Consider the following 55,794-nt stretch of genomic DNA (forward strand, 5'->3'; position numbering starts at 1 on the left):
TTGGTGGCCAGGTTCATGACGATCTGGTGGACCTGGGTCGGGTCGGCCAGGCACAGGGGCAGGTCGTCCTCGACCCGGGAAAGCACGCTGATGTTGCGCGGCATGGACACGCGGATCAGGGCCACGGCTTCGCTGACCACCTCGCGCAGGTCCGTGGGCACGAAACCCTCCTGGGTCGGCCGGCTGAAAGTCAGGATCTGCTTGATGAGGCCGCTGCCCCGCACCGCCGCCTTGAGGCTGCGCTCCAGGTCCTTCCAGGCGATGCTGCCCTCGAGGATGTCCTCCATGGCCAGCTCGGTCGAGTTCATGATGGAGGTCAGGATGTTGTTGAAATCGTGGGCGATGCCTCCGGCCAGGGTGCCGATGGCCTCCATCTTCTGGGACTGCAGGAGCTGCTTTTCGAGGCTGATGGTCTGGGTGATGTCCTCGGCCGTGCTCAGGATGCCGACCACCTCGCCCCGCGGCCCGTGCAGCGGGACCTTGTTGACCAGCAGCCACATGGCCTCGCCGACGGCGTTGCGGGTCTCCATGCGCATGCGGAAATGCGGCTCGTCGGCCTCGATGACCTCCCGGTCGAGCTCCGCGATGCGCTGGATCTCGACGGCGTCGGTCAGGACCTCGCCGTAGGTCTTGCCGAGGATGGACGCCAGCTCCGCCTGGCCCACGTGAGCCAAAAAGTTGCGATTGGCACCGATGATGCGCAGCCGCTTGTCCTTCCAGTGCACAAGTTGGGGGATGGTATCGAGGACAAGCTGGAGCATGGCTTCGGACGCGGCCAGGGCCAGCTCCGCGGCCTTGCGGTCGGTGATGTCCTCAATGAAGCCTTCGAAATGGCAGAAGCCGTCGTCGCAGCCGCGCACGGCCCGGGCGTTGAGGTTGGCCGTGATGACGGCCCCGTCGCGCCGACGGAAGAGGATTTCGGCCTCGATGCCGCCGCGGTTCTGCTCGTAGAGGTCCACCACGCGCTCACGGTCGCTCTGCTGATAGTAGAGGGTCGCGATGTTGGGGTTCTCGGCCATGAGTTCCTCGGGGCCCGCATAGCCGAGCATCCGCGCCAGGGCCGGGTTGGCCACGATCCACGAGCCGTCGGGGGTGGTCTGAAAGATGCCCAGGGCCGAGTTCTCGAAGATGGTGCGGTACTTCTCCTCGGCCGCGCGCAGGTCGTCCTCGGCCTTCTTGCGGTCGGAGATGTCGTAGATCACGCCGACGACGCCCGCGTTGTCGCCCTGGGCGTCGGCGTAGACGGCCTTGTGCAACACGGCCGAACGCAAGGTCCCGTCGCCGTGCTGGATCTGGCCCTCGAAGGAATCCATGCGCGCGTCGAGCATGGGGGCGAAACGGGAATCGGGCAGGACCGGCCCATGCGAGGCGAAGGCGCGATCCTGCTGCCAGCCGACTCCGAACCAGTTCTCGAAGGCCCGGTTGACACCGGCGATGCTCCCGCTGCGGTCCGTGAACCATATGGGCACGGGCAGCGTGTCCATGAGGGTGCGCAGGAAGGACAGCTGGTTCTTGATGCGCACCTCGATCTGCTTGCGCTCGAGGATGTTGATGACCAGCAGCACCAGGACCATGGACAGGATGACGAGACTGACGATGATGGTCCAGAACTGGTGCCGGTTGATGGAATAGAACGGCGACGGCTCGTTGATCAGCACGCTGCCTTCGGGCAGGAGCTTCAGGTTGATCCCGAGGCGCATGAGCACCCGGTAGTCGAACTTCGGCGGCTCGTCGGGACTGACGGTGATGGGGATGCGGGCCGGCGACTCGCCGTCCAGGATGCGCAGGCCCATCTTGGCCGCGGCCTGGCCGTGGGCGTAGCCGCTGATGAGCTTGCCGCCCACCAGCCCGTGCCCGAGCAGGAACTCCCACGCCCCGTAGAGGGGCGCCCCGGTCTGTTCCCAGACGATCTCCAGGAGGTCTTGGGCCGAGTACACGGCCTCGCCCACGTCCTTGTAGAAGGGGATGAAGAAGAAGATGCTGTCCGCGGCCGCGAAGCGCACCTTGGACACCAGTTCCTCCAGGCTGAACTCGTCCAGAAACTCCACCTCGATCTCTGGCGGCAGCAGATGCAGCTGCGCCCGCACCTGGTTGGCGATGGCCACGCCCGTGAGGCTCTGGTCGCCGATGACCACCAGGCGCTTCTTGCCCGGATGGAACTTGAGCGCCGTGGCGATGTTGGACGGCACGTCGAACTCTTCCAGCACGCCGGTCATGCGGTCGCGCATGGGCACCGCGCCGGCCTCGACGTCGTTGATGCCGCAAAAGACGATAGGCACGCCGGGGAACAGCTCTTCACCGTGCCGGGACATGAATTCGTAGGCGTTGTTGTCGGAAGTGACGATGAGATCGAAATGCATCGTCCGAAACTTGAAGGTGTAGTAGTTGAGCAGGATCTCGTTGATCTTCTCCCCGGAGAACCGTTTGGAGTCCATGTACTCGATCTGGAGATAGATGTTCTTCCCGCTCTTGCGGAAGGTGTCGCGCACGCCCTCGAAGATGCTGTCCGACCACTCGTACCCGTTGTGGTAGGAGTTGAGGTAGAGGATGTTGATCTTCTGCTCCTCCTGCGCCGAGGCGTGGGGGATGAAGCAGAACAGACAAAGGGCGAAAAGGAGGATGCGCACGAATTCTCCGCGAAATGCCGTTTTCAGCCGCGGGGCGGGGCCCCGCGGCCCGCTGCCCTATTTGGCGGCGTTCATGTTCTTCAGAGCGATGTAGAGGGCCTGGGTGCCCATGTTCTCCAGACCCTGGGCCATGGCCGCCACGTAGAGCTGCTCCACCAACGCCAGGCCCGGCAGGCTGATGCGCATGCGCTTGGCCTCGGCCAAGGCGATGCCCATGTCCTTGACGAAATGCTTGACGTAGAAGCCCGGATCGAAATCATCCTTGGCGATGCGCCGGCCCAGGTTGTTGATGGACCAGGAACCGGCAGCCCCGCTGCCGATGACGTCAATGACCGCGTCCACGTCCAGGCCCGCGCGCACGGCGTAAAGGAGCGATTCGACCACGCCGATCATGGTGCCGGCGATGAGGATCTGGTTGCTCATCTTCGTATGCTGCCCCGCACCGGGCCCGCCCATGAGGCGGATGTTCTTCCCCATCTTCTCGAACAGAGGCACGGTCCTGTCGAAGGGCTCCTGACCGCCGCCGACCATGATGGCCAGGGCGGCGTTCCGGGCGCCGAGATCGCCGCCGGACACCGGCGCATCCAGGGCGTGCACACCGCGTGCCGCGGCGGCCCCGTGGATCTCCACGGCCAGGGCCGGTTCCGAGGTGGTCATGTCGACCAGCACGGAGCCGGGCGCGGCCCGGTCAACCAGTCCGCCCTCGGCCAGGTACACGGCGCGCACGTCGGACGGGTAGCCGACGATGGTGAACACGAAATCCGAACCCTCGGCCACGTCCCCAGGCCGGTCGCACCACACGGCCCCGGCTTCGAGGACGCCGGAGGCCGACGCCTTCGTGCGCGTGAAAACGCGGACCTCGTGGCCTGCGGCCAGCAGATGACCGCACATGGACCGCCCCATGACGCCTATCCCGACCCAACCGATTCTGCTCATAGTACCTCCAAAACATATACAAGATGAGTGCCAACCGGCACGAAACACCGACCGCAGGAAGCCACCTGACGCCTGCCGGACCGGTTTTCCCGTGAAACATAAAAAATCATGATTTCAGCCGCGTAGACAAGTGATTGCCAAACTTCGAAAACATGCTTATAAGGAACGATTGTCCCGGTTCATTACCAGACTACCAGTCCCAGACCAGACCACACGAGGTTGCCATGATCTGCCAAAAATGCGGATGCGACGCCGTCGCTGAAGAAAACATCTCCTATCAGATGGAGTGCCGTAATCATCTTTTCTGTTTCGAAGACGTCCCCGTGCCCAAGTGCTCCGAATGCGGGCACATCGTCATCACTCAGGAGGCCATGGGCGTCATGCTGGCCAAAATCGACCAGCTCTCCCAGAAGGCCACCATCTCCTACCACCGCTGCCGCTGGCCCAAGGCCCAGTCCCTCGACGAGCAGACCCAGCAGGGCGCATCGTCCCAGGCAGCCGCGGAACTCGTGGAGACCATCAACAAAAGCGCCCGCAAATAACCGCGTTTTCCGCGCCGATGAAAAAAGCCGCTTGCAAGAGCGGCTTTTTTATTGGCCCCGGGGGAAGGCAAAGTCAAACGGGGGGAGGAGGCTGTGATGGACGGTATGGACGATATGGACGATATGGACGGGGTTTCCCGAGAGCGCGTGGGCCTGAGTCCACTTCGTCCATCTCGTCCATGGCAGCCCCTTCCCCCCTACTCCTTCCTGTCCAGGTACAGGTTCCCCAGCGCCAGCAGCGAGGTCCCCACGATGAGCAGGAACGAGACGGAATTGATGACCGGCGTGGAGCCGTCGCGGACCTGCAGGTAGAGGTTGATGGGCAGGGTCGGCTGGGAGCCCACGAGGAAGAGCGTGGTGTTGAAGTTCTCGAAGCTCATCAGGAAGGCCACGGCCCCGGAGCCGATGATGGACGTGCGCAGGTAGCGCAGCGTGATGTGCCAGATGACCTGCAGGCGCGTGGCGCCGAGGTTCAGGGCAGCCTCTTCAAGGGAGCGGTCGAACTTGCGCAGCCGGGCCGACACGACCAGGGTCACGAAGGTGGTGATGAAGGAGAACTGCCCCACCACCACCAGCCAGAAGCTGGGCCGGAAGAGCTCGATGTCGAGGTTCCAGTGGTCCTCGAAATAGACGCCCGCCGTGGTCGCGCCCAGCAGGATGGAGATGCCCAGGATCACGCCGGGGATGACCAGGGGCGCGAGCATGAGGAAATAGAGGAAGTTCTTCCCGCGGAAGTTCTCCTGCTCGAACAGGAAGGCGGCGCACACCCCCACCACCACGCAGGACGCGGACACCCAAATCGCCGTCTGGAAACTGACCCAGATGGCGCGCAGGTTGTCCGGGTCCTCGAAGATGCCGACGCGCTTCGGCCCGGCCGAGGTGAACCAGTCCAAGGTAAGTCCCCGCCAGGGCAGGGACGGGAAGTCGGAGTCGTTGAAGGCCAGTACGCAGGTCACCAGCAGCGGCGCGAAGAGAAAGACGAAATACAGGACCACGAAGGCCACGAAGGACCGGTCGTAGGCGCGGGATCTGGGCAGGGAACGGATCATGACGCCACCTCGCCCAGGCGCTGGCCCGTGATCTTCAGTCCCAGCCAGATGATGAGGGAACTCAGCACCAGGAGCATGAAGCCGAAGGCCGCGCCCTGGTTCCAGTTGAAGCTGGCGATGAACTGGTTGTAGATCTGCTCCGTGAACCACAGGGAGTTCTTGCCGCCCATGAGGTTGGGTGTGAGGTAGTTGCCGAGCACGAGCATGAAGACCACGATGGAGCCCGAGGTGATGCCCGGCTTGCAGTGCGGGATGATGATCGTGCGCCAGATGCAGGTCTTGCTCGCGCCCAGGTCGTAGGCCGCCTCGACGAGGCTGTCGTCGAGGCCCTCCATGACCGAGACCAGGGGCACGACCATGAAGAGCATGGAGGTGTACACCAGGCCCATGATCATGGTCGCGTCGTTGTAGAGCATCTCCACGGGCTTCTCCAGAATCCCCAGCTGCAGCAGGAAGTAGTTCAGCACCCCGGACTCGCGCAGCAGGATCATCCAGCCGTAGACGCGCACCAGTTCGCTGACCCAGAACGGCAGGAGCAGCAGCACCATGAGGAAGCCGCGCACGCCGGGCCGCGAGAGCTTGGTGATGTAGAAGGCCACGGGCAAGGACACGACCAGGGTCAGGAAGGTGGTGATGACCGAGTAGGCCGCCGTGCGCACGAAGGTCAGCCAGTAGATGGGCTCGGAAAAGAAGGTGCCGTAGTTTTCGAGGCTCCAGGCCCCGTCGGCCCGGAAGCTCAGGATCAGCAGGTCCAGGTGCGGCAGGACGATGAGCAGGAAGAGCCAGACCAGGACCGGCGTGAGAAAGAGCCAGAACAGCCCGCCGCGCCTCATGGCCTGCCCTCCCCGCGTCCGAAGGCGATGCCTGACTGGGGGTGCCAGCCCAGGGTGATGTCCGCGCCGGGACGGATGTGGTCGAAGGCGCGGTTCTGGGGCAGGGCCACCAGCAGCTCGTGGCCCGACGGCGTGGCCGTCAGCAGCCGGCTGTTGGCGCCGTCGAAGAGGATGGCCTTGACCGTGACCGGGAAGGTGTTGAGACCCGCGGCGTCGGCGGGCTCGATGACCATGGCCTCGGGCCGCAGGAAGAGCGTGGCCGGGCCCTTGCCGGCGTCGGCCTTGCGCCGGGCCCGGAAGGCCAGGTCCTCGTCCGTGCGGACCAGGACCGTCTCCCCGTCCATCTCCACCACCTCGCCCTCCCAGCGGTTGCTGTCGCCGACGAACCCGGCCACGAAGGGGGTATGCGGGTCGCCGTAGAGTTCCTGCGGGGTGCCGACCTGCTCGAAGCGCCCCCGGTTCATGACCGCCACGGTGTCGGACATGACCAGGGCCTCGGACTGGTCGTGGGTGATGTAGATGAAGGTCGTGCCGATCTTGGCCTGCAGCTTCTTGAGCTCGACCTTCATCTGTTCGCGGAGCTTCAGGTCCAAAGCGCCCAGGGGCTCGTCCAGAAGCAGGAGACTCGGTTCGAGGACCAGGCAGCGGGCGATGGCCACGCGCTGCTTCTGGCCGCCGGAAAGCTGGTTGATACGCTTGGCGCCGTAACCGGGCAGGTCGACGCGTTCCAGGATCTCCTCCGTACGCCTGCGGATCTCGGCCGAGGACACCTTGCGACGCTTGAGGCCGAAGGCGATGTTCTCGGCCACGTCCATCATGGGAAAGAGCGCCAGATGCTGGAAAACCAGATTGACGGGCCGCTTGTCGGGCGTGACCCCGCGCATGTCCCGGCCGCTGATCTCGATGGTCCCGTCCGTCTGTTCCTCGAAACCCGCGATCATGCGCAGAAGCGTGGTCTTGCCGCAGCCCGAGGGGCCGAGGATGGAAAAGAAGGAACCCTTGGGCACCGGGAACGAGACGTCGTCCACGGCCCGAAACGTTCCGAAATCCTTGACCAGACGGGAAACGACCAGATCGGGTTGCATGCGCCTTCCTTGTGAGAAAATTGGGGAGGGGTCCGCAGCCGAGCGGCTGCGGACCCGCGGGACGTTAGTTGGCGGCCTTGACCTTGTCCAGCACCTTGCCTTCCATGGCTTCGAGCTTGGCGGGCACGGGCGGGTACCACTTGATGTTGTCGATGACCGCCTGCGGGAAGGAGCGGTCGAAGTTGGCCTGGAAGGCCTTGTCGACGAAGGGAGCGGCGTCCTTGGAGGCCGTGGGGGTCTTCTCGGCCGAGGTGAAGTAGCCGCTGTTCTCGGGCTTGAGCATGAAGTTGATCCAGGCGTAAGCGGCCTCGACGTTCTTGGCCTTGGCCGGGATGGTGAACGTGTCGATCCAGCCCAGGGCGCCCTCGACCGGGGCCACGAAGTCGAGGTCCTTGTTCTCGTCGTGCAGCTTCCAGCCGCCGTTGTCCCAGGCCTCGGCCACGGTCACTTCGCCCGAGCGCACGGATTCCAGCAACTGGTCGCCGTTGGCCCAGTAGTTCTTGACCAGGGGCTTGGCCTTGATCAGCTCGGCCTCGATCTTGGCGAGCATCTCGCCGTAGGCCTTCTCGTCGGCGTAGAGGGCAAAGGGGTCGTAACCCATGGCGAAACCGAGGCCGATCAGCACGGGCCTCTTCAGCCGGTAGCTGATGCGGCCCTTGTACTGCGGGTCGATGAGCGCCTTCCAGGACGTGGCGCCCTTGGCCTGGGCGGAGTTGACCACCAGGCCGGAGGTGCCCCAGCAGAAGGGCACGGCGTAGGACTTGCCGCCGACCAGGGTGTTCTTCTTCACGGCGTCGAGCATGGAGGGAATGAAAAGTTCGGCCTGGATCTTGGAGTAGTCGATGGGCTGGTAGATGCCGAACTCCTCCTGCACCGAGGAGATGCGGTCCTGGCTGGGCTGGGCCAGGTCGAAGCCCGCGCCGCGCGTGGCCCGCAGCTTGGCGATCATTTCCTCGTTGTTGGAGTACGTCACCTCGACCTTGATGCCGGTCTCGGCCTGGAACTTGTCGACAAGTTCCTTGGGCGCGTAGCCCTTCCAGGTCAGCAACTGCAGGGTGTCGGCCATGGCCACGGAAGAACCGGCGAGCATCAGTGCCATCAGCAGAACAAGACGTTTCATGCGAAATTCTCCTTGTGAAGGTGTGACGGGAAACCGAAACAAACCCTATCACTGGCAACCAAAACTGACAAGAACGTGGCGAATCAGCGGCAGGACGAGGACAGACCCTGCCGAGAGTTCACGCGGCCGGGCGCGCCGGTTCTTTTGAACCACGCGCCTGGATGACAGGGCGAAAGACGAAGCGCCTCCGTCGCATCCGACGGAGACGGCGTCACCAGCCGATGAGCATGCGGCTGCGGTCCGGAAAGGCCTTACGCACGCGCAAGGCCACGACATAAGACAGCCAGATGACGAGGGCGGAGAGGATCGGCAGAAGATGCAGGCCGAAAAAGGCATCATACCAGTCTCTGATTTCCCAGATCAGCCAGATGAACCACCCGTGCAGGAAATAGATGGAAAAACTGGAAGTGGCCAGTTGCTTCAAGAACCGGGAATCATACGCTTCAAACCTGTGCAGAAAGACCATGAAAAAAACGCACATGACCATTTTCTGAAGCAAAGATATGTCTATTCCATTGAACTCGAACGGATGATTCTGTAAATTGCCGCTTGTCGGCATGACAGCTGCCTGTAAAATTGCCAAAATCAGCACAACAAGAAAAAGCAAAAAATCTTTTTCATAAAGTTTTTTATAAATAAAATCTCTCTCCATCGAACACAGAATACCAAACATATAAACAGAAAAAAAATAAATAACAGACTGAGTTATTGATAAATTATTTACAGGCCTGTGCATAAAAAGTGAAATTATAGTCAACAATACTACTATATAAATTCTTTGCTTCTGATTCATCCGTATAAAATATACAAAAATCGGAGAAATAATATATACAGCCATTATAAATGGTATATACCAATATACAAGAACACCACCATGCCAATAATAAAGCAGGAAAGGCCGAATAATTTGGTCATAAAAAGTATCTGTTAATCCAAAATAATATTCTTTATATGGAATCCCAGTATATATTGCGACGCAAACAGGAATGACGGAAAGAATCAGATATGGCACGTATACGTTTTTTAATTTCTTCTTGATGAATGTTGGATAATGAAATTTCGGATAGAAAACGTGATGAAAAAGAAAGCCCGAGATAAACACAAACAGGGAAGTCCCCCCTGAAATGAGATTGGCCAGGGTGCGGTCCAGAAAACTCTCCAATTCCCATCCTGCAATGCCATAGCTGTGGCCCATGACGATGATCACGATGGTCACGGCACGAAAATACTCGAACGATCTGAGATACATGATTCCAATATTCCTTGTCGGGGGCTGCGAAATGCGGACAACTGGCGGGAACATCCTGCCGTCTTCCCGTCACACGAGTCGAACGCCTCCGATAGTCATAACCCCTTTCATACTCAAGATAATTTAATATCATGCCGTGACTGGAGCACGATGGCCCGAAACCTGCTTTGAAGGGGCAAAGCACCTTTTTGCCAGGTTTTTGACACGGAGATCACGCATGAGCCTTATCGATCCCATACAGCTGATGACCATGCTCGGCACGGCCCCCGAGCGCCAGAGCCGGCCCGCGGCCAGCGCGGACAGGTTCCAGTCCCACATGCGCCAAGCCATGGACGGTGGCGACACGCAGGCTCTCGGAACCCGGCTCGGCGGATCGGGCATGGACAACTCGCTGATGCAGAGCGCCCTGAACGGCCTGGCCTCACTCATGCGTCAGTCCCCCGCCACGGCCGGCGGCAAGGGCGCTGCCGACGCCCACGCCGGCATCGGCGAACTCTCGGCCGCCTTCGAGTCCGGGACGGAAGGGGTCAGCGCCATCGGCTACGACAAGAACGGCGGCACCTCCTACGGCACCTACCAGATCGCCTCCAAACCAGGCACCATGAAGGAGTTCATCGAATTTCTGAAGGACAAGGAGCCCGACTGGGCCGCCAAGCTCAAGGGCGCCGGGGCGGCCAACACGGGCTCGACCAAGGGCCGCATGCCCGACGCCTGGCGCAGCATCGCCGAACAGGACCCGGAAAAATTCGGCCGGCTGCAGCGGGAATTCATCGAATCCACCCACTACGAACCGGCCAAGGACAAAATCCTGTCACGCACCGGCATGAACGTGGACGAACTGCCCGCAGCGGCGCGCGAAGCCCTGTGGAGCACGGCCGTCCAGCACGGCCCGGCGGGCGCGGCCAGGATCTTCAGCCGCGCCATCAAGTCCATCGACAGCGAACTGCCCGAAAACAGGTTCGCCCAGAAGCTCATCGACAAGGTCTACGAGAACCGCAAATCCCAGTTCGGCTCCTCCACCGCCACCGTGCAGGCCAGCGTGCGCGGCCGCATGAACACGGAAAAGGAAATGGTCCTGGCCATGCTCCAGGGCGAGGACGCCAGGGCCTAGGCGCGGATTTAAGCAGTGATGGACGATATGGACTTCATGGACGGCATGGACTGGGCGGTGCCTGGTCCATAACGTCCATCTCGTCCATGAAGTCCAGATCGTCCATGCCTGCCCTCTTCCCCTCACCCTTCGCTCTTCCCCCTGATCATCCGCTTGTACGTCTCCAGAAGCTCCACGAAGGCGTCGTGATCCCCGCCCTTGTCCGGGTGCATGGACATGGCCTTCTTGCGGAAGACCCGCGCGAACTCCCGCCTGGACATCCTCCCGATCTCGGCCATGGTCAGGCCGAACAGCTCGCGCACCCGCTCGGGTTCCACGGGCCGGGCCGTTGGTTGCGGACGGCGGAAGTCGTTCATGAAGTTCTCGAAGATGCGCCTGAAGCCGTCGTCGGCCGGAAAGTCGCAGTCGAAGTGCATGAAGGCGTACCGACGCAGATAGTCGGCCGGGCCCGAGGGCAGACCGGACCCGAAGGACGGGTCTGCGTGGATGGCGCAGAACTCGCGCATGAAGGCTTCGTCGAGGCGGTCCGGGTCCAGGGCCTCGGGCATGGTCCGCGCCGTGAGATCCGCGAAATGCCGCTGCAGGTTCAGGATGGCGTGCACGTAGTTCCTCGCCTCCCGCCGGGGCAGCTCGCGCTCCATGCGCAGGAAGAGCTGCTCCACCTCGTCGCGGCCCTTGCCCACCAGCCCGCGGAACATCTTCGGGTTGACCTCGTCGATGCGGCTCAGGTTGACCTCTCCCGAGCGCAGGTAGGCCATGCGCCGGCGGTCGAAGGGGTGCAGGGCGCGGATCTCGTCCTCCTGAAGGCGGGTCAGTACCGTGCGCCTCCAGACCTTGCCCCGATCCGCGCGCGGGCTGTAGCCCTGGGGCGCGAAGGGGGCGAAGGCCTCGTCCAGGCTGTCCGGGTCCAGGTCCAGATGGGCCAGGGCCTCCAGCAGTTCCTCGGCGTAGGACATGCCGAAGGGCCCGAAACGGGCCACCCGCCCCGGATCGGCCCCCAGGTCCGCCAGGACCTCGAAGCCCAGGCCCTCCTCCCGGAGCACGGTCCGGCGCAGCTCGAAGCGCGGCCGGCCCCTCTCGCGCAGCATGGCGACGTACATGCTACGCCACCACCATCCAGTTCAAGGTCTGCCCGGCCATGTACGGAACGACCGGGCCGAAGCGCTCGGGCACGGTCCACGCCCGGCGCTCCAGCACGACCTCGCGCTCGGGCGGCGCAAACGCGTAGGCCGCGCGCGCCCTGTCCGAAACAAAGGCCTGCAGCCGGTCCAGGGCGCCCAGCTCCTCGAACAGCGCGGCCAGGGCCGGCAGGGCCACGGGCGCGGAGAAGATGCCGGCGGCGCAGCCCGGGGCCTCCTTGGCGCTGACGGGATGCGGCGCCGTGTCGCTGCCGAAGAAGGCCTTGGGGTGGTTAAGCGCCGCCCCGCGCAGGGCCGAACGGTCCTCGGGGCGCTTGGCCACGGGCTTGCAGAAGAGGTGCGGCCGCATGAGCCCGCCGATGACGTCGTCGAGGGTCATGAACAGGTGGTGCAGGGTCACGGTGGCGAAGACGTTGTCGCAGCGGTCCAGCAGCGCGACCCCGGCGGCCGTGGTCACGTGCTCCAACACGATGCGCAGCTTCGGGAAGACCCGCGCCCAGCGTTCAACCACGGGCAGGAACTCGGCCTCGCGGTCCATGACGAAGCCGCAGCCCTCGCCGTGAATCAGCAGCGGGAGCCCCAGGTCCTCCATGATCTCAAGGGTCGGCGCGGCGCGGTCCATGTCGGCCAGGCCGGCCTCGGAGTTGGTGGTCATGCCGGCCGGGTAGAGCTTGACGCCGATGACGTGCGGCCTGGCCTTCTCCAGCTCGGCGCGGGAGTATTCCCGGAAAAAGAGGGTCATGAGCGGCGTGAAGGGTCGCCCCGCCGCCTGAAGGATGGCCTGCCGGTACTCCCGCACCTGCGCCGTGGTCGTCACGGGCGGCGTCAGGTTGGGCATGACCACGGCGGCCGCGAAGGAGCGGGCCGTGTGCGGCGCGACGAGGGAGAGCATGTCGCCCTGGCGCAGATGGACGTGCATGTCGAGAGGGGAATGCAGAGTCAGCATGAAATCCTCCATGTTTCCTGCTATGTCAGGAAAGGAGATAGGCAAGGGCGGCGTAGCGGGCGAACTTGCCGATCAGCACGGGCGGGAAGAAGCGGATCATGGGCAGGCTGAAGAGGCCGGCCACGGCGCACAGCGGGTCGCCGATGACCGGGGCCCAGGCCAGCAGCAGGCTCCACGGCCCGAAGCGGGCGAAGATGCGCCGCGCGCGCTCGCGGTTGGCCTCGGACAGGCCCAGGAAGCGCCGCAGGAAGGCCTCGCTCCCCCATCGTCCCACGGCCCAGGTGGTGGCCGCGCCCAGGGTGTTGCCCAGGGTGGCGGCGACGACGCAGGCCACGGGGTCGGACCCGGCCAGGATCATGGCCGCGAACCCCGGCTCCGAGGGCACCGGAAAGACCGAGGCCGCCAGGAAGGCCAGGATGAAGAGCCCGTAGAGGCCGTAGTCGAGGAGCAGCTGTTCCATGTCAGGCCGTGAAGAGAAAGGCGTTGGGGGTTGAGGCCACCTGCGGCCGCGGCCCCAGCACGCGCACGGCGTTGTCCGCCATGTCCTCGCGGGTCTCGCCGCGCACCAGCGCGGGCCACAGGCTGTGGCCGAAGACGAAGTTGGCCGCCAGGTACGGGGCGTACTTTTTGTACATCTTGATGGCCCGCGTCGGCTCGTAGTGCCGCCAGATGGCCTCGATGACGGCCAGGGCCGTGCGCAGGTAGACGTCCTCGTCGGGCGTAAACGTACCCGCCAGCTCGGCGAAAATCCAGGGTCTGGCGATGGCCATGCGCCCGATGGACACCCCGGCGCAACCCGTATCATCCAGCATCCGCGCGCAGTCCGCGGCGCAGAAGACGTTGCCGTTGCCGAAGACCGGGATGGACACGGCCCGCGCCACGGCCATGATGTGCTCGGGGCGGGGCGGCCGTGAACGGCGGTCCGGGGCCACGCGCGGATGAAATGTCAGCAGGTCGGCGCCGGCGTCCTCGAAGCGCCGGGCCAGGTCCACGGCCAGGTCGGGCGAGTTCTCCCAGCCGCTGCGGAACTTGACCATGACCGGGCAGCGCACGGCCTCCCGCACGGCCCGCACGATGGCCACGGCGCGCTGCGGGTCCTTCAGCAGCGCCGCGCCGTACCCCTTCTTGCAGATGGCGGCCACGGAACAACCCATGTTGATGTCCACGCCCAAAAGCCCCTCGGCCTCGATGCGCCGCGCGGCCGCGGCCATCTCCTCCGGCTCGCCGCCGAAAATCTGGCAGACCAGGCTCCCCGCCTCCTCGTCCCGCCAGCGGAAGACCGGCGACAACAGGCGGTTCTCCTGCGGCACGGCCCGGGCGTTGCACATCTCCGTGACCATGAACCCGTACCCCCCGAACCCGGCAATGACCTCCCGCATGGCCACATGCCCCAACCCCGCCATGGGCGCCAGGGCCTGCCGCGAGGGCAAGACGACGGTACCGACCTTGAGCGGCACGGAAATCATGGAATGTGCAGACGGCATATGATGTGTATCACTCCGGAAATATATGACCGATTGGCATGCCCGCAGACATCGACAATCATTTTAATAGTGTTCGCACCAGCCCGCACGGACCGCGGCGCCACGGCACGTCCCTCGTATACGAAAAAGGCGCCCTTCACCCGAAGAGCGCCTCCAAAAAAACCTTCCCGCACCCCGTCAGTTCAGCAGAAACTCGCGGATGACCAGCCAGCCCGTGGCGACCTGGGCCAGGGCCAGGAGCAGGGCCAGGGCGTTGAAGACGCCGTGGACGAGCGGCATGTAGCGGCGCTTCTTCTTGTCGCGGTCCATGATGACGCCTGTGATGTAGCCGCCGGCGATGCACGGCATAATGACCTGCCCGATGATGTAGTGGTTGCCGGTCACTCCGTTGTTCCCCCATTCACGGGTCACGGCGTACTGCCCCAACACCAGCCCCGCCATCCACATGATGTGGGTGATCTTGCCGAGCTTGACGTGGTCCGCCCACATGAACTTGCCGCGCTTCCCGAAATGGTTGGCCAGGAAGCGGACCCATCCGAGGGAGAGCACGTAGACGGCCAGAGCGGTGGCGGCGAGTTGCAGCAGGGGATGAATCCAGAGCATGATGAACTCCTTGAAAGGTGATGTGCCGGTCAGGACCCGGACGGGTCGGGCAAACTCGCCAGTGCATAGATGACGGGCGGTCGATTGACAAGGCCGGACACGTCCATGGACCGCCGCTGCGATCGGCAATGGGCAACGCTGTCGGGTTACAGGTCGTCCATGAAGATTTGGCGGAAATCCTCGACCACGATGCCGAGGTCATGGGGCAGGAAGCGCAGGGCCTTGTCGGCCAAATGTGCGGGCACCTCGCCGTAGTACGCCTCGGCCACGGCGCCGGCCATGCAGGCCAGAGTGTCGCTGTCGCCGCCGAGGGACACCGCGTTGCGCACGGCGTCCTCCCAGGAGTCGGAATCCAGGAAGCAGACAATGGCCTGGGGCACGCTGCCCTGGCAGGAGACGTCGAAGGCGTAGTCCGCCCTGATTTCGTCCACGGACAGGCCCAGGTCGTAGCCGAACAGGTCGCCGATGCGCCGACGCATGTCCGCCCTGGAACAGCCCGTGCGGGCCAAGAACACGGCCAGGGCCAAGGCCTGCGCGCCCTTGATCCCTTCGGGGTGGTCGTGGGTAACCTCGGCCGAAAGGCGGGCGTGCTCGAGCACGTCGTCCTCGCTGTCGAAGGCCCAGCCCACGGGACTGACTCGCATGGCCGAACCGTTGCCCCAGCTCCCGTAGGGCGCCCGTTCCCGCGCGTGCAGCCACTCCAGGAAAGAGCCGCCGTAGCCGGCGCGGGGGTAGCGGTGGCCGAAATCGTGCAGGGCTTCGGCGTATTCACGCCCGGAGAGAATGGCGTCGGCCACGGCCACGGTCAGCACCGTGTCGTCCGTGAACCGGCAACCCGCGGCGAAGAAGGGGAATTCCTTGGTCTTGATAGGCCTGTGCTCGTATATGGAGCCGATGATGTCACCGGCGATGGCGCCTAGCATGGGGACTCCTTGGCCTGGACTCGGCCGTCCATGGTGTCCATATGGTCCATTTCGTCCATCCCGTCCACAACGGCCGCCCGGCGGCCGGAAAAGGCAGGCCATATTGCGGGCCGCAGCCGCATGTGACATGATGGGACATGTACTGCAACGTCATTTTCGCACTCCTGCTCCTGCTCGCGAGCGCCGTGCCGCCCGCCGCCGCGGACGGCGGTTTTCCGGGCAGAAGGGTGCTCGTGGTGCACAGCTACGACCGCGGCTTCGCCTGGACCGCAGACATCGACGACGCGCTGCAGCGCGAACTGCTCCCGCGACAGGTGCAGATACGCACCTTCTTCATGGACACGAACCTCCGGCCGCGCGAGGCCGACATCATTGCCGCCGGCCGCAAGGCCACGGACATCATGCTGGAATTCCGGCCTGACGTCGTCATCGTCAGCGACGACAACGCCCAGAAGTATTTCGCCGCGCAGTACGCCGGCAACGCCTCGGCCCCGTCCTTCGTGTTCTGCGGCGTGAACAAAGCCCCTTCCACATACGGATACCCGGCAATCAATGTCACGGGCGTGGTCGAGAACCTGGCGTGGGCCAAGGGGCTTGAACTGCTGCGGCGCCTGAAGCCGTCCATCAAAAAAATCGCGGTCCTCAGGGACACCCGCCCTTCGAGCCAGGCGGAAGCCGACAAGATGAAATCCTCCGGACCGGACGACATCGAGGTCTCCTGGTTCGCCGTCGACAGCTTCGAACAATGGCGGGCGCGAGTCCGGGCCGCCAGTTCCGATTACGACGCCCTGGCCGTCATGACCTACACCAACCTGACCGATACCGAAGGACGCATCGTGCCTGGCGAACAGGTCATGCTCTGGACGCGGGACAACGCCGCCCTTCCAACTCTGGGATTCTACGACTACACCGTGGCCGACGGCACGCTGTGCGGCGTGATCCAGACCGGCGTCGAACACGGGACATTGGCCGCGTCCCTGGCCCTGCGCATCCTCGGCGGCGAACGCGCCGGCGACATCCCGGTCATCACCCAGACCAGAGGACTGATCATGCTGAACAGCCTGACCGCACGCAAGCTCGGCATCGAAATCCCGCATCGTCTCTCCCAGGAGGCGGCCGCCCTTGTTGAATGATATCGTCATTGTCCTGGCCCTCTGGTTGGCCGCGCTGTCGGTCCCCGCACACGCTCTCGCGGCCGGGGACGACCGCCAAGGCATGCCTCCCAACATCCTCGTGCTGCACTCCTACAACCCCGGGCTGAGCTGGACCGACGATATCCACAGGGGGCTGGCCGAAACGCTGGCCCAGTCCAACCAGACGTGCACCATCACGACGGAATACCTCGACGCCAAGCGCTTTCCCGACCCCGACCTCATGGCCATGCAGGCCGAAGTCATCGCGGCGCACCTGCGCACCATGACCTTCGACCTCGTCGTGGTTTCCGACGACGCCGCCTTTTCCTTTGTCCTGAAGCGGCGCGAGGAACTCTTCAGGGGCATTCCCATCGTCTTCTGCGGCGTGAACAATTTCCAGAACGAGATGCTGCACGGCGAGACGGACGTGACCGGCGTATCGGAGATCATTTCCGCCCAGGAAACCCTCGAAACGGCCCTCACGCTGCATCCCGACACCAAGGACATCGTCATCATCGGCGGCGCGAAATCGAGCACCGACCGCTCCAACCGCAGCAAGTTCCTGCGCCTCATGCCCGCCTACGCCAGTCGGGCCCGGTTCCATTTCTGGCAGGACATCCCCACGCCGGCCTTGGTGGAAAAAGTCGCGGCCCTGGGCCCAGGCACCATCCTTTTCCTGAACAACGCCATCCCCGGCCTCGACGGGCGCATGCTGGATTTCGGCCCGAGCGCCGCGCTCATCAGGGCCAACGCCCGCTGCCCGCTCTACGGGCTCTGGGATTTTTTCCTGGGACACGGCATTGTCGGCGGCAAGCTGATCAACGGCACGGAACAGGGACGCCTCGCGGCCGGGATGGCCCTGCGCATCCTGGCCGGGACTCCGCCCGCGGAAATCCCGGTGGTCAAAGGTTCGGCCAACCGCTTTCTCTTCGACTACCGCGAACTTGCGCGCTTCCAGATCAGCGAACGGCTCCTGCCGCCGGACTCCACTGTGCTCAACCGCCCCCAAAGCCTGTTCGAGGCCAACAGGCGCCTGTTCACGATTTTCGGCATCGTCGTCACGGCCCTGCTGGTGGTCATCGCCTTTCTGGCCGTCATCGGCCAGATCCGGCGCCAGACCCTGCGCGAGTTGCAGCGGGCCCGCCGCAAGGCCGAGGAGGCCAACGAGGCCAAGAGCCTTTTCCTGGCGCACATGAGCCACGAAATCCGCACCCCGCTGACGGGCATCATGGGGCTGGCCGAGCTGGCCCTGAACAATCCGTCCTCCCCGGCCGTGCGGGACTACCTCGCCCTCATTCGCCAATCCGGCCAGAACCTGCTGCACATCATCAACGACATCCTCGACTTCTCCAAGGTCGAAGCCGGCAAACTGGTGCTCAACCCCGCGAATTTTCAGGTCCGCAAGATGCTCGACGCGACCATTGCCCTCTTCACCCCCCGGGCCAGGGAAAAGGGCATTGAACTATCCCTCCGCCTGGATGCCGAGATGCCGGAAATGCTCTGCGGGGACGAACTGCGCCTGCGCCAGATATTCTTCAACCTCATCGGCAACGCCATCAAGTTCACGGAGCAAGGCGAGGTGGAACTGTGCCTGAGCGCAGCGACCCCCACCGGGGACGGCCAGGGCGTCGTCCTCCACTTCGAGATCCGCGACACGGGCTGCGGCATCCCTGCGGACAAGCTGCCGACCATCTTCGACCGCTTCACCCAGGCCGACCATTTCCCCACCCGGACCCACCAGGGCACCGGGTTGGGGCTGGCCATCGTCAAGCAACTCGTGGAGATCCTGGGCGGGGCCATCGAAGTGCAGAGCGTGGAGGGTGCCGGTTCGACATTCTTTGTCGGCATCCCCCTTGAATACGCCCTTCACGCCGACGCGGAACCGGAAACCGAGACCGCGCTCAGGAACACCTCCGGCAGCCTGTCCGTCCTGGTCGCCGAGGACAATTCCATCAACCAGATTTTCCTCAAACGCACCCTGGAAAAGCTCGGACACAACCCCACCTGCGCGGCCAACGGACAGCAGGCGTTGGACCTGCTGCACGAGCAGTCCTTCGACTGCGTCATCATGGACATCCAGATGCCCCTCATGGACGGCACCGAAGCCACCCGGCGCATCCGTCAGGACCTGGGACTGACGCTGCCCGTCATCGCCCTCACCGCACACGCCCTGCAAGGCGACAGGGAAAAATTCCTGGCCCAGGGCTTCACCGAATACCTGGCCAAACCCGTGGCCATGAAGGACCTGGAACAGGCGCTGTGCGCGGTGGGAGAAGGCAAGGTCGGGATGGGGTGACGGGGGAATGGACAGAGATGGACGAACACGGACGGTCACGGACATTGAGACCAGGCACCCGCCCGTCACGTTGTCGCGGCCCCGTCCGTGTTCGTCCGTGTTCGTCCATGTTCGTCCATCTCTGTCCATCTCAGTCCACCTCAGTCTCCCCTCCCCCCAGCTCCCGGCAAATCCTCCCCACCCGCTCGTGCATCCTCTCGTGGTGCGAGCCGGCCCAATAGATGCGGTTGCAGCGCGGGCAGCGCCGGAAATCGGTGTAATGCAGCTTCGTCAGGGGCAGCAGGCGGTCCATGATTTCGGCCTTGGACACGGTCTGGAGGGGGTCGTTGCAGCGCAGGCAGCGGGTGAAGGTCGCAAAGGGCGGCCTGAGGCCGAAGAAACGCAGGACTTCGAGGAGCTGGGTTTCGGGGTCACGTGAGCGGATCAGACGGCCATAGACCACGATGCCGCGCCTGAGGAGGAGACGGTCGCGACTGAGAAGGATGCGTCCTTCGCGCGCGGCCTGTTCGGCCAGGGCCGCGTCTCCCAGGGACGGGTCGTAGGCCGTGTCGAAGCCCAGGGCGCGCAGGAGACCAGCCAGCCGGCCGACATTGGCGTCCACGAGAAAGGCGATGCGGGGCAACGGTTCCGGGCGCAGCGGCGACGGCCGCAGCACGTCGAAGGGCGCGGGCACGGGCTGGACGTCGATCCTGCGGCCGGGCTCCAGCAGGTGTCCGAAGCTCACGGCCAGCCCGTCGACCTCCATGGTCCCCACCTCCGTGTGCGGCGGACCCAGGGCCTCGATGGCGTCCTTGACGGATGTGCGCCGCGTGACGGGATACGTCACACGCCCGTCGGCCCCGGCTTTCCCCCTCCCCAGCAGGTCGCGCAAGTCCCCGTGAAACACGAATGTGGCCGGCAGCTCGCCCATGGTCCCTCCCCGGCTGTTTCCCCAAGACTACGCCCTTCGGGACCCGCCAACAACTCCGTTCGGCAGGCTCGCCCGCGTCCCCCCAGGGCTGCATGGGCGAGGCGGCCGGAAGTTGCCCCCGCAGCCCTTCCGTGCTACGCATCACGATCCTGTTTCACTGATATTTCAATCCGTTCCAGGACCTGATGGGCAAACTTCTCTGCATTCTCCACGCCAACTGCCAAGGCGAACCGCTGTTGGCGCGGCTCATGACCTCGCGGGAATTCGCGGAGCGCTTCGAGTGCGTCCAGTATACCAATTACACCCGCGAGCCCGTGCCGGACGAGATGCTGGCCCGCTGCGACCTCTTCCTGTACCAGCACCTCGGCCCCCAATGGGGCGAACTGGCTTCGGAGCGCCTCGTGGCCAGGCTGCCCGCATCGGCCCGCAGCCTGTGCATTCCCAACATGTTCTTCAAAGGGTACTGGCCCGGCTGGAGCGGGCAAGGCGGCTTCAATTTCCGCTGCACGCTCCTCGACGAACTCATCGCGCAGGGCCTGTCGCCCGAGGAAACAATGCTTCTGTACCTGCGCACCGACCTGCCCGCGAAGTTCGACCTGCGCACCGTCATCGCGCAATCCCTCGCCCAGGAGCGCAGCAAGCAGGCCCTGACCCCGGTGCCGTACGTCGACGTGCTCGAAGCCGAATACGCCAGGTCCAGAATCTTCAACACCGTCAACCATCCCGGCAGGCTCCTCATGGACCACATGGCCAGGGGCGTCCTGCAACAGCTCGGCATGGAACCCCCGGACGAATATGCCCTTGCGGTCCTGGACGAACCCTTCCCGGAGTTCGAACAGCCCCTGCACCCGAGCGTCGCCGCCTTCTTCGGCCCGGATTTCGCCGCCCCTGGCGCCTTGTGGCATGTCTTCGGGCGGGACATTTCCTTCGCCCGCTACGTCGCCCACTATGTCGTGGCCAGGCGGGAAGGAGTGACGGACTTCATCGGCTTCCTGCAGGGGCATCACGACGCGCCGTAAGCAACGGGCACCGAACATGAACGGCTTGCGCGACGACGCGTCCGGGAATACGTCAGACCCATCGCATACACATCATCCGCTGCCTCGCCAGCGCCATACACGGAGGTTTTCCATGGACGCACCGACCCGCAAATTCCGGCAGTTGAACGCCGAACGCCTCATCAAGCAGCTCAACAGGCGCCGCATGCACGGCAGCTACGCCGAAACCGTCGAGGAGGCGCGCAGCCAGATCCTGTCCCTGATCCAGGGACCGTGCTCCGTCATCCGCTGCGGCTCGGAATCCGTCGGGTCGCTCGGGCTGTGGAAGGACATCGCCGCCCTGCCCGGCGTGGAACTCATCGACCCCTACGTCCCGGGCCTCACCCCGGCCGAAGGCGACGAGCGGCGGCGGCGCGGCCTGACGGCCGACGTCATGGTCACGAGCTGCAACGCCGTGACTCTGGACGGAAGGCTGGTCAATCTGGACGGCACGGGCAACCGCGTGGCGGCCATGATCTTCGGACCAAGGAAGGTCATCCTGCTGGTCGGCATGAACAAAGTCGTCAGCGATCTGGAATCGGCCATGGACCGCGTCCGCGACTTCGCCGCACCCATGAACAACCTGCGCCTGAATGCCCTGAACCCCGCCCACGAGCCCCCCTGCACCCAGGACGGCCGCTGCCACCGCTGCTCCAGTCCGCAGAAAATCTGCAACGCCTGGACCATCATCGAGGGCCAGCGCGACGAAGGCAGGATTCACGTGGTGCTGGTGGGGGAGAGTCTGGGGTATTGAGGAAAATGGACTCGAATGGACGAGATGGACCAGAATGGACGAACACGGACCGACACGGACAAGAACAAGCCCCCCGAGATGGATGGTACAGTGTCCGTGCCAGTCCGTGCCAGTCCATCTCGTCCATTCTGGTCCATCTCGTCCACTCCCCCCTTTCAAACCGTCCTCGCCAGCCCCAATTCCTCCGCCTTGCGCAGGGCCAGCGTTGCCACGGCCAGGTCCTGCAGGGCCATGCCCGAGCTGTCGTAGACGGTGACCTGCTCGCCTGAAACCCGGCCCGGCGCGCCGTTCAGCACCGCACCGATGGAGGTGATGCGATCCTCGGTGATCAGGCCGGCCTTGAAGGCCGCCTCGTATTCGCCGATGCTCACGGACTGGGCCGGCACGTCGGCGAAGAGAGCTGCCTGGGCCACCAGGGCCGTGTCCAGTTCCTGCTTGCCGGGCTGGTCCGCGCCCATGGCCGAGACGTGCGTGCCGGGGTGAACCCACGCGGCTTCGAAGAGCGGCCCGCGCGACGCCGTGACCGTGACGGCGACATCGGCCCTGGCCAGGGCGTCCCGCGCGGAAGCGCTCGCCGCTTCGAGCCCGAGTTCCTCGCGGATTCGCTGGGCAAAATCCTCGGCGGCCTGCCCCGAGCGGTTGACCACGAAGACCCTCTCGATGGCGCGCACCTCGCGCATGGCCAGCACCTCGAACCAGGCTTGGTGGCCGGCGCCGAACACGGCCAGGGTCCGGCTGTCCGGGCGCGAAAGGTGCTTCACGGCCACGGCGTCCGAAGCGGCCGTGCGCAGGCAGGTCAGGTGCGAGGCGGCCACCAGGGCCTCGGGATAGCCCGTGTCCGGGTCCAGCAGCAGGGTCGTCGAGGCGTGGGCCGCCAGCCCGCGGGCCCTGTTGCCCGGCCAGTAGCTGCCGACCTTGAGCCCCACTTTCCTGCTCCCGGCGATAAGGCCGCTCTTCACGCTGAACGACGTGTCCGCCTCGGGCCCCCGCCCCTGCGCCACCGGAAACACCTCGGCCAGGCCGCGCCCGTACTCCATGAACATGGCCTCGACCGCCGCGATGGCCTCGCCCATGCTCACAACCCTGCCCGCCACATCCTCACTGACAAATTTCATCCTTCTCTCCCCGCACCGACCAGTCCGTGCCTGTCCATACAGTCCATACAGTCCATTTCGTCCACACCACGCCCCCCTACCACCCCATCAACCTCGGCCACACGGCCGTAACCTCCTCCCCGCCCGCGCCGACGACATGATACCGGTCGAACTGCGTGACCGTGGCGCAGGCATGGTTGGGCAGGATGCGCAGCCGCGTGCCCACGGGCAGGTCCGGCAGGTCGGCCGGGTTGCCCGAGCGCGGGGCCACGACGCCGTGTTCCTGGTTGACGCCCCTGACCACCAGCTCGCCCAAAGGATTCCCGCCCGTGTCGCAGACCAGGCCGTAGCCCTGGTCAACGGCCTGACCGGCCGTGCCCCGGTCGCAGGACAGGGCCGTCCAGCCCGCGTCGACGATGGCCCAGCCCTTGTCACGCTGGTGGCCGATGACCGTGGCCAGGACCGAAACGGCGATGTCGCTCACGCCGCAGATGCCGATGCCGGCCTGGACCAGGTCGAAGAAGACGAAGACCCCGGCCCGGACTTCGGTCACGCCTTCGAAGCTGCGCGCCGAAAAGGCCGTGGGCGTCGAGCCGACGCTGACCACGGGGCAGATCCAGCCCGCGTCCCGCAGGGTCCTGGCCGCTCCCACCGCCGCCGCGCGCTCGCCTTCGGCCGCAGCGGCCAGGGCTTCCTCGCCGCGCGCTTCGTAGCTCTCCCCGGCATGGACCAGCACGCCGCGCAGCCGGGCCGCGGGCTTCAGGGCATGGGCGATGGCCAGCAACAGCTGCGAATCGCTGGGCTGCACGCCCGAGCGGTGGCCGTCGCAGTCCAGCTCGATGAGCGCCGGTATGGGGTCGGCCGGGTCCGACGCGGCCGCCACGGCCCGGGCCTGGGCCACGCTGTCCAGCAGCACCGTCAGGTCCACGCCCTGCCGGCGCAGGGCCAGCACGCGGGGGAGCTTCTGCGGCGCGATGCCCACGGCGTAGGTGATGTCCGTCACGCCGCAGGCCGCCAGAGCCTCGGCCTCGCGCAGGGTCGAGACCGTGGCCGGTCCATGCGGCGTGGCCATCAGACGCCGCGAGATCTCCCACGACTTGGCCGTCTTGAGGTGCGGGCGAAACGCCACTCCGGCCGCGGCGAGACGGCTTCGCAGGCGGGCGATGTTGCCGTCCATGCGCGCCTCGTCCAACAGCAGGCACGGCGTGTCCAGGGCTTCGAGGGGGCAGGGCAGGCCGCGCAGGGCGTCCCGGGTCCGAAACGGTGCGAGCAGTGCGTTCATGATGCGTCCTCCGGGCAGAGATTTGGCCCCATCATACCATGCGCAGCGTCATGTTCAATTTACAATTTCTGAATCCAGGATTAAGTTCAGCCTTAATGCTCTCGACCGACGACCTCAAATTCCTTGCCGCCGTGACCCAAGCCCCGTCCCTGGCTGCCGCGGCGCGAAGCCTCAATGTCACGCCCCCGGCCGTGTCCCAGCGCTTGCGCGCCCTGGAGGCGCGGCTCGGGGTCAGCCTGCTGGACCGCAGCGCGGGCCGGATCACGTTGACGGACGAGGGGGAGCTGCTGACCGAGTGGTCGGCCCGCATCCTGGCCGAGATCGAGGAGGTCAGCGAAAGGCTGTGCGAACGAAAGGGGGTCGTGGCCGGGCATCTGCGCATCGCCGGGCCCACGGGTTTCGGCCGGCGCCATATCGCGCCCGCGGTCATGGACTTCAGCCGGCGGCACCCCGACGTGCGCATCGGCCTGGAGCTCTCCGACAACCCCATCCGCCTCAAGCCGAGCGCCTGGGACATCGTCATCCACATCGGCGAGCTGCACTCCCAGCCCTTCCAGAAGCTGACCCTGGCGCCCAACGACCGCCTGCTGTGCGCCTCGCCCGACTACCTGGCCAGGCGCGGAACGCCGCACGCGCCCGCGGACCTGACCCGGCACGCCTGCCTGACCCTGCGCGAGAACGACGAGGACGTGACCCTCTGGCGCTTCTCCGGACCTGACGGCAGCCACGAGACCGTGCGCATCGACGAGGGCGTGTCCTGCAACGACGGTGACGTCGTCCGCGACTGGGCCCTGGCCGGGTTCGGCATCGTCCTGCGCTCGGAATGGGACATGGCCGACGACCTGCGCGCCGGGCGCCTGGTGCGCCTGCTGCCCCAGTGGCGGGCACCGGACGCCCCGGTGGTGGCCCTGCTCGGGCCCCGCCACATGCGTGCGGCCCGCACCCGCCGTTTCCTCGAACTGCTGCGGCAGTCCCTCACCCCGCCGCCCTGGCGCGGGCAGGGCTGACCTTCCCGCTCCTCCGTCCCGCCTTCACCCCAGCCCGCACAGCGCCGTTTCGAGGCGCGCCGCGGCCGCGGCCAGCCGCTGGTCCTGGCCGAACCGTCCCACGCACTGCAGGCCCATCGGCAGGCCCGCCGCCCCGCGTCCCGCGGGAAGCGAGATCGCGGGCAGGCCGGCGTGGGTCCACGGCAGGTTCATGGCCGGGTCGCCCGTGCTCCCGCAGCCTTCGGGGGCTTCACCCAGTGCCGACGGGCAGACCCACAGGTCCAGGGAGTGCGCGTCCATGAGCGAGGTCAGCTCGCGGCGCAGGTTCCCGCGGGACATCCTGGCCGCGGCCACCCGGTCGGCCGGAACCGCCCTGCCCCGTTCGATGGCGGCCACCGTGACCGGACGGTAGAGGTGGGCGTACTCCCCGAAAAGCCCCTCCTGCTCCACGGCGAACTCCGCCACCGTAAGGTCGCGGTGCAGGGCCCCGATCTCCCCGATGCCCTCCAGGCAGTCCACGCGGACAACCTCGACGCCCCCGTGGCGCAGGGCCTCCAGGACCGTCTCGAACCAGGCCAGGGTCCCGGCCGGGGCCTGGGCGAGGTACGGACCCGCCGGAACGCCGACCTTCAGCGCCTCCGGCCGGCTGCCTCCGCCCGGCTGCGGATCGAAGGCCGCCAGGACCAAGGGGATGTCCGCGGCCCTCTGGCAGAAAAATCCGACATGGTCGACGCTGCGCGAGAAATACGCGATCCCGTCGGTTGGGATCCTGTCGAAGGACGGCTTCATGCCGACCACGCCGCAAAAGGAGGCGGGCCGGATGACGGACCCCACGGTCTGGGTGCCCAGGGCCAGGGGAAAGAGCCCCGCGGCCACGCCCGCGGCCGACCCGCTGCTGGAACCGCCGGGGGTGTGCCGCGGGTTGTGCGGGTTTTTGGTCGCCGCCGGCTCGAAATAGGCGAACTCCGTGGTCGCGGTCTGGACGAAGATGATGGCCCCGGCCTCGCGCAGCATGCGCACGCAGCGGGCCTCCGGGCCTTCGAACAGCACCGGGGGCAGCAGGGCGCCGCACCGCATGGCCGCGCCGTCCACCCGGATGATGTCCTTCACGCCAACCGGAACGCCGAAAAGCGGCGGACGGTGCTGCGGGTCGGGAAAGCGCTCGAAGAGGGCTGCGGTCTGGCGGGCTATCCCCGCACCGTCGATGTCCCCGGCGAGGATGTGCAGCTGCGGGTCGAGGTCACGGGCGCGCTTGACGAGGGCCGCGACGAGCCCGTCGAGCTGTTCTCTCGACGCATGTCGGTACGCGTCGAAGGCCGGTGTTTTGGCGATGAATGTGGTCTGAGGCATGGTGTTGTCCTCGCGGTTGCGGATAGTGGGGGGAAACCGGTGCGGAATCAGGTCTGCGGGGCCGCAACGAGGCCGGTCAACTGCAGACCGTCGCGGAACAGCATGAGGGCCAGGACCACGAGCGCCATGCCGAGAAGCCGCATGGTCCAGACGTAGGCCTTGCCCTTGAAGAAGGACTTGGATCTCCCGACCAAAAGGGCCAGGGCGATCTTCGAGCCCACGAGGCAGGCGTAGAAGCCCGCGATGAACGCAGCCGGGGCCAGGAGGTTCACGTCCAGAGCCCTGGTCATGGTCGGCGCCCCGACGCCGAACCAGAACAGGTAGGGATGGGGGCTGAGCATGTTGGTCAGGATCCCCTTGCGCAGCGATTTGCGCGGCGCATCCTGTAGGTGCACGTCGAACCCCTTGGTGCGCAGGCCCTCATAGCCCATGGACAGGATGAAAATGCCGCCGGCGATGGAGATGGCCCCCAGGATGCCGTGAAAACCGGCCAGCCTGGACAGCACGAAGAGCGTCAGCAGGATGATGGGCAGATCGGTGACCATGGGTGCCAGGGCTACCCTGACGCCCGCCCGGACGTCGTGCCGCAGCGTCTCGGAGATGACCAGGGTCAGGAGCGGCCCGGGCGCGAGTCCGGCGGACAGGCCGAGGAGCGCCCCGAGTGTCAGATAATACCCCATGCAGAACTCTCGGAAAAAAGGATGACCCGTCACGGCCGTTCGCGGCAGCGACCCGGCCGGGAATGCGCTGGACATAGTGCGCATCGCGCGGGGACACAAGGTTCGTGGAACACGCCCGGACCGTGGGCCGGGGCGCGGCCGCGGAAAAGACCGCCTTCAGCCGGCCAGACGTTCGGCCACGGCCAGGGCCACCACGGCGGCCAGGAAACCGTCGGAGGCCAACCTGAGGACCCTGGCTCTGGCGAACACGGCCAGGGCGGCGTAGGCTGGGCAGACCGTGGCCAGGGCGTAGGCGTGGCCAGGCCCGGCCAACAGGCCGAACAGCGGCGCCATGCCGCCGAGGGAAGCCAGGGCCAGGGACCACAGGCGCGGAATGGCGCGCCGCGAGAAGCCCGAAAAGCTGTTGGCCGGCACCGGGAATCCGGCGGCCGCGTAGTCCTCGGCGTTGGCCTCGGCCAGCATCCAGAAATGCGGCATCTGCCAGACGAAATAGAGGACGAAGAGGTAGACCGGCTCCGGGGCCAGCGCCGCCCCGCCGCCGGCCAGCCAGCCGATCCACGGCGGCAGCGCGCCGCAGGCCGCGCCGGGGATCATGGCCCAGCCCGTGACGGGTTTGAGGTAGGTGTAGAGGCCGTTGTACAGGCCGAGCACGACGGCGATGACCGCCAGGGAGCCCGGCCCGAAGCCGGCCCACAGGCACGCGGCGGCGAGGGTCAGCAGCAGGCCGGTCACGGCCAGGCCCTGCCAGGCGCTCATGCTGCCGCTGGCCAGGGGACGTCTTCTGGTGCGCTCCATGAGGGCGTCCAGATGGCGCTCCTGGACCTGGTTCAGGACCGAAACGGCTGCACTCAGGGCGAAGGTCCCGACAAAAACGGCCAGACCCGCGGCCGGCGCGGCGTGCGGCCCGGCCGAAACCAGCAGCCAGCCCGCCAGGGCCGAGAGGCCCACGGCCAGGGAGACGCCCGGCCGGACCAGGGACGCGGCCGCCCTCATCATGGCCGCCCCGACAGGGAACGCAGGTAGTCGATCATGGCGGCCACGTCCTCGTCGCCCAGGTGCTGATACGCCGGCATGATCGGCTCGAAGCCCTTGACCATGGTCTTTTCAGGGTCACGGATGGCCTCGGCCAGATAGGCCTCGTCGGCCACGACTTCGGTCCCGTCCTCCAGAAGGACCTTGTGCCCGTAAATGCCCTTGAAACTCGGCCCCGCGATTTCGGACCCGTCGGTGGAATGGCAGCTCAGGCACCCTTCGGCCTCCATGAGCCGCCTGCCCTTGTCCAGATCGCGTTCGGCCCCACCCGTCAGGAAGCGGATGATCTTCTCCAGGTCCTCGGCCGGCATCTCCGCCTTGTAGGACGGCATGCCCTCGTACCCGGCCACCAGCTCGGCCTCGGGCTCCAGAATGGCGCGGCGCAAGTACTCCTCGTCGGCGACCACCGTGCGCGTGCCGTTGCCGTCGACGACGGGCCGGTCCTTGCCGTAGATGCCCATGAGCGTCGGTCCGACCAGTTCGGATCCGTCCAGGGAATGGCAGCCCGTGCAGCCGTAGGACTCCAGGAGCCCCACCGCCGCCTCGTCCCCCGAGGCTTCGCCCTCGTACCATTTCCGGAACTTCTCGGCGCTGACGACCTCCACGGTGGAGAGCATGTTGGCGTGCTGCAGGCCGCAGTACTCGGCGCAGAGGATATCGTAGCTGCCTTCCCGCGCGGCCTGGAACCAGGCGTAGGTCTCCATGCCGGGCACGGTGTCCATCTTGATGCGGAAGGCCGGGACGAAGAAGCTGTGCAGCACGTCGGCCGAGGTCATGTCCAGGCGCACGGCGCGGTCCACGGGCACGTAGAGGGTGCTGGCGCGCTTGCCGTTCTCGTACTCGAAGACCCACGACCACATGCGCGCCGTGACGCGTACACGCATGGCGTCGGCCGGGGCCGAGCGCAGGGCCTTGAAGCTCGTCCAGCCGGACCAGAACATGCCCATGACCAGGAGCGTCGGAATGACGGTCCAGGCGACCTCGGCCCAGACGTTGCCGCGGATGTCCGCGGCCTGGGGGTGGCGCGCGTGGTGGTAGCGAAACACGAACCAGATCATGAGCAGCGTGATGAAGACCAGGATGGCCGCCGAGACGCCGAAGATGAGGAGGAAGGTCTGGTCGACCCTGGCCGCTGCGTCGGTGCCGGCCTGGATGATGGACGGGGTCATGCGCCGGCCTCCGGCCGCCAGGCCACGTCGAAGAAGGTCAGGCCGATGAAGATGGCCAGAATGACGAAGACCAGTATGACGAAGGCGCCAAGCACCCTGTTCTCGTACTTGAGGTGCATGAAGAAGAGAATGACGAGCAGCGCCTTGGCCGAGGCCACGCTCATGGCCGCAAGGACGTTCAGGAAGCCGAGGTCGAAGGACGCGACGCCCACCGTGACCCCGGTCAGGACCAGCAGGGCCAGCCAGATTTTCGCCAGAAGGCCAAAGGGCATGATGTGCTTGTGTGTCATGTCAGCTGATCAGGTAAAAGAGTGGGAAAAGGAAAATCCAGACCAGGTCCACCAGGTGCCAGTACAGGCCGCCGTTCTCGAGCAGCCCGAAGTCCTCGGCCGTGACCCGGCCCTGCCCGATGCGCAGCATGCAGAAGCCGAGTACGGCCGCGCCGATGATCACGTGCAGCCCGTGGGCACCGGTCATGACGTAGTAGAGCCCGAAGTAGATGTTCGTCCCACCCGACTGGGCCAGTTCCGGCGAACCCGGGTAGATGCCGTGGGCGATCTTGGCGGTCCACTCGAAGTACTTGTTGACCATGAACACGCCGGCCAGGGCGATGGTCGCGGCCAGGAGGCCCTGGCACAGCCCGCGCCTCCCCTGCTGCAGGGCCGAGATGGCCAGGGCCACGGTGAAGCTCGACGTGATGAGGACCACGGTGTTGGCCGCCCCGAAAAGCCGCGACAGCTCAAGCCCCCCCTGGTGGAACTCGGCCGGGTAGCGGCGCAGGAAGACCGCGTAGAGGAGGAAGAGGCCGCCGAAAAGCAGGATCTCCGTGAAGAGGAAGAGCCACATGCCGAACTTGTCGCCCAGGTAGTCCTTGTGCTGTTCATGCATCGCGCTGCACCCCCGCGTAGGAGTAGGGACTCGGCACCTCGTCCGGCGGGTCGAGGAAGGTCAGGTGCGGCGGCGGGCTCGGCAGGGTCCACTCCAGGGTGGCGGCCCCCCAGGGGTTGCGGCCCACGGTGCGGGGCCCGTGCAGGCATTTCGAAAGCCCCCAGAACATGGTGACCAGTCCCGCGACCAGCACCCACGACCCAACCGTCGAGATCATGTGCCCGGTCTGGTACATGGGCAGGTAGTCGTAGTAGCGGCGCGGCATACCCATGAGGCCGATGAGGAACATGGGGAAATAGAGCATGTTGAACCCGCCGATGAGCAGGTACCAGCTGGCCGTGGCCAGTTTCCGGTCGTACATGCGCCCAAAGATCTTGGGGAACCAGAAGTGCATGGCCGCGAAGAGCCCGAAGCCCGTGCCGCCGAAGATGACGTAGTGGAAGTGTGCGACCACGAAGTACGTGTCGTGGACGTGGATGTCCGTGCCGGCCGAGCCGAGCACCAGCCCCGTGAGCCCCCCGGCCGAAAAGAGGAAGATGAAGCCCAGGGCGAAGAGGAGCGGCGGTTCGAGAAAGATGGAGCCCTTGTACAGCGTGGCCACCCAGTTGAAGACCTTGATGGCCGAGGGGATGGCCACGACGAAGGTCAGGAAGGAAAAGACAAGCACGGCCGTGTCGCTCATGCCGCTGGTGAACATGTGGTGGGCCCAGACCAGGGACCCGGCGAAGGCGATGGCCAGGCTCGACACGGCGATGGCCTTGTACCCGAAGATGGACTTGCGGGCGAAGGCCGGGATGATCTCCGAGACCACGCCCATGGCCGGAACGATCATGATGTACACGGCCGGGTGCGAGTAGATCCAGAACAGGTGCTGGTACAGGAGCGGGTCGCCGCCTTTGGCCGGGTCGAAAAGGCCGACGCCCAGCAGGCGCTCGATGAAGATCAGGGCCACGGTGACGCCCAGCACCGGCGTGGCCAGGAGTTGGATCCAGGCCGTGGCGTACAGGGACCAGACGAAGAGCGGCAGCTTCCCCCAGCTCATCTTGGGCGCGCGCAGGCGATGGATGGTGGTGATGAAGTTCAGCCCCGTCAGGATGGACGAAAAGCCCAGGATGAAGACGGCCACCACGGCCAGGGACACGTTGGTCGTGGTCCGTTCGCTGAAGGGCACGTAGAAGGTCCAGCCCGTGTCCGGCGGCCCGCCGCCCGTGAAGAGGCTGGTCACGGCCAGGACCGCGCCCGTCAGGTAGAGCCACCAGGAGAGGATGTTCAGCCGCGGGAAGGACACGTCCTCGGCCCCGATCTGCAGGGGCAGCAGGATGTTGCCGAAAGCCGCCGGGATGCCGGGAATGACGAAGAGAAAGATCATGACCACGCCGTGCAGGGTGAACATGGCGTTGTAGGTCTGGGCGCCCATGATGGTCCGGCCCGGGGCGATGAGCTCCAGGCGCATGAGCACGCCGATGACCACGCCGACAGCGAACATGGTCAGGATGCACCACAGGTAGAGCATGCCGATGCGCTTGTGGTCCGTGGAGAAAATCCAGGACGTCAGGCCGCTTTTGCCAGGAAGCGGATCGAGAAAGGGCACGGTTTCGCCGGGACTGGGCATCGAGACCTCCGGAGTCAGTTTCGCGGCCGGCGCTTCTTGCGGCCGGCCAGCAGCAGGGAGACGAGGAGCACGCCCAGGATGACGAGTATGCCCGTGGCCGTGATCTTCATGAAATTGAACGCGTAGCGCTTGCCCTCGGGATCGTAGGAAAAGCAGTAGGCCAGGACGCGCTTGACCGACAGCCCGACCTGCTCCTTCCCGGCCTCGGTGGCGGCCATGGTCAGGTCGAAGGCCAGGGGCTTGGTGCCGTAGAGGTAGCGCACGATCTTGCCCTTGGGCGACACGGCCATGACCACCACGGGGTGCATGAAATCCTTGCCCGTGCGGCGGAAGCCGAAACCAAGGGAGTCCGTCAGCAGGCGGATGTTCTTCTCGTCGCCCGTCAGGAAGCGCCAGCCGCTCTCGGGGTACTTGAAGTCCATGGCCGCCAGGTAGTTGCGCCGCTGGTTGGCCGCCAATTCCGGCGTGTCCGTCTCGTCGAAGCTGACGCTGACCACCTGGAAGTCCACGCCCGGCGTGAGCGTCACGTCGGGCAGGACCTGGGTCAGGGAACTCTGGATGATGGCGCAGACGTTCGGGCAGGAGAAATAGATGGGCACGACGATGGTCGGCTTGTCGATGATCTGCCCGATGGTCACGGCCCGGCCGCTCTCGTCGAGAAACCTGGCCTCGGCGGCGATGTGCCCGCCGAGCTTCTCCGTCACGCCGACGTCCTGCGCCTCTTGGGCCGCCGGAGCGGGCTCCTGGTGGACATGCGGCGCCGGGGCGGGTTCGGTCGGGGCGGCGGGCATGGCGTGATCGGCTTCGGCTCCGGGAGCGGACTCTGCGGCAGGCGGAGCGCCGTGGCCGGAGTGGCCGGTCATGTCGTGGCCGGAATGGTCGGCGGGCGCAATGGCCTGCTCCGCCTGCCCGGCCGTGGTCTGATCCTGGGCGGACGCCGCCTGGGCGGCCTTGCGGGCCTGCTGCACGCCGGTCTGGGCCGCGAGGGGCGCGGGCAGCAGCAGGAAAACGAGAAGGAGGATGATTGGACGCACCTTGACCTCGGCGGGATGTGCGGGCCCTGGGCCCGGGAGTCGGGAAAACGGTCCCCGGACATGCCGGCCCCCTTTGCGGGACGATCCGGCCGGCCCGGGGACCACGCGGCTACAGGCTGTCGACGTGGGCGGCCAGGGCTTCCAGGTCCGCCTCGGACAGGGGCTTGACCACGCGCTCCATCATGGCCTTCTTCTCTCCGCCGTACGTCCCGGACTTGTAGCCGGCCAGGGCCGCCTTGACCTCGTCCAGGGTCAGGGAGTTCAAAGGCCTGGTCATGCCCATGGCCACCTTGGAGCCGTCGGCGCCGTGGCAGCCCTTGCAGTTCTTGGCGAACAGGTCGGCCGGACCCTCGGCCAGGGCGGGGGCGGCAAAGAACAGGCACGCGGCAAGACAAACGAATACGTATTTCATGATTTCCTCCGGTGTTGTCATTTGGGGGTGCAGACCGAGGCGCGTTTCTGCGGATCGGCCAGGAAAGCGGAAACTGCGGCCGTCTCGTCGGCCGAGAGCAGTTCGCTCTTGTACTCGACCATGCGCAGCACAGTGGTCTGCCACCACTGGGCGTCATTTCCACTGACAAGACAGATCTTGTCCATCTCGTGGCAGTCCTGGCAGCGCTCGAAGATGAGCGAGCCGGTGTCCTGGGCCCCGGCGAAGCAGGACAGCAGGACGAGGATGGTCAGAAAGGCGGGAACGGCATGGGGCCTCGACCTGAGCACCCGGATCGCTTTTTCGGTCATTTTCACGGCGAACTCCTTGGCGAACGAAACGTTGACGGTCACGGGCCGGCGCGGGCGCGTCCCGGCAGGCATTGCACGGACCGATGCCGACGCCTGGCCTGACTGGCCGGACTGAAGTTTTCCTTTTACATCCAAGACTTCAAAAAAGCCAGACGCAAGCCGAGGATGTTTTCATAAAATGGCGCAGCGTCACGCAGGGCGCACAAGAATCTTGCTTTTCCGGACAGAATCCGACAAATGCGGACAGACCATCACCCGGAGACACACGTGGCCGACATTCTCATCATCGACGACGACCAGGATTTTTCCCGCTCCTTCCAGCGCATCATCGAACGCATGGGGCACACCTGCAGCGTGGCCCATTCCATCAGGGAAGCCTTGGCCCTCATGGCCGACCCGGGCTGCGACCTCATCTTCCTCGACGTGAACCTGCCCGACGGCAACGGCCTGGCCCACATCAAGCAGTTCCAGGCCGCCGCGTCCATGCCCGAGGTGGTCATCCTCACGGGCGACGGCGACTCCGACGGCGCGGCCCTGGCCATCGCCAACGGCGCCTGGGACTATGTGGGTAAGCCCATCTCGGTCAGCGCCATCACCCTCATCCTGCAGCGGGCCATGGCCTACCGCGCCTCCAAGGGCGCCGGCGGGCGGCGCAAGGTCAAGCGCAGCGCCATCATCGGCGAGAGCCCCAAGATCATGGCCTGCCTGGAGACCATGGGCAAGGCCGCGCGCAGCAAGGCCAACGTCATCATCACCGGCGAGACGGGCACGGGCAAGGAACTCTTCGCCCGCGGCATCCACGAGAACAGCGACACGCCTGGCAAGCTCGTGGTCATCGACTGCACGAACCTGTCCACGCACCTGGCCGAAAGCACCCTCTTCGGGCACGTCAAGGGCTCCTTCACCAGCGCCCACGAGTCGCGCGACGGCCTCTTCAAGCTGGCCGACAACGGCACGGTTTTCCTGGACGAAATCGCGGAACTCGGCCTCGACCTGCAGAAGAACCTGCTGCGCGTCCTGCAGGAGCGCAAGTTCCGGCCCATCGGCTCCAAGGAGGAGGTCGCCAGCAACTTCCGCGTCATCGCGGCCACCAACCGCGACCTGCGCAGGATGGTCGAGGAAGGGAACTTCCGCAGCGACCTCTTCTACCGCCTGAACGGGCATCATATCCAGATCCCGTCCCTGCGCGAACGCAAGGAGGACATCCCGCTGCTCGCGGAGTACTACGTGGAAAAAATCTGCCGCGAGAACCAGACCCCGCCCAAGCAGCTCACGCCCGAATTCCTCGGCGCCCTGGCCGCCTTCCAGTGGCCGGGCAACGTGCGCGAGTTCGTCAACGCCATCGCCGTGGCCGTGGACAACGCCGCGGACGAACCGAGCCTCTTCAGCCATCACCTGCCCATCGACGTGCGCATCGGCATCGCCAGGAGCGCCTTCCGGCCCAAACCCGAGAAGGCTCAGCCCGTGGTCATCGACCCGGGCCCGCTGACCTGCCCCCTGCAGATGCCCTTCGTGCCGGGCGGAGCGTTGCCCCAATTCCGGGACGCCCGCGAAACGGTCGTCAACCAGCTCGAAAAGGCCTACCTGCAGCAGCTCGCCGAACAGTGCGGCAGCGACGTGGCGGCGGCATGCGAGCGCTCCGGGCTCTCCCGCGCACGGCTCTACGAACTGCTCAAGAAGCACGCCGTGCGCCTGCGGTAGCCGCGACGCAACACGGCTTGACGCAACGCCCTGAAGCGATACACAAACACGCATTCATTCAACCGGGAGTCTGTCATGACCAAGGTCTCACGATACGCCCTGCTCACCTTTCTCTTCCTGGCCGCCTCGTTCCTCTCGGCCGAAGTCTGGATGCAGGCCATCCGCCACACCTCCTTCTGCACCACCTCGTCCTGCGACGTGGTCGGGGAGTACGTGCGCTTCGGCGAAGGCAACCTCATCAAGATGGGCGCAGCCTTCTTCTGGTTCCTGTGGTCCCTGGCCTTCTTCGGCGGCCGTTACGACAAAAAGTGGATCTGGGGCTCGGCCACCCTGCTCCTCTTCGGCGCCCTGGCCTTCGACGGCGCCATCCTGGGCTTCCAGTTCATGGGCCTCAAGGAGAAATGCCTGCTGTGCGTCGCGGTGGGGGCCATGCTCTTCGTCACCCTGTCCCTGTTCTCCTGGGTGCGGAGGACCCTGCTGACCGTGCTCCTGGGCATCGCCGTATGGACGGGCGGGTTCGCGGCCAATGCGGTGCTGGACCTGAACGTCACCCCGCCGGCCATCGTCGACACGGCCTTCACGACCTGGGAAAACTCCCCGGACAACGCGCCCCAGCACGTGCTCTTCTTCAGCCTGCACTGCGACCACTGCTCCAAGATCCTGGCCAACCTGTCCATCAACGCCCAGACCCTGCCCGGCAAATGGCACCTGGCCTGCACGGACAACAAGGAGGAGGATTTCTACCGCCTGGCCACGGTCTTGAACACCCCGGAAGGCAAGCAGAACCCCTTCCTGGAGATCCTGCGCGTCGAGAGCCTGGACAAGCCAGAGCCGACGCCCGTGAGCGACGACCTGCGCCAGACCGTGCGTACGGCGCGGGCCTATTTCAAGATGAAGGGCTTCCAGGGCATCCCGGTCCTGGTGGTCATGGAGCGGCCGGGCTGGGAGATGGTCCTGCGCGGGGAGAACAACATCACCGAATACCTGCGCATCCGCGGTTTCCTGCAACGCGAACTCCACTTCCCCGACCCGCCCAAGGCCAACGGGAACGCGACCAAGGAGTAGCAGTCAGCCGGTCCCGCGCCACAAAAAACCTCGCCGGGATATTGTCTCGGCGAGGTTTTTTGTGGCGTGCGGCAAACTGTGAGGCCGCAGACGGACAGGCCTTTATTCCTGCTCGCGCCTGATCCTCGCGCCCACGGCGCCGAGCTTGACTTCCATCTGCTCGTAGCCGCGGTCCAGGTGGTAGATGCGGCGCACGTCCGTGCGGCCCGTGGCGGCCAGGCCGGCCAGGACCAGGCAGGCGCTGGCGCGCAGGTCCGAGGCCATGACCGTGGCGCCCTTCAGGGAGTCCACGCCGCGCACCATGGCGCTCTGCCCCGACAGGGAGATGTGCGCGCCCAGGCGGGCCAGCTCCTGCACGTGCATGAAGCGGTTCTCGAAGATGCCCTCGGTGATGATGCCCGCGCCGCGGCTGACGCACATGAGCGCCATGATCTGGGCCTGCATGTCCGTGGGGAAGCCGGGATAGGGCTGCGTGGACAGGTCCACGCAGGAGAGGGGACCGTCCACCGAGGCGCGCAGGGAGTCCCTGTCGCCCTCGATGACCATGCCCATCTCCCGGAGCTTGAAGATCACGGCGTCGAGAGCGTCCACGGGGCAGTCCTTCAAAGTCAGATCGCCCTTGGTGATGCCGGCGGCCACGAGGTACGTACCGGCCTCGATGCGGTCCGGCATGACGCTGTAGGAGGTGCCGTGCAGGCTCTCCACGCCCTGGATGCGCACCACGCTCGTGCCGTGGCCGGTGATCCTGGCCCCGCAGCTGTTCAGGAACTCGGCCAGGTCCTGGATCTCGGGCTCGCGGGCCGCGTTCTCCAGCACCGTCTCGCCCTCGGCCAGGGTGGCGGCCATGATGAGGTGCTCGGTGCCGCCCACGGTCGGAAAGTCGAGCTGGATGTGCGCGCCCTTCAGGCGGTCGCAGTTGCCGATGATGTCGCCGCTTTCCAGTTCGAAGACCGCGCCCATCTGCTCCAGGCCCTTCAGGTGCATGTCCACGGGCCGGGCGCCGATGGCGCAGCCGCCGGGCAGGGCCACGCGGGCGCGGCCCAGGCGGGCCAGGAGCGGCCCCAGGCACAGGACCGAGGCGCGCATGGTGCGGACCAGATCGTAGGGGGCTTCGGGCTTCAGGTTACAGGACTTGAGATAAACCTCCCCTTCCGCGTATTCCGCCGTGCAGCCCAGCAGTTCCAGGAGTTTCAGGGTGGTGCCTATGTCGCGCAGATCCGGCACGTTGGACAGGCGCACCTCCCCGTCGACGAGGATGGAGGCCAGCAGGATGGGCAGGGCGGCGTTCTTGGAGCCGCTGATGGTCACGCTCCCCTTGAGGGGAGCGCCGCCTTCGATGACGAGTTTGTCCATTATATATCCTTACACAAGCGCCGCGGGCGGACCGCGGTCACGGTTTCTTTCTGTTGAACGCGGCGCGCACGGAATGCGCCTCGCCGGGGTATGTCTCGTGCTCGACCGCCGGACCCTCAGGCCGCCGCCACCGTTCGCCGCGCGGCTCGCTGCCTTCCAGGGCCGCACGCGTCGGGTGGGAATCGATCATGATGGGGTGGGCGTGCACGTCGCAGTCGGCCACCGGGCAGCTGAACTCGATGGGGATGTTGTTGGGGTCGAAGGAATAAAGGGAGATGATGAACCCGTGGTCGATGAGTTCCGAGGCCCAGAAATCGTTGGCTTCCAGGAGGTCCTTGAGGCGGTGCAGTTCTTCGACGCGTCCCACCCCGAAGGAGATGTGGTCGAAGGCCGCCGGCCCTTTGACCGGCGCGCCGTGGTCCTTCTCCGCGACGGGTTCCACGCCCGGCCACTCGAAAAAGGCGATGCAGTCCGTCTTCGTGATCTCGAAGAAGTAGTGGCGGTACCCCGGATGCCCCATGCCCACCACCAGGCGCATGCCCAACAGGTCGCGCCAGAAATGGACGGTCCTGTCCATGTCCGCCGTGACCATGGCAAGATGGTTGATGCCGGTGAATGCCAAACAGACCTCCAAAAAAAAGCAGAACCAGTTCTTATCCGGTTCTGCCTGAGTGTCAAATGGGGTGAGTGACGCGGCTTGAACGCGCGACATCCTGGGCCACAACCAGGTGCTCTGCCTGCTGAGCTACACCCACCACGAGGGAGAAAAAAAGGGACAGCGAGCTGTCCCGTATGTGCGAATGGGGTGAGTGACGCGGCTTGAACGCGCGACATCCTGGGCCACAACCAGGTGCTCTGCCTACTGAGCTACACCCACCACGTGAGAGGAAAAACTCTCTACCCAAGCCCCCTGCCCCGGTCAAGCAAAAATCGCGGGGAAAATCACCTTGCTGCCGCCGCCCTTGACAACCGGCCAAGGCCATTTATTTGGTGCCATCGAAATTTTCAAACCAAGGAGTGGACATGTCTTCCGCACAACAATTCGAATTCAAGACCGAAATCAAACAACTCCTCGACATCATTACCCATTCTCTCTACACGAGCCGGGAAATATTCCTGCGTGAGCTGGTTTCCAACGCTTCCGACGCCCTGGACAAGCTGCGCTTCGAGCAGAACCGCTCGGCCGAGATCGTCAGCCCCGAGCTCGACCTGCAGATCAGCATCACCTCCGACGAGGAGAAGCGCGAGCTCGTCATCGCCGACACGGGCATCGGCATGACCCAGGACGAGTTGGTCGACAACATCGGCACCATCGCCCGCTCGGGCTCGGCCGAGTTCATCCGGCAGGCCATGGCCGACCAGGGCAACTCCTCCAACATCATCGGCCGCTTCGGCGTGGGCTTCTACTCGGTCTTCATGGTCGCCGACAAGGTCACCATCCGCACCCGCTCCTTCCGCCCCGGCGCAAAGGCCGTCGAGTGGACCTCCGACGGCCTGGGCACCTACACCGTGGCCGAACTGGACGAGGACCTGCCGCGCGGCACGTCCATCACCGTGCACCTCAAGGAAGATGGCAAGGAGTTCGCCGAGCAGCACCGCATCACGTCCATCATCAAGAAGCACTCCAACTTCATCTCCTTCCCCATCCTCGTGCAGGGCGAGAAGGCCAACACCGTGCCGGCCCTGTGGCGCGAGAACAAATTCTCGGTCACGCCCGAGCAGTACGCGGAGTTCTACAAGTTCCTGACCTACGACCACGAGGAGCCCCTGGACACCCTGCACCTGAGCGTCGACGCGCCCGTGCAGTTCTCGGCCTTGGCCTTCGTGCCGCCCCGCAGCCAGGACGCCTTCGGCTTCGACCGCGACAACTACGGCTTGGACCTCTACGTGCGCCGGGTCCTCATCCAGAGCAAGAACAAGGACCTCATCCCCGAGTACCTGGGCTTCGTGCGCGGCGTGGTCGACACCGAGGACCTGCCTTTGAACATCTCGCGCGAGACGCTGCAGGAGAACCTGCTCATCCGCAAGATCGCCCAGACCCTGACCAAGCAGATCCTCTCGCACCTGAAAAAACTCGGCCAGGACAAGGATCGCTACGCCACGTTCTGGAAGGAGCACGCCAAGCGCTTCAAGCTCGGCTACGCCGACTTCGCCAACCAGGAGGCCTTCGGCGAGCTCCTGCGCTTCAACTCCTCGCGCCACGAGGACAAGGACGGCCTCATCTCCCTGGACGAGTACATCGAGGCGGCCAAGGACGGGCAGAAGGAGATCTACTACATCTCCGGCCCCAGCCGCGAGGCCATCGAGCAGAACCCGCACCTGGAGATCTTCCGCACCAAGGGGCTCGAAGTCATCTACCTCTACGAGCCCGTGGACGAGTTCGTCATGGACAGCCTGCGCAAGTTCAAGGAGTTCGAGCTCAAGGCCACCGAGAACGCCGACATCACGAACATCGAGAAGTTCGCCGACAGCGCCGAAAAGAAGGACAAGCCCGAGGAGCTGTCCAAGGAAGAGAGCAAGGACATGGACCGCTTCCTGAAGCGCGTGCAGGAGATCCTGGGCGACCGCATCACCGAGGCCCGCATCTCCAAGCGCCTGAGCCAGAGCCCGTCCTGCCTGGTCAGCCCCGACGGGTCCACCTCCCAGATGCACAAGATCATGCAGATGGTGACCAAGGACTCCTCCATCCCCAAGAAGATCTTCGAGATCAACCAGGACCACAAGCTGGTCCGCAATCTCCTCTCGGTCTTCGCCAAGAACGAGCAGGACGACTTCGTGGCGACCGTGGTCGAACAGCTCTACGAATCCGCCCTGCTCATGGACGGCTACCTGGCCGACCCGCACAAGATGGTCCAGCGCCTGAACCGCCTCCTGGAGGACTCCAGCGACTGGTACAAGGAACGAGGCGCGAAATAGCGACGCACGCGAAAGGCCGGGCTCAACCGGCCTTTCGCTTTTCCAAGGCCTTGAAATTCGTGCAGCGGACTTTCTTCCTTTATTCTCCCCCCTGCCTCCGCTATGAAGTCGCTTCACACAAAAACCTTCCGGGCAGAACAAACCCGTTCCCGGACTGCCTGCTCACTGAAGTTTCCCGGCGAGGGCATCATGGACATCCCCCATTTCGGCGATTCGAAGCCTGCAACCCAGCCTAAGGACACGGCTCGGCTTTTGGCGGAAAAGGACAGGACAATCGCACGGCTGCAGAAGAAACTGGAGAAGTACGAGGCCATCTTCCAGGGCCTGTCCGACGGCGTGCTGCTCATCGACGAGAAGCTGTCCGAGTGCAACCGGGAGGCCTGCCAGATCTGGCGGTGCGAGAAGGAGGACATCATCGGGTTCTTCCCGAGCGATTTCGCGCCCCTTTTCCAACCCGACGGGGAGAACTCCTACGAGATGGCCAGCAGGAAGGTCAGCGAGGCCCTGCGCGGGAACATCCAGAAGTTCGAGTGGAAGGACATCCGCCGCGACGGGATGATGATCGACACCCAGGTCGTCCTGAACCGCATCGAAGTGGACGGGAAGGGCTACGTGCTGGCGACCTTCAAGGACATCACGGACCTCAAGATCAAGGAGAATGAAAAGCAGGCCCTGCTGCACATGATGGAGAAGATCATCGAGGACAGGACGCGGGCCCTGCAGGAGTACAACGAGTCCCTGAACGAGGAGATCGCCCGCCGCAAGCGCACCGAGCGGCATCTCGAACACGCCTACATGGAACTCGAACATATCTTCGACACCTCGGGTGACGGCATCCTCGTCCTCGACTCGGACCGCAACATCGTCCGCGCCAACCTCGCCTTCGCCCAGCTGGTCGAGAAGCCGGCCGACGACATCCTCGGGAAGAAGTGCTTCGACATCTTCCCCTGCCGCCACAGGTGCACGGACCACTGCATCATCCAGGAGATCGTGGTCGGCTCGTCCAAGACCGACTTTGAGAAGGAGTTCGTGTCCGAGTCGGGCGAGCGCAAGTCCTGCCTGGTCAAGGCCGCGGCCCTGCGCGGGGAAAAGGGCGAGGTGCTCGGCATCGTCAAGAACTACAAGGACCTGACCAGCTACAAGCGCTGGGTCGACATGCTGCAGGAGTCCGAGGAGTTCCACCGCATAACTCTTGAGAGCATCTGGGACGCCATCTTCCTGACCACCGACGAGGGGCGCATCGTCTTCGTCAGCTGCAACGTGGACAGCATCTTCGGCTACGACGCGGACGAAATCGCCGCCTTCGGGACCATCTTCGACCTCGTCGGCTCCCGCTTCTACTCGCCCCATGACCTGCAGACGGCGCAGGAGCTCAACAACCTGGAGGTCGAGATCACCGACAAGTTCGGCCGCAGGCGGGTGCTCATCGCCAACGTCAAGCGCGCCGCCCTGCGCTCCGGCACCACCCTCATCGCCTTCCGCGACATCACCGAGCGCAAGGACGCCGAAAAGCGCGCCAAGGTCGAATACGAACAGCTCGTGCAGGCCGGCAAGATGGTGTCGCTCGGCATCCTGGTCTCGGGCGTGGCCCACGAGATCAACAACCCCAACAACTCCATCATCCTGAACGTCCCCCTGCTGTCGCGCATGTGGTACGACGCGCGGGTCATCCTCGACCAGTACATGGACGAGCACGGGGACTTCCTTCTCGGCAACCTCCGCTATTCCTTCGCCCGCGAGCGCGTGCCGCACCTCTTCTCCGGGGTCATGTCCTCGTCCAAGCGCATCAAGCACATCGTCCAGGACCTCAAGAACTACGCCCGTCAAGGCTCCACGGTGTTGAACGAGGTCATCGACATCAACGGCGTGCTCAAGACCGCGGCGCTGCTGCTCGACAACCAGCTGCAGAAGGCCACGGACCGCCTGGAGATCGGCTATGGGCTCGGCATCCCGCACTTCAGGGGCAATTTCCAGAAGATCGAGCAGGTCGTCATCAACGTCCTCCAGAACGCCTGCGAAGCCCTGGACGATAGGTCCAAGGCCATCCGCATCCGAACCGGCTTCGACACGCGGCGCGGACAGGTCTGGCTCGAGGTGGCTGACGAGGGCCAGGGCATCCAGCCCGACGACCTGCCCCACGTGACCGACCCATTCTACACCACCAAACGAGCTTGCGGGGGCACGGGTCTGGGGCTTTCCATCTCCTCCCGGATCATGCAGGAGCACGGCGGGGAGTTGACCATCCATTCCCGTCGGGGCGAAGGGACGTCGGTCACCCTGACCTTTCCCGTCCGCCACGAAGGAGACCCCGCGGTATGATCCAGCCCTTTCCCGTCCTCATCGTCGACGACGAGGCCGACATCCTGAACAGCTTCGACCTGTGCCTGCGCTCAAGCGGCATCGACAACACCGTCTGCTGCCAGAGCCCGGCCGAGGCCCTGCGCATCATCGACGAACGGCCTCTGGGGGCCATGATCCTCGACCTGAGCATGCCCGGCGTGACCGGCCAGGAGATCCTGGCCCATGTGCGGGAGGCGCGTCCGGAGCTGCCCGTCATCGTGGCCACGGGCGTGGAGTCCATCGAGTCGGCCGTGGAGTGCATGAAGCTCGGCGCCCTGGACTATCTGGCCAAGCCCGTGGAGGAGGAGCGGCTGGTGGCCTCCGTGCGCACGGCCCTGGAAATGAGCCGGCTGCGCCGCGAGAACACGTCCCTGCGCCAATGCCTCGTGCTGGACCGCCTGACCCGGCCCGAGGCCTTCGAGCACTTCTCCACGGACAGCCCCAAGATGCGGCAGATCTTCCAGTACCTGGAGGCGGTCAGCGCGTCGTCCGAACCCATCCTCATCTTCGGCGAGACGGGCGTCGGCAAGGAGCTGGCCGCGCGGGCCGTGCACAAGCTGACCTGCCCGCGCAAACCCTTCGTGGCCGTCAACGTAGCCGGACTCGACGACGTGGTCTTCAGCGACACCCTGTTCGGCCACCGCAAGGGGGCCTTCACCGGGGCCGTCGCCGCCCGCAAGGGGTTGGTGGAGCAGGCCGCCGACGGCGTGCTCTTCCTCGACGAGATCGGCGATCTGGGCGAATCGTCGCAGGTCAAGCTGCTGCGCCTGCTGCAGGAGCGGGAGTACCTGCCCCTGGGGGCCGACGTGCCCCGCCCGTCCGAAGCCCGGGTCGTGGTGGCCACCAACTGCGACCTGGAGGCCATGACCCGCGAGGGCCGCTTCCGCAAGGACCTCTACTACCGCCTGCGCACCCACATGGTCCGCATCCCGCCCTTGCGCGAACGCCCCGAGGACATACCCGTGCTGCTGGAGCTTTTCATCGCCGAGGCCGCGACCAGTTTCGGCAAGGACGCACCGAAGCCGAGCCGCTGCCTCGTCAGCCGCCTGCGCGCCTACCCCTTCCCCGGCAACGTGCGCGAGCTGCGCGCCTACGTCTTCGACGCCATGGGCCGCTGGAACGGCGGCGACTTCTCCTGCGGACCGGACAACGACACTTCGGAACTTTTCGGCGCGGCCGAAGAACTGTGCTTCCCCGCCGCCCTGCCGACCATCGAGGAGACCGTGCAGGCCCTCGTGCGCGAAGCCATGAGCCGCGCGGGCGGCGTCCAGACCCTGGCCGCACGCTGGCTCGGCATCTCCCAGCCGGCGCTCAGCAAGCGCTTGAAAAAAGGCGGTTCATAACTTTTTGCATAACCCGCACCCGGGGAATAGTTGATCCCATCTATGTGAAACCATGATCTGAATTGATTTTCCCACTGCATCTCGCCTCACCCAGGCCATAACATAAGTTATGGCCTTTTTCTTTTCTCGCCCGCGCCATTCTTATATTCCAACATGTTGCGCTGTCATACAACCTGGCACGTTCCTTCCAATACAGGGATCGAATTTCGGCACCGGCATCCCGGCCGCGTTCGAAAACACCACGGAGGACAGTTATGGTTCAAAACTACGTTTTCCCGGCGACCGTATCCGAAGCGGTCACGGTCCTCAGCACCAACAGGGGAAAGGCCCGGATCATCGCCGGCGGCACGGACCTGATGCTGGAGCTGCAGGACGGCAAGAACACCTGCGACGTGTTGGTCGACCTGACCCAGATCGCGGAACTCAAGAACATCACGGAGGAGAACGGGTTCATCCGCATCGGCGCGAGCGTGACCCACGCACAGGCCTCGAAATCCGAGCTCATCCTGAAGCACGCCCCGGCCCTGGCCCAGGCCTGCCGCAAGGTCGGCTCCCTGCAGATCCGCAACATGGGCACCATCATCGGCAACATCGTGACCGGCAACCCGGCCGCCGACGCCGCCGTGGCCCTGGCCTGCCTGGAGACCACGGCCGAAGTGACCACGCAGGAAGGCATGCAGTCCATGCCACTGGAAGACATGTACGCCGGCGTCTGCCTGTCCTGCATCGACAGCTGCTGTCAGGTCGTGACCCACGTCAAATTTCCCGTGAAGCAAAAGAACCAGGGTTCCGCCTACCTGCGCATGGAGCAGCGCAAGGCCCTGGCCCTGCCGATGCTCGCCGTCTCGGCCATGATCGCCCTCGACGGCGACAAATTCGAGTGGGCGCGGCTCATCATCGCCCCCGTGGGCGCCGGTCCGCAGCATGCCCTTGACGCCGAGGCCTTCCTCAAGGGCGCCCCGGTCACCGCCGCGACCATGACCGAAGCCGGACAGCTGGCCCGCAACCAGGCCATGTTCCGCAGCAGCGCCATCCGCGGCTCCAAGGAATACCGGATGGGAGTCCTGCCCGTTTTCGTCGAACGGGTCCTTCAAGCGGCAGTCGAAGATGCCCGCAAAGCATAACGGAGGAAGAACATGCCGAACCAGATCATATCATTCCGTCTCAACGGCGAGGTCATCGAGATAGCCGTCTCCCCCGCGGAGATGCTCCTCGACGTGCTGCGCGAGAAAATGCACCTCACGGGCACCAAGCGCGGCTGCGGCAAGGGCGAGTGCGGCGCGTGCACCATCATCTTCAACGGCAAGGCCATGAACGCATGCCTCATCCCGGCCATGCGCGCCCAGGGCGCTGACATCCAGACCATCGAAGGCGTCGAGGGCGAGGGCGGCCTGCACCCGCTGCAGCAGAGCTTCATCGACAAGGGCGCCGTGCAGTGCGGCTTCTGCACGCCGGGCATGATCATGTCCGCCAAGGCCCTGCTGGACAAGAACAAGTCCCCCTCCAAGGAACAGATCCGTGAAGCGGTCGGCGGGAACATCTGCCGCTGCACAGGCTACGTCAAAATCGAGGAAGCCGTCGAGGACGCCGCCCTCAAGCTCCGGGCGTCCGCTGTCAAGGGAGGAGACTTATGAGCCAGTTCGAATATGTCGGAAAAAGCGTCAACAGGCGCGACGGCGTGGACAAGACCACGGGCCGCGGCCTCTTCACCACGGACATCTTCCTGCCGGGCATGCTCTTCGCCAAGGTCCTGCGCAGCCCGCACCCCCACGCCCGCATCGTGTCCATCGACACCTCCGAGGCCGAGAAACTCCCTGGGGTCAAGGCAATCATGACCCACAAGAACGGGCCCAAGAACCTCTTCAACGCCGCCGTGCCCATGTTCCTGACCATCCCGCAGCTCGAGCGCGTGCTTGACCAGCTGCTTTTCGACGAGGTCGTCCGCCACGTCGGTGACGAGGTGGCCGCCGTGGCCGCCACGAGCGAGTCCGTGGCGGAAAAGGCCCTGTCCCTGATCAAGGTCGAGTACGAAATCCTGCCTGCGGTCTTCGATCCGCTGGAGGCCATGAAGCCCGAGGCGCCCGAACTACATGCCGGCAAGGGCTGCACTCCCGAGGGCAGAAACATCCCGGCCGAAATAGTGAAGATTCCCTACAACGATGTGGAGAAGGGGCTGGCCGAATCCGATGTCATCATCGAGGAGACCTTCGAACTGCCCGTGGTCAAGCAGGTCCAGATGGAGACCCAGGCCGCCGTGGCGCAGGTCGACGGTGACGGCAACGTGACCGTGTGGTCCACCACCCAGACCCCGCACCCGTCCAGGGCCATTCTCGGCAAGATCTTCGACGTCCCGGCCGGCAAGATCCGCGTCCTGGCGCCGCCGTACGTGGGCGGCGGCTTCGGCGTGCGCATCGGCCTGAGCGGCAAGGCCGAGCCCATCGCCATGGGCCTGGCCCTGCTGGCCAAGCGGCCCGTGAAGATGATCTACACCCGCAAGGAAGACTTCATCGCTTCCGACACGCGCCACGCCGGATATGTCACGGTCAAGCTCGGCGCCAAGAAGGACGGCACGTTCCAGGCCCTGGACATGAAGGCCGTCTTCAACACGGGCGCCTACTGCACCTTCGGCGCGGAACTCCCCGGCGTGTGCGGGGCCATGACCCTGGCCATCTACCGCATCCCGCACCAGCGCTATTTCGGGCACAGCGTGTACACGAACTGCACCAGCGCCGGCGCCATGCGCGGCTTCGGCAACCCCCAGGGCAACCTGGCCATGGAGCAGGCCGTGGACATGATGGCCGAAAAGCTCGGCATGGACCCCATGGAACTGCGCATGAAGAACATCATGCGCCCCGGCGACCCGTGGTGTCTCCCGTATCCATGCGGCACGTCCGAACTGCCCGAATGCATCCGCCGGGGCGCCGAAAGCATCGGATGGTCGCGCCGCGGCAAACTCCATGAACCCGGCGCGGTCAAGCTGCGCGGCCTCGGCATGGCCGTGGGCACCCACGTCAGCAACGCCTGGCCCTTCTGCGTGGACTACGACAACGCCTACGTAACCATCCAGTCCGACGGCTCGGCCCAGGTCGCTTCCGGCGTTCCGGACATCGGCACGGGCACGAGCACCAGCCTCGTGCAGATTGCGGCCGAAACCTTAGGGATGAACATGGACAACGTCGGCCTGACGTACGGCGACACGCTGGGAACACCCTTCGACATCGGTAGCCACGCCAGCCGCACCTGCTACGCAGCGGGCACCGCCGTCAAAGCCGCGGCCTCCGATGCCCGCAAGCAGATTCTGGAATACGCCGCAGGCTACTTCAACATTGCGGCCGAACGCCTGGAGATCAAAAACGGCGTCATCGCGCCCATGGCCGGCAGCCTCGACGAATGCTCGGGCTCGGGCCTGTGCCAGCTCGAAGAGGTCAAGGACGGCAAGGGCAACTCCGTGACCATGGAGGAACTGGCCTACCACGCCCACGTCCGCAACAAGCAATTCATCGGCGTCGGCCGCATCGTGCCCGAAAACGCCCCGCCGTGGCACGCCTGCTTCGCCGAGGTCGAGGTCGACACGCGCACGGGCCAGGTCCGGGTCATCAAGCTGACCGCCGCCCATGACGTGGGCCGGGCCATCAACCCCATGATCGTCGAGGGCCAGATCGAGGGCGGAGCCGTCCAGGGCATCGGCTACGCCCTGAGCGAGGAGATCACCTACAACGACAAGGGCCGCCAGCAGCAGTACAGCATGCACAACTACATGCTGCCCACGGCCGAGGACATACCCGAGATCCATTCCATCATCGTCGAAGGCAACGACCCCACAGGCCCGTTCGGGGCCAAGGGCGCGGGCGAGTGCAGTCTGGTCTGCCCGGCCTCGGCCATCGCCAACGCCGTGGCCAACGCCACGGGCTATCGCTTCAAAAAGATCCCGATGACGCCGGAACGCGTATTCAAGGCCCTGAATTCATGAACACGACGGCGCAGGGGCGACCCCCTTGCGCCGCTTCCCCCTGGAGGGACAATATGAAGAAACTGCTCTTTGCCGCCATGACGGCGGCCCTGCTGATGACGGGATCGATGGCCCTGGCCGGATCGGGGCATTACGTGAGCGGCGCCGAGGGCATCAAGGGCGCGACCCTGCCGCCGCAGGGCGTCTACTGGCGCATGTACAATCTCTTCTACACGGCCGACGACCTGCGGGACAAGCACGGCGACGAGATCGACGCCGACTTCGACGTGAACGTCTACGCCCTGGTCAACCGCCTCGTGTACTCCTCGGACCTTGAGATCCTGGGCGCCAACGTCGTGGCCGACATCTGCGTGCCGCTGGTCTACACCGACATCTCCATGAAGGCCGGCGGCATGTCGCTCTTCGACGACAACGAGTTCGGGCTGGGCGACATCCTCATCGAACCCGTCATCCTGGCCTGGCACGGCCCGCGCTACGACGCGGCCCTGGGCGTGGGCGTGTACCTGCCCACGGGCGACTTCGACGCCGATGAACCGGCCAGCCCCGGCAAGGGCTTCTGGACCGGCATGTTCACGGCCGGCGCGACCCTCTATTTCGACGAGGCCCGGACCTGGTCGGCCTCCGTCCTGTCCCGTTACGAGATCCACTCGGAGCAGGATGACACGGACGTGACCTACGGCGACGACTTCCACTTCGAGTGGGGCCTGGGCAAGACCGTGGCCAAGATCTGGGACGTGGGCCTGGCCGGCTACTGCCGCTGGCAGGTCACGGACGACAGCGGCCCCGGCACCACCGACGACCGCGAGGAGGCCTACGCCGTGGGCCCGGAAGTCAGCGTCTTCGTCCCTGACTGGGGCCTGGGCGTGTCCCTGCGCTCGCTGTGGGAGTTCGAGAACAAGGTCAACTCCCAGGGCAACGTGACCACCCTCATGATCATGAAAGCATTCTAAGGAAAACGTCATGTTCACCATAGTCAACCGCGAGGAGATGGCCGGCGGCACGGTCATCCTCAACGAGATCGAGGCCCCGCGCATCGCGGCCAAGGCCAGGCCGGGGCAGTTCCTGATCCTCAAGGCCAATGAGAACGGGGAGCGCATCCCCCTGACCATGGCCGAGACGGACCCGGACAAGGGCACGGTCACGGTCATCTACATGGTCGTGGGCAAAAGCACGGAGCTCTTCAGGCGCCTGCAGGTCGGCGAAGCCTACCAGGACGTCATCGGCCCCCTGGGCCAGCCAACCCACATCGAACCCGGAAAGAAGGTGGTCTGCGTGGGCGGCGGCACCGGCGTGGCCGTGCTGCACCCCATCGCTTGCGGCATGAAGCAGGCCGGCTGCGACGTGACCGCCATCATCGGCGCCCGCAACAAGGACCTGCTCATCCTCGAAGAGAAGATGGGCCGGGCCTCCAGCGAACTGCATATCTGCACCGACGACGGCTCCTACGGCCGCAAGGGCTTCGTGACCGAAGTGCTGAAGGAAAAGCTCGACGCCGGCGGCGTGGACCAGGTCGTGGCCATCGGGCCGGTGCCAATGATGAAGTTCGTGTCGCTCATGACCAAGGATTACGGCGTGCCGACCATGGTCAGCCTCAACCCCATCATGATCGACGGCACGGGCATGTGCGGCGGCTGCCGCGTGACCGTTGGCGGCGAGACGAAGTTCGGCTGCGTGGACGGGCCGGAGTTCGACGGGCACCAGGTCGACTTCGACGAGCTGATCCTGCGCCTGCGGGCCTACACGGAGCAGGAGCGGCACAGCCACGAACTCTGCAAATGCGAAGGGAGGCACTAGATGGCCGCTGAAAAATCTCCGCGTCAGGCCATGCCCGAACAGCCGCCTTTGGTCCGGGCCCGCAACTTCGAGGAGGTGCCCCTGGGCTACACCCCGGAACAGGCCGTGGCCGAGGCCTCGCGCTGCCTGCAGTGCAAGAGCCCGGCCTGCGTGCAGGGCTGTCCCGTGGGCGTCGACATTCCCGGTTTCATCAAGCACATGGCCGCCGGCGACTTCGACAAGGCCATCGGCAAGATCTGGGAACGCAACAGCCTGCCGGCCGTCTGCGGCCGGGTCTGCCCCCAGGAGGTCCAGTGCGAGGGCAACTGCCTGCTGGGCCGCAAGGGAGAACCGGTGGCCATCGGCAACCTGGAGCGCTTCGCCGCCGACTGGGAACGCAAGCACCACGTCTGCGAACTGCCCTCCCGCGAGGCGGCCACCGGCAAGCGCGTGGCCGTGGTCGGTTCGGGGCCGTCGGGTCTGACCGTGGCCAGCGACCTGATCCTCAAGGGCCATGAGGTCAGCCTCTTCGAGGCCTTCCACAAGCCCGGCGGCGTGCTCGTCTACGGCATCCCGGAATTCCGGCTGCCCAAGGACATCGTCGCCGCCGAGGTGTCCTGCCTGCAGGCCCAGGGAGTGAAGCTCGAGTGCGACGTGGTCGTGGGACGCACAGTGAGCGTTGAAGAGCTCCTCGAGCAGGGCTTCGACGCCGTGTACCTGGGCGTTGGCGCCGGCCTGCCCAAGTTCATGCGCATCCCGGGCGAGAACCTCGTCGGCGTCCTCTCGGCCAACGAGTACCTGACCCGGGCCAACCTGATGAAGGCCTACCTCTTCCCCGAGGTGGACACGCCCATCCCGCGCGGCAAGCATGTGGCCGTTTTGGGCGGCGGCAACGTGGCCATGGACAGCGCGCGCACGGCCATGCGCCTGGGCGCGGACAGGGTCAGCCTGGTCTACCGCCGCTCCCGCGACGAGATGCCGGCCCGCAAGGCCGAGATCCACCACGCCGAGGAGGAGGGGCTCAACTTCGAACTGCTGTGCAACCCGGTGCGCTACCTGGGCGACGACAAAGGCCGCCTGACGGGCATCGAGTGCATCCGCATGGAACTGGGCGAGCCCGACGCCTCGGGGCGCAGGCGGCCCGTGGAAGTGCCCGGATCGGAGTTTGTCGTCGAGTGCGACCTGGCCATCGTGGCCATCGGCGCCGGGGCCAACCCGCTGCTGACCCGCTCCACCCCGGACCTGCCGCTGAACAAGTGGGGCTACGTCACGGCCAACGCGGACACGGGCAAGACCGGCAAGAAAGGGGTCTGGGCCGGCGGCGACATCGTCACCGGCGCGGCCACGGTCATCCTGGCCATGGGCGCGGGCCGCAAGGCCGCGGACTCCATCCACGAATACCTGACCTGGGGCTGGTGACAACCGGGGGAGGCCACCCCTCCCCCGTTCACGAAATCACGAGGAGGAGCCATGAACCTGAACGAACGGGTCATCGCCATCAAGAGCGGCGGTGAAATGGCCTCGGCAATCGTCTGGCGCCTGTACCACGCGCGACTGCGCCGCATCGTCATCCTGGAGACGAAGCACCCCCTGGCCGTGCGGCGCACGGTCAGCTTCTGCGAGGCCGTGCATGACGGCGCCTGCATGGTCGAAGACGTGCGCGGCGTGCGCATCGACGGGCCGGAACAGATCGAGGCGGCCTGGGCCGCAGGCGACGTACCCATACTGGTGGACCCCGAATGGCGGAGCCTGGATGCCATCCGGCCCGACGTGCTCGTGGACGCCATCATCGCCAAACGCAACCTGGGGACCAGCGTCCACGACGCACCGCTGGTCGTCGGCCTGGGGCCGGGCTTCGAGGCCGGGAAGGACGCGCACCTCGTCGTCGAGACCAATCGCGGGCACGACCTTGGGCGCATCATCACCCAGGGCGCGGCCGCCCCCAACACGGGCATCCCCGGCACCATCGGCGGATTTTCGAAAGAACGCGTCCTGCGCGCGCCCGTACCGGGCAAGCTGGTCTGGGACTGCTCGCTCGGCGATCTGGTGAAAAAGGGGCAGGTCCTGGGACGAGTCGACGGCTCGCCCGTCACGGCCGAGATCTCCGGACTCCTGCGCGGTCAGATCCGGCCCAACGGCCACGTGCCCCTGGGCCTCAAACTCGGGGACATCGACCCGCGCGGGGACATCGCCTACCTGCACACCATCTCCGACAAGGGCCGCGCCATCGGCGGGGCGGTGCTTGAGTGCATCATGAGAGCGTACAATTGACCGGACCCGAAACCATGACCGAGGCCCTGGCCCTGCCCGAGCGGGGCCTGCTGGCCATCGTCGGCGCGGGGGGCAAGACCACGGCCATGTACCGCCTGGCCGCGGAACTGGCCGAACGGGGGCGGCGGGTGGCCTGCACGACCACGACGAGGATATTTCCCCCCGAGCCGCGGCAGGCCCGTCTCATCCTGGCCGAGAACAACGAGGCGCTCCTCGGCGAATGCCGGGACGCAGCGGCCCCGGGTCGCCCGGTCTGCATCGCCTGGGCGATGGAGAACGGCAAGCTCATGGGGCTCACGCCGGAATTCATCCACAGACTGCTGGACGCGGAAATCTTCGACTGGATCCTGGTCGAGGCCGACGGCGCGCGCTGCCTGCCCCTCAAGGCCCCTGCCACGCACGAGCCTGTCGTCCCCGGCCGCAGCACCCATGTCCTGGCCGTGGCGGGGCTGACGGGCGTCGGCGCGCCCCTGGACGAACGCCACGTCTGCCGGAGCACGTGTTTCGAGGAACTGAGCGGCCTCGCTTTCGGAACCCCGGTCACCCCGGCTTCCGTCGCCCGTGTCTGCGCCCACCCCGAAGGGTTGTTCAAGGGCGCTCCCCAAGGTGCCGCGAAATTGCTCTGGCTGAACCAGGCCGACGCCCCGCAGGCCCTCGAACACGGACGCGCGATACTGGATTTGCTGCATGATGCCGGCGCCATGCCCCGCCGGGCCTGCATCGGCTCGGCCGGGCGCACGCCGTGCGTCATGGAGGTCCGGTCATGAACGTGCGCGGCGTGATCCTGGCCGCCGGGCTCGGACGGCGCATGGGTGCCGTCAAGCAGCTCCTGCCCCTCCACGGCCGACCGCTGCTGCAGCACGTCATCGATGCGGCCCGGGCCTCGACCCTCGCGCACCTCGCGCTGGTCCTCGGCAACGCCCATGCGGAGATCCTGTCGCGGATCGACGCGCGCGGCGTCGACATTGTGCTGAACCCCGACTTCGCCTCCGGCCAGAGCACGTCGGTTCGCGCAGGGCTCACCCACGGGCCCGATGCCGACGGCGTCATGTTCCTTCTCGGGGATCAGCCCCTGGTCGACGCCCCGCTCATCGACCTTCTCGTGACGCGCTTTCTGACCGAACTCCCCTGGGCCCTCGTACCGGTCCACGAGGGCCGTCCCGGCAACCCCGCCATCATCGGCCGCGAAATGATGCGCGATGCACAGGGGCTGACAGGCGATGTCGGCGCCCGAAAACTGCTGCGGGACAATCCCCGGCATGTGCAACGGATAGAAATCGGTGACCCCGCCGTGCTGCGCGACGTGGACACCATGGACGACTACCTGAGTCTGCTGGCCATGCGCCGGACGGATGCGGAAGATAATTTCAGACCCTGAACGAGGAGACGAACATGAAGACCATCGCTGTCGAACACGCTGTCGGAACAGTGCTCTGCCATGACATCACCCGGATCGTGCCGGGAGGCGAAAAGGGCCCGGCCTTCAGGCGCGGACACGTGGTGCGGGAGGAGGATATCCCGGTCCTGCTCGATATCGGCAAGGCCAATCTGTACGTCTTCGACCCGGCCGACGGCTTCGTGCACGAGGACACGGCCGCCGTCCGACTGGCCCGGGCAGCGGCCGGACGCGGCATCGCCTTGAGCGAGCCCCAGGAGGGCAAGGTCACGCTGACCGCCGAAGAGGACGGCCTGCTGTGCATCGACGTGGACGGGCTCATGCGCCTCAATTCCATCGAGGACGTGACCTTCAGTTCCATCCACCGCCACCAGCGCGTGCGCCCCGGCCGCGTCCTGGCCGGCACGCGGGTCATTCCGCTGGTCGTCCCCGAGGAACTCATGCGCGCGGCCGAGGCGGTCTGCGCCGAACACGCCCCCCTGATCGAGGTCAAACCGCTGCGGCGCGCCAAGGTCGGCGTGGTGACGACGGGCAGCGAGATCTTCCACGGCCGCATCAAGGATGGCTTCGGCCCCCTGCTGCGCGCCAAGTTCGACGACCTGGGCAGCGAGGTCGTGGACCAGGTCTTCGTGTCCGACATCGTCGGCCTGACCGTCGACGCCATCACGTCCCTGGTCCGGCAGGGCGCGGACTTCATCGCCGTGACCGGCGGCATGAGCGTGGACCCCGACGACCAGACACCCGCGGCCATCCGCGCCACGGGGGCCGAGGTCGTCTCCTACGGCGCGCCGACCTATCCAGGCGCCATGTTCATGCTGGCCTACTTGGGCGATGTGCCCATCCTGGGTCTGCCCGGCTGCGTCATGTACTACAAGGCCAGCATCTTCGACCTGGTGGTGCCCCGCATCCTGGCCGGGGAACGCCTCACGCGCCGCGACATCGTGGCCCTGGGCCACGGCGGCTTGTGCGAAAACTGCGGCACCTGCCGCTACCCGGCCTGCGGCTTCGGGAAGTGAAAGGGACTGGGGGGAGGAAGGGCTCAATGGACGATATGGACGTGATGGACGAGATGGACGTCATGGACCTGATGGCTGCCCAGGATCTCTCGGCAGAACTGGCCATTACGAAGCTCTCCCCAGGCAGCGTCCATACCGTCCATCACGTCCATCTCGTCCACGGCCCTGCCGCCTCTCCCCTCACAGCCCCTTGCTCTCGAACCAGCGGAAAAGCCCCAGGGCCACGGCGATGAAGACGATGATGACCACCCAGGGCGAAACGCCCAGGGTTTCGGGCAGGCCGATCTTGCCCAGGTCGGCCCAGGACAGGACCGTGGCCTTCATCAGCGGGTAGAGTTCCGCGTAGAGGGCCGCGCCGGCGATCATGCCGGCGATGCCGAAGACGGCGTGCCAGCGGCCCTCGCCCAGGGCGCCCACGGATGTACCCGGACAGAAGCCCATGACCGCCCAGCCTGCTCCGAACAGGGCGCCGCCGACCAGGATGGCGCCGACGTTCATGGGCTTGTGACTGAGGGCGATCACTCCCGCATCCGACAACAGAGCCACGCCGACCATGCCGACCATGATCGCCGAAAGCATGAACTTGAGGATGGTCATGTCCTTGAGGAGCATGGCCCCGACCTGCTTCTCGAAGCGCAACACGCGCCCCTTCTGCAACAGGAACCCGAACAGGATGCCGGTGACCAGTCCCATGATCTGCGCAGTGTCCATCACTTCCTCCTCCCGTAGACCATTGCCGCCACGACGATGCCGACCCCGAAGAACATGGCCAGGGCCACGAAGGCGCTGACCGAAAGCTGCATCATGCCGCTCAGACCGTGCCCGCTCGGGCAGCCGTCGGCCATGCGCGCCCCGAACATGGCCACGATGCCGCCGAGAAAGGCGGCCGCGGCCCGCTTGCCCACGGACGGGCCGAAGCGCTCCTTCCAGACCGGGGGCACGCCTTCGAGCTTGAAGCTTTTGTCCGTGGACGCCGCAATGAACGCGCCGGCAAAGATGCCCAGC

The 55,794-nt window shown here is 65.6% G+C and carries 53 protein-coding genes and 2 tRNA genes (2 of these 55 running past the window's edge); 22 read left to right on the forward strand and 33 right to left on the reverse strand.

The features are described 5' to 3' along the window. Positions 1-2,627: the 5' portion of a hybrid sensor histidine kinase/response regulator gene (locus ACYQ3G_RS12725; protein WP_459826177.1), read on the reverse strand. The gene continues 736 nt to the left of window position 1, outside the view; the window shows 2,627 of its 3,363 coding nt (coding positions 1-2,627); the start codon lies at positions 2,625-2,627; its stop codon lies off the left edge, out of view. Between the two features lie 57 nt (positions 2,628-2,684). Further along, positions 2,685-3,563, reverse strand: coding sequence for an NAD(P)-dependent oxidoreductase (locus ACYQ3G_RS12730; RefSeq protein WP_459826178.1), 879 nt, complete (start codon positions 3,561-3,563; stop codon positions 2,685-2,687). A 224-nt stretch (positions 3,564-3,787) separates the two neighbouring features. On the opposite strand from ACYQ3G_RS12730, the gene ACYQ3G_RS12735 reads away from it, so the two are divergent. Next, complete coding sequence (locus tag ACYQ3G_RS12735) at positions 3,788-4,105, forward strand: hypothetical protein (RefSeq protein WP_028576046.1); 318 nt, start codon at positions 3,788-3,790, stop codon at positions 4,103-4,105. 197 nt (positions 4,106-4,302) lie between these two features. Here the strand turns inward: ACYQ3G_RS12735 and ACYQ3G_RS12740 are convergent, their stop codons facing one another. The 5 genes from ACYQ3G_RS12740 to ACYQ3G_RS12760 form a co-directional block, all read right to left on the reverse strand. Beyond that, the gene (locus ACYQ3G_RS12740; RefSeq protein ID WP_459826179.1) at positions 4,303-5,154 is read right to left on the reverse strand and encodes an ABC transporter permease; all 852 of its coding nucleotides are present in this window, start codon (positions 5,152-5,154) and stop codon (positions 4,303-4,305) included. Beyond that, positions 5,151-5,987 carry an ABC transporter permease gene (locus tag ACYQ3G_RS12745; RefSeq protein ID WP_459826180.1) on the reverse strand — a complete coding sequence of 279 codons (837 nt, stop codon included), beginning with the start codon at positions 5,985-5,987 and terminating at the stop codon, positions 5,151-5,153. Before ACYQ3G_RS12745 ends, ACYQ3G_RS12740 begins: the two co-directional genes overlap by 4 nt. Continuing rightward, positions 5,984-7,072, reverse strand: a complete 1,089-nt coding sequence (locus ACYQ3G_RS12750) for an ABC transporter ATP-binding protein (RefSeq protein WP_459826181.1) — start codon at positions 7,070-7,072, stop codon at positions 5,984-5,986. The genes ACYQ3G_RS12745 and ACYQ3G_RS12750 overlap by 4 nt, the downstream gene beginning before the upstream one ends. 64 nt (positions 7,073-7,136) lie before the next feature. Beyond that, entirely contained in the window at positions 7,137-8,192 is a 1,056-nt protein-coding gene (locus ACYQ3G_RS12755) for an extracellular solute-binding protein (RefSeq protein WP_459826182.1), read from the reverse strand. A gap of 211 nt (positions 8,193-8,403) precedes the next feature. Next, on the reverse strand, positions 8,404-9,495 hold the full coding sequence (locus ACYQ3G_RS12760; protein WP_459826183.1) for an acyltransferase family protein: 1,092 nt from the start codon (positions 9,493-9,495) through the stop codon (positions 8,404-8,406). 163 nt (positions 9,496-9,658) lie between these two features. Here ACYQ3G_RS12760 and ACYQ3G_RS12765 point away from each other — a divergent pair, with 163 nt between their 5' ends. Beyond that, a complete protein-coding gene (locus ACYQ3G_RS12765; RefSeq protein ID WP_459826184.1) occupies positions 9,659-10,552 on the forward strand; it encodes a VgrG-related protein in 894 nt (297 codons plus the stop codon). A gap of 122 nt (positions 10,553-10,674) precedes the next feature. On the opposite strand, the gene ACYQ3G_RS12770 is transcribed toward ACYQ3G_RS12765, so the two are convergent. From ACYQ3G_RS12770 to ACYQ3G_RS12795, 6 genes are all read right to left on the reverse strand, one after another. Beyond that, the gene (locus tag ACYQ3G_RS12770) at positions 10,675-11,652 is read right to left on the reverse strand and encodes a hypothetical protein (RefSeq protein ID WP_459826185.1); all 978 of its coding nucleotides are present in this window, start codon (positions 11,650-11,652) and stop codon (positions 10,675-10,677) included. A gap of 1 nt (position 11,653) precedes the next feature. Then, complete coding sequence (gene pyrC / locus ACYQ3G_RS12775; RefSeq protein ID WP_459826186.1) at positions 11,654-12,637, reverse strand: dihydroorotase; 984 nt, start codon at positions 12,635-12,637, stop codon at positions 11,654-11,656. Positions 12,638-12,662: 25 nt separating this feature from the next. After that, positions 12,663-13,097, reverse strand: a complete 435-nt coding sequence (locus tag ACYQ3G_RS12780) for a YqaA family protein (RefSeq protein WP_459826187.1) — start codon at positions 13,095-13,097, stop codon at positions 12,663-12,665. 1 nt (position 13,098) lies between these two features. Further along, on the reverse strand, positions 13,099-14,121 hold the full coding sequence (locus ACYQ3G_RS12785) for a tRNA dihydrouridine synthase (RefSeq protein ID WP_459826188.1): 1,023 nt from the start codon (positions 14,119-14,121) through the stop codon (positions 13,099-13,101). A gap of 177 nt (positions 14,122-14,298) precedes the next feature. Next, complete coding sequence (locus ACYQ3G_RS12790) at positions 14,299-14,724, reverse strand: hypothetical protein (protein ID WP_028576037.1); 426 nt, start codon at positions 14,722-14,724, stop codon at positions 14,299-14,301. 146 nt (positions 14,725-14,870) lie between these two features. Next, the gene (locus ACYQ3G_RS12795) at positions 14,871-15,647 is read right to left on the reverse strand and encodes an ADP-ribosylglycohydrolase family protein (protein WP_459826189.1); all 777 of its coding nucleotides are present in this window, start codon (positions 15,645-15,647) and stop codon (positions 14,871-14,873) included. A gap of 137 nt (positions 15,648-15,784) precedes the next feature. Between ACYQ3G_RS12795 and ACYQ3G_RS12800 the strand changes: the two genes are divergently transcribed. Further along, positions 15,785-16,780, forward strand: coding sequence for an ABC transporter substrate-binding protein (locus tag ACYQ3G_RS12800; protein ID WP_459826190.1), 996 nt, complete (start codon positions 15,785-15,787; stop codon positions 16,778-16,780). Next, positions 16,770-19,076 carry an ATP-binding protein gene (locus ACYQ3G_RS12805; RefSeq protein ID WP_459826191.1) on the forward strand — a complete coding sequence of 769 codons (2,307 nt, stop codon included), beginning with the start codon at positions 16,770-16,772 and terminating at the stop codon, positions 19,074-19,076. The genes ACYQ3G_RS12800 and ACYQ3G_RS12805 overlap by 11 nt, the downstream gene beginning before the upstream one ends. A 130-nt stretch (positions 19,077-19,206) precedes the next feature. Here ACYQ3G_RS12805 and ACYQ3G_RS12810 read toward each other — a convergent pair whose 3' ends face one another. Next, the gene (locus tag ACYQ3G_RS12810) at positions 19,207-19,986 is read right to left on the reverse strand and encodes a Mut7-C RNAse domain-containing protein (protein ID WP_459826192.1); all 780 of its coding nucleotides are present in this window, start codon (positions 19,984-19,986) and stop codon (positions 19,207-19,209) included. A gap of 185 nt (positions 19,987-20,171) precedes the next feature. Here ACYQ3G_RS12810 and ACYQ3G_RS12815 point away from each other — a divergent pair, with 185 nt between their 5' ends. Together ACYQ3G_RS12815 and ACYQ3G_RS12820 are read left to right on the forward strand one after the other, a co-directional pair. Continuing rightward, a complete protein-coding gene (locus tag ACYQ3G_RS12815; protein ID WP_459826193.1) occupies positions 20,172-21,005 on the forward strand; it encodes a WcbI family polysaccharide biosynthesis putative acetyltransferase in 834 nt (277 codons plus the stop codon). A gap of 112 nt (positions 21,006-21,117) precedes the next feature. Next, a complete protein-coding gene (locus tag ACYQ3G_RS12820) occupies positions 21,118-21,777 on the forward strand; it encodes a lactate utilization protein (protein WP_459826194.1) in 660 nt (219 codons plus the stop codon). A gap of 155 nt (positions 21,778-21,932) precedes the next feature. Here the strand turns inward: ACYQ3G_RS12820 and ACYQ3G_RS12825 are convergent, their stop codons facing one another. Continuing rightward, positions 21,933-22,892, reverse strand: a complete 960-nt coding sequence (locus ACYQ3G_RS12825; RefSeq protein ID WP_459826195.1) for an ornithine cyclodeaminase family protein — start codon at positions 22,890-22,892, stop codon at positions 21,933-21,935. A 76-nt stretch (positions 22,893-22,968) separates the two neighbouring features. Then, entirely contained in the window at positions 22,969-24,153 is a 1,185-nt protein-coding gene (locus ACYQ3G_RS12830) for an alanine racemase (protein ID WP_459826196.1), read from the reverse strand. Positions 24,154-24,248: 95 nt separating this feature from the next. Between ACYQ3G_RS12830 and ACYQ3G_RS12835 the strand changes: the two genes are divergently transcribed. After that, positions 24,249-25,160 carry a LysR family transcriptional regulator gene (locus tag ACYQ3G_RS12835; protein ID WP_459826197.1) on the forward strand — a complete coding sequence of 304 codons (912 nt, stop codon included), beginning with the start codon at positions 24,249-24,251 and terminating at the stop codon, positions 25,158-25,160. 24 nt (positions 25,161-25,184) lie between these two features. On the opposite strand, the gene ACYQ3G_RS12840 is transcribed toward ACYQ3G_RS12835, so the two are convergent. The 10 genes from ACYQ3G_RS12840 to ACYQ3G_RS12885 form a co-directional block, all read right to left on the reverse strand. Further along, on the reverse strand, positions 25,185-26,489 hold the full coding sequence (locus tag ACYQ3G_RS12840) for an amidase (RefSeq protein WP_459826198.1): 1,305 nt from the start codon (positions 26,487-26,489) through the stop codon (positions 25,185-25,187). 47 nt (positions 26,490-26,536) lie between these two features. Then, a complete protein-coding gene (locus ACYQ3G_RS12845) occupies positions 26,537-27,169 on the reverse strand; it encodes a LysE family translocator (RefSeq protein ID WP_459826199.1) in 633 nt (210 codons plus the stop codon). Positions 27,170-27,325: 156 nt separating this feature from the next. Then, complete coding sequence (locus tag ACYQ3G_RS12850; RefSeq protein ID WP_459826200.1) at positions 27,326-28,165, reverse strand: protoheme IX farnesyltransferase; 840 nt, start codon at positions 28,163-28,165, stop codon at positions 27,326-27,328. Further along, positions 28,162-29,370: a cytochrome c oxidase subunit II gene (gene coxB / locus ACYQ3G_RS12855; protein WP_459826201.1), complete on the reverse strand. Its 1,209-nt coding sequence runs from the start codon at positions 29,368-29,370 to the stop codon at positions 28,162-28,164. The genes ACYQ3G_RS12850 and coxB overlap by 4 nt, the downstream gene beginning before the upstream one ends. After that, positions 29,367-29,660, reverse strand: a complete 294-nt coding sequence (locus tag ACYQ3G_RS12860; protein ID WP_459826202.1) for a cytochrome C oxidase subunit IV family protein — start codon at positions 29,658-29,660, stop codon at positions 29,367-29,369. Before ACYQ3G_RS12860 ends, coxB begins: the two co-directional genes overlap by 4 nt. Position 29,661: 1 nt before the next feature. Continuing rightward, positions 29,662-30,258: a cytochrome c oxidase subunit 3 family protein gene (locus tag ACYQ3G_RS12865; protein WP_459826203.1), complete on the reverse strand. Its 597-nt coding sequence runs from the start codon at positions 30,256-30,258 to the stop codon at positions 29,662-29,664. After that, a complete protein-coding gene (ctaD, locus tag ACYQ3G_RS12870; RefSeq protein WP_459826205.1) occupies positions 30,251-31,870 on the reverse strand; it encodes a cytochrome c oxidase subunit I in 1,620 nt (539 codons plus the stop codon). The genes ACYQ3G_RS12865 and ctaD overlap by 8 nt, the downstream gene beginning before the upstream one ends. A 14-nt stretch (positions 31,871-31,884) precedes the next feature. Further along, positions 31,885-32,904, reverse strand: coding sequence for an SCO family protein (locus tag ACYQ3G_RS12875; protein ID WP_459826207.1), 1,020 nt, complete (start codon positions 32,902-32,904; stop codon positions 31,885-31,887). Positions 32,905-33,013: 109 nt separating this feature from the next. Then, positions 33,014-33,316 carry a c-type cytochrome gene (locus ACYQ3G_RS12880; RefSeq protein ID WP_459826209.1) on the reverse strand — a complete coding sequence of 101 codons (303 nt, stop codon included), beginning with the start codon at positions 33,314-33,316 and terminating at the stop codon, positions 33,014-33,016. 17 nt (positions 33,317-33,333) lie between these two features. Next, positions 33,334-33,651: a hypothetical protein gene (locus ACYQ3G_RS12885; RefSeq protein ID WP_459826211.1), complete on the reverse strand. Its 318-nt coding sequence runs from the start codon at positions 33,649-33,651 to the stop codon at positions 33,334-33,336. A gap of 261 nt (positions 33,652-33,912) precedes the next feature. On the opposite strand from ACYQ3G_RS12885, the gene ACYQ3G_RS12890 reads away from it, so the two are divergent. Then, the gene (locus ACYQ3G_RS12890) at positions 33,913-35,346 is read left to right on the forward strand and encodes a sigma-54-dependent transcriptional regulator (RefSeq protein WP_459826213.1); all 1,434 of its coding nucleotides are present in this window, start codon (positions 33,913-33,915) and stop codon (positions 35,344-35,346) included. Positions 35,347-35,421: 75 nt separating this feature from the next. Continuing rightward, positions 35,422-36,411 carry a hypothetical protein gene (locus ACYQ3G_RS12895; RefSeq protein ID WP_459826215.1) on the forward strand — a complete coding sequence of 330 codons (990 nt, stop codon included), beginning with the start codon at positions 35,422-35,424 and terminating at the stop codon, positions 36,409-36,411. 102 nt (positions 36,412-36,513) lie between these two features. On the opposite strand, the gene murA is transcribed toward ACYQ3G_RS12895, so the two are convergent. The 4 genes from murA to ACYQ3G_RS12915 all read right to left on the reverse strand — a co-directional run bounded on the left by murA (position 36,514) and on the right by ACYQ3G_RS12915 (position 38,641). Further along, entirely contained in the window at positions 36,514-37,764 is a 1,251-nt protein-coding gene (gene murA, locus ACYQ3G_RS12900) for a UDP-N-acetylglucosamine 1-carboxyvinyltransferase (protein ID WP_459826217.1), read from the reverse strand. A gap of 37 nt (positions 37,765-37,801) precedes the next feature. Further along, positions 37,802-38,386 (reverse strand): VOC family protein, encoded by a 585-nt coding sequence (locus ACYQ3G_RS12905; RefSeq protein ID WP_459826219.1) that lies wholly within the window; start codon positions 38,384-38,386, stop codon positions 37,802-37,804. 57 nt (positions 38,387-38,443) lie between these two features. After that, a tRNA-His gene (locus ACYQ3G_RS12910) sits at positions 38,444-38,519 on the reverse strand. Positions 38,520-38,565: 46 nt separating this feature from the next. Continuing rightward, positions 38,566-38,641 (reverse strand) — tRNA-His (locus ACYQ3G_RS12915). Positions 38,642-38,787: 146 nt separating this feature from the next. On the opposite strand from ACYQ3G_RS12915, the gene htpG reads away from it, so the two are divergent. From htpG to ACYQ3G_RS12980, 13 genes are all read left to right on the forward strand, one after another. Further along, positions 38,788-40,680 (forward strand): molecular chaperone HtpG, encoded by a 1,893-nt coding sequence (gene htpG, locus ACYQ3G_RS12920; protein WP_459826221.1) that lies wholly within the window; start codon positions 38,788-38,790, stop codon positions 40,678-40,680. Between the two features lie 189 nt (positions 40,681-40,869). Then, a complete protein-coding gene (locus ACYQ3G_RS12925) occupies positions 40,870-42,999 on the forward strand; it encodes a PAS domain-containing sensor histidine kinase (RefSeq protein ID WP_459826223.1) in 2,130 nt (709 codons plus the stop codon). Then, positions 42,996-44,363 carry a sigma-54-dependent transcriptional regulator gene (locus ACYQ3G_RS12930; RefSeq protein WP_459826225.1) on the forward strand — a complete coding sequence of 456 codons (1,368 nt, stop codon included), beginning with the start codon at positions 42,996-42,998 and terminating at the stop codon, positions 44,361-44,363. Before ACYQ3G_RS12925 ends, ACYQ3G_RS12930 begins: the two co-directional genes overlap by 4 nt. 254 nt (positions 44,364-44,617) lie before the next feature. After that, on the forward strand, positions 44,618-45,487 hold the full coding sequence (locus tag ACYQ3G_RS12935) for an FAD binding domain-containing protein (protein ID WP_459826227.1): 870 nt from the start codon (positions 44,618-44,620) through the stop codon (positions 45,485-45,487). A gap of 12 nt (positions 45,488-45,499) precedes the next feature. Further along, positions 45,500-45,997: a (2Fe-2S)-binding protein gene (locus tag ACYQ3G_RS12940; protein WP_459826229.1), complete on the forward strand. Its 498-nt coding sequence runs from the start codon at positions 45,500-45,502 to the stop codon at positions 45,995-45,997. Beyond that, positions 45,994-48,333, forward strand: coding sequence for a xanthine dehydrogenase family protein molybdopterin-binding subunit (locus ACYQ3G_RS12945; protein WP_459826231.1), 2,340 nt, complete (start codon positions 45,994-45,996; stop codon positions 48,331-48,333). The genes ACYQ3G_RS12940 and ACYQ3G_RS12945 overlap by 4 nt, the downstream gene beginning before the upstream one ends. A gap of 53 nt (positions 48,334-48,386) precedes the next feature. Next, a complete protein-coding gene (locus ACYQ3G_RS12950) occupies positions 48,387-49,283 on the forward strand; it encodes a SphA family protein (protein WP_459826233.1) in 897 nt (298 codons plus the stop codon). 10 nt (positions 49,284-49,293) lie between these two features. Further along, entirely contained in the window at positions 49,294-50,127 is an 834-nt protein-coding gene (locus ACYQ3G_RS12955) for a sulfide/dihydroorotate dehydrogenase-like FAD/NAD-binding protein (RefSeq protein WP_459826235.1), read from the forward strand. After that, on the forward strand, positions 50,128-51,525 hold the full coding sequence (gene gltA / locus ACYQ3G_RS12960) for an NADPH-dependent glutamate synthase (RefSeq protein WP_459826237.1): 1,398 nt from the start codon (positions 50,128-50,130) through the stop codon (positions 51,523-51,525). 51 nt (positions 51,526-51,576) lie between these two features. Continuing rightward, a complete protein-coding gene (yqeB, locus tag ACYQ3G_RS12965) occupies positions 51,577-52,377 on the forward strand; it encodes a selenium-dependent molybdenum cofactor biosynthesis protein YqeB (protein ID WP_459826239.1) in 801 nt (266 codons plus the stop codon). Beyond that, positions 52,374-53,144 carry a selenium cofactor biosynthesis protein YqeC gene (yqeC, locus tag ACYQ3G_RS12970; RefSeq protein WP_459826241.1) on the forward strand — a complete coding sequence of 257 codons (771 nt, stop codon included), beginning with the start codon at positions 52,374-52,376 and terminating at the stop codon, positions 53,142-53,144. The genes yqeB and yqeC overlap by 4 nt, the downstream gene beginning before the upstream one ends. Continuing rightward, complete coding sequence (locus tag ACYQ3G_RS12975) at positions 53,141-53,755, forward strand: nucleotidyltransferase family protein (protein WP_459826243.1); 615 nt, start codon at positions 53,141-53,143, stop codon at positions 53,753-53,755. Before yqeC ends, ACYQ3G_RS12975 begins: the two co-directional genes overlap by 4 nt. Positions 53,756-53,769: 14 nt before the next feature. Next, entirely contained in the window at positions 53,770-54,789 is a 1,020-nt protein-coding gene (locus tag ACYQ3G_RS12980) for a molybdopterin-binding protein (RefSeq protein ID WP_459826245.1), read from the forward strand. 23 nt (positions 54,790-54,812) lie between these two features. Here ACYQ3G_RS12980 and ACYQ3G_RS12985 read toward each other — a convergent pair whose 3' ends face one another. The 3 genes in view from ACYQ3G_RS12985 to ACYQ3G_RS12995 are tightly spaced (at most 19 nt apart) and all read right to left on the reverse strand, a layout consistent with a single transcriptional unit that may run on beyond the window. Further along, positions 54,813-54,950: a hypothetical protein gene (locus ACYQ3G_RS12985; RefSeq protein WP_459826247.1), complete on the reverse strand. Its 138-nt coding sequence runs from the start codon at positions 54,948-54,950 to the stop codon at positions 54,813-54,815. Positions 54,951-54,969: 19 nt separating this feature from the next. Further along, complete coding sequence (locus ACYQ3G_RS12990) at positions 54,970-55,500, reverse strand: DUF6691 family protein (RefSeq protein ID WP_459826249.1); 531 nt, start codon at positions 55,498-55,500, stop codon at positions 54,970-54,972. After that, positions 55,500-55,794: the final stretch of a YeeE/YedE thiosulfate transporter family protein gene (locus tag ACYQ3G_RS12995; protein WP_459826251.1), read on the reverse strand. 506 nt of this gene lie beyond the right edge of the window; 295 of the gene's 801 nt are visible here — the last part of the coding sequence; its start codon lies off the right edge, out of view; the stop codon is at positions 55,500-55,502. The genes ACYQ3G_RS12990 and ACYQ3G_RS12995 overlap by 1 nt, the downstream gene beginning before the upstream one ends.

Source organism: Desulfomicrobium salsuginis (assembly GCF_054657795.1).

What these genes read in the sequence shown, in the direction of transcription:
- ACYQ3G_RS12840 (WP_459826198.1), bottom strand. Translation starts at nt 26,489, where the DNA reads ATGCCTCAGACCACATTCATCGCCAAAACACCGGCCTTCGACGCGTAC.
- ACYQ3G_RS12930 (WP_459826225.1), top strand. Translation starts at nt 42,996, where the DNA reads ATGATCCAGCCCTTTCCCGTCCTCATCGTCGACGACGAGGCCGACATC.
- ACYQ3G_RS12955 (WP_459826235.1), top strand. Translation starts at nt 49,294, where the DNA reads ATGTTCACCATAGTCAACCGCGAGGAGATGGCCGGCGGCACGGTCATC.
- ACYQ3G_RS12780 (WP_459826187.1), bottom strand. Translation starts at nt 13,097, where the DNA reads ATGGAACAGCTGCTCCTCGACTACGGCCTCTACGGGCTCTTCATCCTG.
- murA (WP_459826217.1), bottom strand. Translation starts at nt 37,764, where the DNA reads ATGGACAAACTCGTCATCGAAGGCGGCGCTCCCCTCAAGGGGAGCGTG.
- ACYQ3G_RS12845 (WP_459826199.1), bottom strand. Translation starts at nt 27,169, where the DNA reads ATGGGGTATTATCTGACACTCGGGGCGCTCCTCGGCCTGTCCGCCGGA.
- ACYQ3G_RS12950 (WP_459826233.1), top strand. Translation starts at nt 48,387, where the DNA reads ATGAAGAAACTGCTCTTTGCCGCCATGACGGCGGCCCTGCTGATGACG.
- ACYQ3G_RS12750 (WP_459826181.1), bottom strand. Translation starts at nt 7,072, where the DNA reads ATGCAACCCGATCTGGTCGTTTCCCGTCTGGTCAAGGATTTCGGAACG.
- ACYQ3G_RS12980 (WP_459826245.1), top strand. Translation starts at nt 53,770, where the DNA reads ATGAAGACCATCGCTGTCGAACACGCTGTCGGAACAGTGCTCTGCCAT.
- ACYQ3G_RS12865 (WP_459826203.1), bottom strand. Translation starts at nt 30,258, where the DNA reads ATGCATGAACAGCACAAGGACTACCTGGGCGACAAGTTCGGCATGTGG.
- ACYQ3G_RS12790 (WP_028576037.1), bottom strand. Translation starts at nt 14,724, where the DNA reads ATGCTCTGGATTCATCCCCTGCTGCAACTCGCCGCCACCGCTCTGGCC.
- ACYQ3G_RS12850 (WP_459826200.1), bottom strand. Translation starts at nt 28,165, where the DNA reads ATGATGAGGGCGGCCGCGTCCCTGGTCCGGCCGGGCGTCTCCCTGGCC.
- ACYQ3G_RS12860 (WP_459826202.1), bottom strand. Translation starts at nt 29,660, where the DNA reads ATGACACACAAGCACATCATGCCCTTTGGCCTTCTGGCGAAAATCTGG.
- ACYQ3G_RS12990 (WP_459826249.1), bottom strand. Translation starts at nt 55,500, where the DNA reads ATGGACACTGCGCAGATCATGGGACTGGTCACCGGCATCCTGTTCGGG.
- ACYQ3G_RS12880 (WP_459826209.1), bottom strand. Translation starts at nt 33,316, where the DNA reads ATGAAATACGTATTCGTTTGTCTTGCCGCGTGCCTGTTCTTTGCCGCC.
- ACYQ3G_RS12925 (WP_459826223.1), top strand. Translation starts at nt 40,870, where the DNA reads ATGGACATCCCCCATTTCGGCGATTCGAAGCCTGCAACCCAGCCTAAG.
- ACYQ3G_RS12815 (WP_459826193.1), top strand. Translation starts at nt 20,172, where the DNA reads ATGGGCAAACTTCTCTGCATTCTCCACGCCAACTGCCAAGGCGAACCG.
- pyrC (WP_459826186.1), bottom strand. Translation starts at nt 12,637, where the DNA reads ATGCTGACTCTGCATTCCCCTCTCGACATGCACGTCCATCTGCGCCAG.
- ctaD (WP_459826205.1), bottom strand. Translation starts at nt 31,870, where the DNA reads ATGCCCAGTCCCGGCGAAACCGTGCCCTTTCTCGATCCGCTTCCTGGC.
- ACYQ3G_RS12945 (WP_459826231.1), top strand. Translation starts at nt 45,994, where the DNA reads ATGAGCCAGTTCGAATATGTCGGAAAAAGCGTCAACAGGCGCGACGGC.
- ACYQ3G_RS12740 (WP_459826179.1), bottom strand. Translation starts at nt 5,154, where the DNA reads ATGATCCGTTCCCTGCCCAGATCCCGCGCCTACGACCGGTCCTTCGTG.
- ACYQ3G_RS12785 (WP_459826188.1), bottom strand. Translation starts at nt 14,121, where the DNA reads ATGCCGTCTGCACATTCCATGATTTCCGTGCCGCTCAAGGTCGGTACC.
- ACYQ3G_RS12735 (WP_028576046.1), top strand. Translation starts at nt 3,788, where the DNA reads ATGATCTGCCAAAAATGCGGATGCGACGCCGTCGCTGAAGAAAACATC.
- ACYQ3G_RS12810 (WP_459826192.1), bottom strand. Translation starts at nt 19,986, where the DNA reads ATGGGCGAGCTGCCGGCCACATTCGTGTTTCACGGGGACTTGCGCGAC.
- ACYQ3G_RS12830 (WP_459826196.1), bottom strand. Translation starts at nt 24,153, where the DNA reads ATGAACGCACTGCTCGCACCGTTTCGGACCCGGGACGCCCTGCGCGGC.
- htpG (WP_459826221.1), top strand. Translation starts at nt 38,788, where the DNA reads ATGTCTTCCGCACAACAATTCGAATTCAAGACCGAAATCAAACAACTC.
- ACYQ3G_RS12940 (WP_459826229.1), top strand. Translation starts at nt 45,500, where the DNA reads ATGCCGAACCAGATCATATCATTCCGTCTCAACGGCGAGGTCATCGAG.
- ACYQ3G_RS12745 (WP_459826180.1), bottom strand. Translation starts at nt 5,987, where the DNA reads ATGAGGCGCGGCGGGCTGTTCTGGCTCTTTCTCACGCCGGTCCTGGTC.
- gltA (WP_459826237.1), top strand. Translation starts at nt 50,128, where the DNA reads ATGGCCGCTGAAAAATCTCCGCGTCAGGCCATGCCCGAACAGCCGCCT.
- ACYQ3G_RS12825 (WP_459826195.1), bottom strand. Translation starts at nt 22,892, where the DNA reads ATGAAATTTGTCAGTGAGGATGTGGCGGGCAGGGTTGTGAGCATGGGC.
- ACYQ3G_RS12760 (WP_459826183.1), bottom strand. Translation starts at nt 9,495, where the DNA reads ATGTTCCCGCCAGTTGTCCGCATTTCGCAGCCCCCGACAAGGAATATT.
- ACYQ3G_RS12835 (WP_459826197.1), top strand. Translation starts at nt 24,249, where the DNA reads ATGCTCTCGACCGACGACCTCAAATTCCTTGCCGCCGTGACCCAAGCC.
- ACYQ3G_RS12765 (WP_459826184.1), top strand. Translation starts at nt 9,659, where the DNA reads ATGAGCCTTATCGATCCCATACAGCTGATGACCATGCTCGGCACGGCC.
- ACYQ3G_RS12755 (WP_459826182.1), bottom strand. Translation starts at nt 8,192, where the DNA reads ATGAAACGTCTTGTTCTGCTGATGGCACTGATGCTCGCCGGTTCTTCC.
- ACYQ3G_RS12935 (WP_459826227.1), top strand. Translation starts at nt 44,618, where the DNA reads ATGGTTCAAAACTACGTTTTCCCGGCGACCGTATCCGAAGCGGTCACG.
- ACYQ3G_RS12795 (WP_459826189.1), bottom strand. Translation starts at nt 15,647, where the DNA reads ATGCTAGGCGCCATCGCCGGTGACATCATCGGCTCCATATACGAGCAC.
- ACYQ3G_RS12800 (WP_459826190.1), top strand. Translation starts at nt 15,785, where the DNA reads ATGTACTGCAACGTCATTTTCGCACTCCTGCTCCTGCTCGCGAGCGCC.
- ACYQ3G_RS12895 (WP_459826215.1), top strand. Translation starts at nt 35,422, where the DNA reads ATGACCAAGGTCTCACGATACGCCCTGCTCACCTTTCTCTTCCTGGCC.
- ACYQ3G_RS12730 (WP_459826178.1), bottom strand. Translation starts at nt 3,563, where the DNA reads ATGAGCAGAATCGGTTGGGTCGGGATAGGCGTCATGGGGCGGTCCATG.
- ACYQ3G_RS12770 (WP_459826185.1), bottom strand. Translation starts at nt 11,652, where the DNA reads ATGTACGTCGCCATGCTGCGCGAGAGGGGCCGGCCGCGCTTCGAGCTG.
- ACYQ3G_RS12820 (WP_459826194.1), top strand. Translation starts at nt 21,118, where the DNA reads ATGGACGCACCGACCCGCAAATTCCGGCAGTTGAACGCCGAACGCCTC.
- yqeB (WP_459826239.1), top strand. Translation starts at nt 51,577, where the DNA reads ATGAACCTGAACGAACGGGTCATCGCCATCAAGAGCGGCGGTGAAATG.
- coxB (WP_459826201.1), bottom strand. Translation starts at nt 29,370, where the DNA reads ATGACCCCGTCCATCATCCAGGCCGGCACCGACGCAGCGGCCAGGGTC.
- ACYQ3G_RS12975 (WP_459826243.1), top strand. Translation starts at nt 53,141, where the DNA reads ATGAACGTGCGCGGCGTGATCCTGGCCGCCGGGCTCGGACGGCGCATG.